At 60.0% G+C, this 57,671-nt stretch carries 51 protein-coding genes and 3 pseudogenes (2 of these 54 only partly in view); 38 read left to right on the top strand and 16 right to left on the bottom strand.

What is annotated here, in order from left to right; translation table 11 throughout:
- Positions 1-1,169: the 3' portion of a DNA polymerase IV gene (locus tag R0V12_RS02250; RefSeq protein ID WP_071572466.1), read on the top strand. The gene continues 217 nt to the left of window position 1, outside the view; the window shows 1,169 of its 1,386 coding nt (coding positions 218-1,386); its start codon lies beyond the left edge, outside the window; the stop codon is at positions 1,167-1,169.
- Here R0V12_RS02250 and R0V12_RS02245 read toward each other — a convergent pair.
- Entirely contained in the window at positions 1,158-2,069 is a 912-nt protein-coding gene (locus R0V12_RS02245; RefSeq protein ID WP_320072736.1) for an asparaginase, read from the bottom strand. The two genes, R0V12_RS02250 and R0V12_RS02245, sit on opposite strands and share 12 nt — an antisense overlap.
- Positions 2,070-2,199: 130 nt before the next feature.
- Between R0V12_RS02245 and R0V12_RS02240 the strand changes: the two genes are divergently transcribed.
- The gene (locus tag R0V12_RS02240) at positions 2,200-2,790 is read left to right on the top strand and encodes a WKL family lipoprotein (RefSeq protein ID WP_070478799.1); all 591 of its coding nucleotides are present in this window, start codon (positions 2,200-2,202) and stop codon (positions 2,788-2,790) included.
- 7 nt (positions 2,791-2,797) lie between these two features.
- Here R0V12_RS02240 and R0V12_RS02235 read toward each other — a convergent pair whose 3' ends face one another.
- Together R0V12_RS02235 and R0V12_RS02230 are read right to left on the bottom strand one after the other, a co-directional pair.
- Entirely contained in the window at positions 2,798-4,495 is a 1,698-nt protein-coding gene (locus R0V12_RS02235; protein WP_256020225.1) for an ABC-F family ATP-binding cassette domain-containing protein, read from the bottom strand.
- Between the two features lie 34 nt (positions 4,496-4,529).
- The gene (locus R0V12_RS02230) at positions 4,530-5,462 is read right to left on the bottom strand and encodes a DUF6263 family protein (protein ID WP_320072735.1); all 933 of its coding nucleotides are present in this window, start codon (positions 5,460-5,462) and stop codon (positions 4,530-4,532) included.
- A 150-nt stretch (positions 5,463-5,612) separates the two neighbouring features.
- Between R0V12_RS02230 and lspA the strand changes: the two genes are divergently transcribed.
- From lspA to R0V12_RS02190, 8 genes and pseudogenes are all read left to right on the top strand, one after another.
- The gene (gene lspA / locus R0V12_RS02225) at positions 5,613-6,047 is read left to right on the top strand and encodes a signal peptidase II (protein WP_413774867.1); all 435 of its coding nucleotides are present in this window, start codon (positions 5,613-5,615) and stop codon (positions 6,045-6,047) included.
- Between the two features lie 44 nt (positions 6,048-6,091).
- Positions 6,092-6,982, top strand: a complete 891-nt coding sequence (locus R0V12_RS02220; protein WP_070976582.1) for an RluA family pseudouridine synthase — start codon at positions 6,092-6,094, stop codon at positions 6,980-6,982.
- Positions 6,975-7,511: a hypothetical protein gene (locus tag R0V12_RS02215; RefSeq protein WP_320072734.1), complete on the top strand. Its 537-nt coding sequence runs from the start codon at positions 6,975-6,977 to the stop codon at positions 7,509-7,511. The genes R0V12_RS02220 and R0V12_RS02215 overlap by 8 nt, the downstream gene beginning before the upstream one ends.
- Positions 7,512-7,587: 76 nt before the next feature.
- On the top strand, positions 7,588-9,255 hold the full coding sequence (locus R0V12_RS02210) for an efflux RND transporter periplasmic adaptor subunit (RefSeq protein WP_145945242.1): 1,668 nt from the start codon (positions 7,588-7,590) through the stop codon (positions 9,253-9,255).
- Positions 9,256-9,441: 186 nt separating this feature from the next.
- A complete protein-coding gene (locus R0V12_RS02205; RefSeq protein WP_070478973.1) occupies positions 9,442-10,155 on the top strand; it encodes an ABC transporter ATP-binding protein in 714 nt (237 codons plus the stop codon).
- Positions 10,152-11,432 (top strand): ABC transporter permease, encoded by a 1,281-nt coding sequence (locus tag R0V12_RS02200; RefSeq protein ID WP_320072733.1) that lies wholly within the window; start codon positions 10,152-10,154, stop codon positions 11,430-11,432. Before R0V12_RS02205 ends, R0V12_RS02200 begins: the two co-directional genes overlap by 4 nt.
- A 56-nt stretch (positions 11,433-11,488) precedes the next feature.
- Complete coding sequence (dnaE, locus tag R0V12_RS02195) at positions 11,489-15,052, top strand: DNA polymerase III subunit alpha (RefSeq protein WP_070362233.1); 3,564 nt, start codon at positions 11,489-11,491, stop codon at positions 15,050-15,052.
- Between the two features lie 101 nt (positions 15,053-15,153).
- Positions 15,154-16,361, top strand: a pseudogene (locus R0V12_RS02190) (cobalamin-independent methionine synthase II family protein).
- Positions 16,362-16,440: 79 nt separating this feature from the next.
- On the opposite strand, the gene R0V12_RS02185 reads toward R0V12_RS02190, so the two are convergent.
- A complete protein-coding gene (locus tag R0V12_RS02185; RefSeq protein WP_070362235.1) occupies positions 16,441-16,815 on the bottom strand; it encodes a hypothetical protein in 375 nt (124 codons plus the stop codon).
- A 36-nt stretch (positions 16,816-16,851) separates the two neighbouring features.
- Positions 16,852-17,310: a hypothetical protein gene (locus R0V12_RS02180; protein WP_070362236.1), complete on the bottom strand. Its 459-nt coding sequence runs from the start codon at positions 17,308-17,310 to the stop codon at positions 16,852-16,854.
- A gap of 194 nt (positions 17,311-17,504) precedes the next feature.
- Here R0V12_RS02180 and ilvA point away from each other — a divergent pair, with 194 nt between their 5' ends.
- A complete protein-coding gene (ilvA, locus tag R0V12_RS02175; RefSeq protein WP_071572476.1) occupies positions 17,505-18,794 on the top strand; it encodes a threonine ammonia-lyase IlvA in 1,290 nt (429 codons plus the stop codon).
- On the opposite strand, the gene treZ is transcribed toward ilvA, so the two are convergent.
- Positions 18,778-20,562 carry a malto-oligosyltrehalose trehalohydrolase gene (gene treZ, locus R0V12_RS02170; protein ID WP_320072732.1) on the bottom strand — a complete coding sequence of 595 codons (1,785 nt, stop codon included), beginning with the start codon at positions 20,560-20,562 and terminating at the stop codon, positions 18,778-18,780. The two genes, ilvA and treZ, sit on opposite strands and share 17 nt — an antisense overlap.
- A gap of 57 nt (positions 20,563-20,619) precedes the next feature.
- On the opposite strand from treZ, the gene R0V12_RS02165 reads away from it, so the two are divergent.
- Genes R0V12_RS02165 through R0V12_RS02155 form a run of 3 tightly spaced genes read left to right on the top strand, consistent with a single transcriptional unit; the run spans position 20,620 to position 21,904 of the window.
- On the top strand, positions 20,620-21,264 hold the full coding sequence (locus tag R0V12_RS02165) for an IMPACT family protein (RefSeq protein WP_070478815.1): 645 nt from the start codon (positions 20,620-20,622) through the stop codon (positions 21,262-21,264).
- A gap of 10 nt (positions 21,265-21,274) precedes the next feature.
- Positions 21,275-21,508 carry a hypothetical protein gene (locus R0V12_RS02160; RefSeq protein WP_320072731.1) on the top strand — a complete coding sequence of 78 codons (234 nt, stop codon included), beginning with the start codon at positions 21,275-21,277 and terminating at the stop codon, positions 21,506-21,508.
- 9 nt (positions 21,509-21,517) lie between these two features.
- A complete protein-coding gene (locus R0V12_RS02155) occupies positions 21,518-21,904 on the top strand; it encodes an RNA-binding S4 domain-containing protein (protein ID WP_320072730.1) in 387 nt (128 codons plus the stop codon).
- Here R0V12_RS02155 and R0V12_RS02150 read toward each other — a convergent pair.
- The 6 genes from R0V12_RS02150 to R0V12_RS02125 form a co-directional block, all read right to left on the bottom strand.
- Positions 21,901-22,938: a GTP pyrophosphokinase gene (locus R0V12_RS02150; protein ID WP_070362242.1), complete on the bottom strand. Its 1,038-nt coding sequence runs from the start codon at positions 22,936-22,938 to the stop codon at positions 21,901-21,903. The two genes, R0V12_RS02155 and R0V12_RS02150, sit on opposite strands and share 4 nt — an antisense overlap.
- Positions 22,939-22,963: 25 nt before the next feature.
- Complete coding sequence (treY, locus tag R0V12_RS02145; RefSeq protein WP_320072729.1) at positions 22,964-25,471, bottom strand: malto-oligosyltrehalose synthase; 2,508 nt, start codon at positions 25,469-25,471, stop codon at positions 22,964-22,966.
- Positions 25,472-25,518: 47 nt separating this feature from the next.
- Complete coding sequence (locus R0V12_RS02140; protein WP_252930768.1) at positions 25,519-25,932, bottom strand: hypothetical protein; 414 nt, start codon at positions 25,930-25,932, stop codon at positions 25,519-25,521.
- Between the two features lie 228 nt (positions 25,933-26,160).
- The gene (locus tag R0V12_RS02135) at positions 26,161-27,564 is read right to left on the bottom strand and encodes an exonuclease domain-containing protein (protein WP_252930769.1); all 1,404 of its coding nucleotides are present in this window, start codon (positions 27,562-27,564) and stop codon (positions 26,161-26,163) included.
- Between the two features lie 93 nt (positions 27,565-27,657).
- Positions 27,658-29,841, bottom strand: a complete 2,184-nt coding sequence (glgX, locus tag R0V12_RS02130; protein WP_252930770.1) for a glycogen debranching protein GlgX — start codon at positions 29,839-29,841, stop codon at positions 27,658-27,660.
- A gap of 64 nt (positions 29,842-29,905) precedes the next feature.
- Positions 29,906-30,475 (bottom strand): TetR family transcriptional regulator, encoded by a 570-nt coding sequence (locus R0V12_RS02125; protein ID WP_288857503.1) that lies wholly within the window; start codon positions 30,473-30,475, stop codon positions 29,906-29,908.
- Between the two features lie 194 nt (positions 30,476-30,669).
- Between R0V12_RS02125 and R0V12_RS02120 the strand changes: the two genes are divergently transcribed.
- The 16 genes from R0V12_RS02120 (at position 30,670) to pyk (ending at position 44,042) form a co-directional block, all read left to right on the top strand.
- On the top strand, positions 30,670-31,359 hold the full coding sequence (locus tag R0V12_RS02120) for a hypothetical protein (protein WP_070362246.1): 690 nt from the start codon (positions 30,670-30,672) through the stop codon (positions 31,357-31,359).
- Positions 31,350-31,883 (top strand): hypothetical protein, encoded by a 534-nt coding sequence (locus tag R0V12_RS02115; protein WP_256020244.1) that lies wholly within the window; start codon positions 31,350-31,352, stop codon positions 31,881-31,883. Before R0V12_RS02120 ends, R0V12_RS02115 begins: the two co-directional genes overlap by 10 nt.
- Positions 31,884-32,015: 132 nt before the next feature.
- The gene (hisD, locus tag R0V12_RS02110; protein ID WP_070478832.1) at positions 32,016-33,329 is read left to right on the top strand and encodes a histidinol dehydrogenase; all 1,314 of its coding nucleotides are present in this window, start codon (positions 32,016-32,018) and stop codon (positions 33,327-33,329) included.
- A gap of 2 nt (positions 33,330-33,331) precedes the next feature.
- Positions 33,332-34,462, top strand: coding sequence for a histidinol-phosphate transaminase (locus tag R0V12_RS02105; RefSeq protein ID WP_256005149.1), 1,131 nt, complete (start codon positions 33,332-33,334; stop codon positions 34,460-34,462).
- Positions 34,452-35,054 carry an imidazoleglycerol-phosphate dehydratase HisB gene (gene hisB, locus R0V12_RS02100; protein WP_320072728.1) on the top strand — a complete coding sequence of 201 codons (603 nt, stop codon included), beginning with the start codon at positions 34,452-34,454 and terminating at the stop codon, positions 35,052-35,054. Before R0V12_RS02105 ends, hisB begins: the two co-directional genes overlap by 11 nt.
- Positions 35,055-35,231, top strand: a complete 177-nt coding sequence (locus R0V12_RS02095; protein WP_168156151.1) for a hypothetical protein — start codon at positions 35,055-35,057, stop codon at positions 35,229-35,231.
- Positions 35,232-35,307: 76 nt separating this feature from the next.
- Positions 35,308-36,534, top strand: coding sequence for an MFS transporter (locus R0V12_RS02090; RefSeq protein ID WP_083290931.1), 1,227 nt, complete (start codon positions 35,308-35,310; stop codon positions 36,532-36,534).
- Positions 36,535-36,545: 11 nt separating this feature from the next.
- Positions 36,546-37,199, top strand: a complete 654-nt coding sequence (hisH, locus tag R0V12_RS02085) for an imidazole glycerol phosphate synthase subunit HisH (protein WP_256005147.1) — start codon at positions 36,546-36,548, stop codon at positions 37,197-37,199.
- Positions 37,200-37,243: 44 nt separating this feature from the next.
- On the top strand, positions 37,244-37,993 hold the full coding sequence (gene priA / locus R0V12_RS02080) for a bifunctional 1-(5-phosphoribosyl)-5-((5-phosphoribosylamino)methylideneamino)imidazole-4-carboxamide isomerase/phosphoribosylanthranilate isomerase PriA (protein ID WP_320073004.1): 750 nt from the start codon (positions 37,244-37,246) through the stop codon (positions 37,991-37,993).
- A gap of 5 nt (positions 37,994-37,998) precedes the next feature.
- A complete protein-coding gene (locus R0V12_RS02075; RefSeq protein WP_320072727.1) occupies positions 37,999-38,823 on the top strand; it encodes an inositol monophosphatase family protein in 825 nt (274 codons plus the stop codon).
- Between the two features lie 70 nt (positions 38,824-38,893).
- Entirely contained in the window at positions 38,894-39,667 is a 774-nt protein-coding gene (hisF, locus tag R0V12_RS02070; protein WP_070478840.1) for an imidazole glycerol phosphate synthase subunit HisF, read from the top strand.
- Positions 39,667-40,038, top strand: coding sequence for a phosphoribosyl-AMP cyclohydrolase (gene hisI, locus R0V12_RS02065; protein WP_320072726.1), 372 nt, complete (start codon positions 39,667-39,669; stop codon positions 40,036-40,038). The genes hisF and hisI overlap by 1 nt, the downstream gene beginning before the upstream one ends.
- A complete protein-coding gene (locus R0V12_RS02060) occupies positions 40,035-40,679 on the top strand; it encodes a TIGR02234 family membrane protein (RefSeq protein WP_070362255.1) in 645 nt (214 codons plus the stop codon). Before hisI ends, R0V12_RS02060 begins: the two co-directional genes overlap by 4 nt.
- A 103-nt stretch (positions 40,680-40,782) precedes the next feature.
- A complete protein-coding gene (locus R0V12_RS02055) occupies positions 40,783-41,577 on the top strand; it encodes a hypothetical protein (RefSeq protein WP_070362256.1) in 795 nt (264 codons plus the stop codon).
- An 18-nt stretch (positions 41,578-41,595) separates the two neighbouring features.
- Positions 41,596-42,486, top strand: a complete 891-nt coding sequence (lgt, locus tag R0V12_RS02050) for a prolipoprotein diacylglyceryl transferase (RefSeq protein WP_320072725.1) — start codon at positions 41,596-41,598, stop codon at positions 42,484-42,486.
- Positions 42,487-42,596: 110 nt separating this feature from the next.
- On the top strand, positions 42,597-44,042 hold the full coding sequence (gene pyk / locus R0V12_RS02045; protein WP_320072724.1) for a pyruvate kinase: 1,446 nt from the start codon (positions 42,597-42,599) through the stop codon (positions 44,040-44,042).
- A 140-nt stretch (positions 44,043-44,182) separates the two neighbouring features.
- Here pyk and R0V12_RS02040 read toward each other — a convergent pair whose 3' ends face one another.
- The 3 genes from R0V12_RS02040 to R0V12_RS02030 form a co-directional block, all read right to left on the bottom strand.
- Entirely contained in the window at positions 44,183-46,579 is a 2,397-nt protein-coding gene (locus tag R0V12_RS02040; protein ID WP_320072723.1) for a glycogen/starch/alpha-glucan phosphorylase, read from the bottom strand.
- Positions 46,580-46,644: 65 nt separating this feature from the next.
- Positions 46,645-47,901, bottom strand: a complete 1,257-nt coding sequence (locus tag R0V12_RS02035) for an amidohydrolase (RefSeq protein ID WP_320072722.1) — start codon at positions 47,899-47,901, stop codon at positions 46,645-46,647.
- A gap of 97 nt (positions 47,902-47,998) precedes the next feature.
- Positions 47,999-49,321: a DUF4921 family protein gene (locus R0V12_RS02030; protein ID WP_176754849.1), complete on the bottom strand. Its 1,323-nt coding sequence runs from the start codon at positions 49,319-49,321 to the stop codon at positions 47,999-48,001.
- A 39-nt stretch (positions 49,322-49,360) separates the two neighbouring features.
- Here R0V12_RS02030 and R0V12_RS02025 point away from each other — a divergent pair, with 39 nt between their 5' ends.
- On the top strand, positions 49,361-49,759 hold the full coding sequence (locus R0V12_RS02025; protein WP_320072721.1) for a hypothetical protein: 399 nt from the start codon (positions 49,361-49,363) through the stop codon (positions 49,757-49,759).
- Here R0V12_RS02025 and R0V12_RS02020 read toward each other — a convergent pair.
- Positions 49,729-50,853, bottom strand: a complete 1,125-nt coding sequence (locus tag R0V12_RS02020) for a glycerate kinase family protein (protein WP_256000299.1) — start codon at positions 50,851-50,853, stop codon at positions 49,729-49,731. The two genes, R0V12_RS02025 and R0V12_RS02020, sit on opposite strands and share 31 nt — an antisense overlap.
- Positions 50,854-50,927: 74 nt before the next feature.
- Between R0V12_RS02020 and R0V12_RS02015 the strand changes: the two genes are divergently transcribed.
- The 7 genes and pseudogenes from R0V12_RS02015 to smc all read left to right on the top strand — a co-directional run.
- On the top strand, positions 50,928-51,659 hold the full coding sequence (locus R0V12_RS02015) for a DivIVA domain-containing protein (protein ID WP_070363481.1): 732 nt from the start codon (positions 50,928-50,930) through the stop codon (positions 51,657-51,659).
- A 63-nt stretch (positions 51,660-51,722) separates the two neighbouring features.
- The gene (locus R0V12_RS02010) at positions 51,723-52,259 is read left to right on the top strand and encodes a YceD family protein (protein WP_070362261.1); all 537 of its coding nucleotides are present in this window, start codon (positions 51,723-51,725) and stop codon (positions 52,257-52,259) included.
- Positions 52,256-53,040, top strand: a pseudogene (gene rnc, locus R0V12_RS02005) (ribonuclease III). The gene R0V12_RS02010 and the pseudogene rnc overlap by 4 nt, the downstream one beginning before the upstream one ends.
- A gap of 3 nt (positions 53,041-53,043) precedes the next feature.
- Positions 53,044-53,881, top strand: a pseudogene (gene mutM / locus R0V12_RS02000) (bifunctional DNA-formamidopyrimidine glycosylase/DNA-(apurinic or apyrimidinic site) lyase).
- Between the two features lie 28 nt (positions 53,882-53,909).
- Positions 53,910-55,445 carry an alanine/glycine:cation symporter family protein gene (locus tag R0V12_RS01995; protein WP_320072720.1) on the top strand — a complete coding sequence of 512 codons (1,536 nt, stop codon included), beginning with the start codon at positions 53,910-53,912 and terminating at the stop codon, positions 55,443-55,445.
- A gap of 3 nt (positions 55,446-55,448) precedes the next feature.
- A complete protein-coding gene (locus R0V12_RS01990; RefSeq protein WP_320072719.1) occupies positions 55,449-55,733 on the top strand; it encodes an acylphosphatase in 285 nt (94 codons plus the stop codon).
- Between the two features lie 10 nt (positions 55,734-55,743).
- On the top strand, positions 55,744-57,671 hold the 5' portion of the coding sequence (gene smc, locus R0V12_RS01985) for a chromosome segregation protein SMC (RefSeq protein WP_320072718.1). It continues 1,537 nt past the right edge of the window; only the first 1,928 of its 3,465 coding nucleotides appear in the window; its start codon is at positions 55,744-55,746; its stop codon lies beyond the right edge, outside the window.

The raw sequence follows: 57,671 nt of genomic DNA, 5'->3' as shown, positions 1-57,671 counted from the left end.
TTGCCCCGCGGCGCCCGGTGTACAAGGTGGCGTCGCAACGCGTGTTTGAAATCATTGAGCGCAGAGTCAGCGTCGTGGAGCAGCTCTCTATCGACGAGGCGTTCATGGAGCCCGAGGAGCTCGCGGGAGCGAATCGGGAGACCGTGCTTGAGTGGGCCAACGAGCTACGTGGAGACATTAAGGATGAGACAGGCTTGCCAAGCTCGATTGGTGCGGGCAGTGGTAAGCAATACGCGAAGATCGGCTCAGGCCTGGCAAAACCCGACGGGGTGTACATTTTGCCTCACGAACAGCAGGAAGCGCTGCTGCACCCTCTGAACGTCAACGAGCTGTGGGGCGTTGGGCCTGTCACGGAGGCGAAGCTTGCGCAGGCCGGGATTGAAACGATCGGGGACTTTGCGGCGCTGAGCGAGAAGGAAGTCGATATTGCGCTCGGAGGGGTCGTCGCGAAGCAGTTGTGGCAGCTGGCGCGGGGGCACGATGATCGCCCGGTTGCGCCGAGGGCCGTCGCGAAGCAGATTTCTTCCGAGCACACTTTTCCCCAGGACCTGACCACCGCGGCCGAGGTTGACGCCGCGGTCGAGCGCGCCGCCGAGGAGTCGCACAGGCGCTTGCTGAAAGATGGGCGCGGTGCGAGGACTGTGACGGTGAAGCTACGGATGGCGGACTTCCGCATCGAGTCGCGTTCTGCGACGCTGCCTTACGCCACTGACGATGCGGAGACACTGCGCGCTACGGCGTTTCGCATCGTGCGCTACCCGGACGAGGTCGGCCCGATCCGGCTCGTGGGCGTGTCCTACTCGGGGCTGGAAGATGCGCTGCAGGACGTGCTGTTTCCGGAGCTAGACCAGGAAATCATCCGGCCTGTACCCGCTGACAGTGATTACGAATCCGGGGTCAGCGACCACGTGGCCAGCAGCGATATTGCAGTCGAGCTATACGACGGGCCTACCAACGGCGTGTGGCGCGCCACCCAGGACATCTACCACGAGGACTTCGGCCACGGCTGGGTCCAAGGTGCGGGCAAAGGCTGGGTGAGCGTGCGTTTTGAAACGAGGGCCACGGGGCCAGGGAAGATGCGCACATTGCGTATCGACGACCCCAAGCTCCAGCCAGCGGACCCGGTGGATTCCCTCGCGTGGCAGGACTGGCTCGACTCAGAACACTGACGCCGGATCCACGCCGTTGGCCAGCGCAGTCGCGAGCGCGATGCGCGCCTGACCAGCGCGTAGGAACCCCGCGGCGATCGCCCCTTGGGAGCCGAGGGTAGCGCCACCACCGGTGCCGCCGTAGGCGAAAGTGACCTCGCCGTAGGGTACGGAGCTGGTGATTACGACGGGGATACCCGAATCGAGTGCGCGGGTGATTGCCTCACCCATGCCGGGGCCAACATTGCCGGATCCGAGCGCCGCGATCACGATGCCATCCGGGTTCATACTGGTCACGGCATCCACGATCTCGCCGTCCGCGCCGGGCCAAGCGCGCAGGATGGGGATGTGAATGGCAGCCAACGGCTTGCGGGCAAGTGCTGCAGGGCGGGGAAGTGGGCGTTCACTGCTCAAGGTGAAGGCCTCGAGGGCGTGTGTGTCGCGCTTCAACAGCCCGCGGGCGGGCAGGGTGGCGCCGCCGAAGTGGAGGAGTACGCCGTTGTTGCGTCGAAGCGGATCTGCGGCGGCGGCAATTGCGCCCGCGAGGTTCCCGGGGCCGTCGGGGTGTTCGTGGTCGGCGGCGTGCTGGGCACCGGTAAGCACAATAGGGCGGGGGTCGTCGTGCACGATGTCGAGTGCGAATGCGGTCTCCGCCATGGAGTCGGTGCCGTGGCTAATTACGATGCCACTGATCTGCGGGTCTTGCAGTGCTTGTGCAGTGAGGGAGCGAAGCTTGTCGATGTCAGCGAAGGTGATCGCGGACGAGTCGAGACGCAGCGCGTCATACACGCGGACGGGCTCGGTGGTGCCACTGGAGTGGACGAGGTCTTCAGCGCTAAGGCTTGGAACGAGTGCGCCTTCAGAGTTTGCGGTGCATGCGATGGTGCCACCGGTGGCGATGAGCAGTACGAAAGATTCCATAACTCACAGCGTGCCAGAGTGGCGTATTGGTGCCAAGGTAAAAACGCCGGTAACGTTGGCAAGGTTAGAGCGGTGTCGGATCGCTAACTGTGACCGTGAGCCGCTGAAGACAATGCTTCAAGGAGAAATCGTGAAAGCAGCACCGATCGTAGCTGTCGCCGCCGCGCTGGGCCTCGGGCTCAGCGTGAGCGCATGCTCTGGCGACAACAGCCAGGATGATCCCGCGACCACGGCAACGCAGGCCACCAGCGAGTCTGTCGCGCCCGCCGCGCAGCAGCCAACCGCTGAGGAACTCAACGCAGTGCTCATGCGCGCAACCGATGCAAGCCTGCCGATTGAGGAGCGCGTGAACACGGTCCAGGGCGGAGAGAACGTCCCTGAACTGTTCGACGTGATGGCGCAGTCCCAGGAGGAGTCCGGCGCGAACTTCCAGGTCGTACCGCCTGTGCTTCCTGGCTACACCCCGGATACCGTTCTGGCAACGGTCAGCTTCACCCGTCCCGACTCCCAGCCGCAGCTCGCGGAGGACGTGGAATTCGTCTTCGAAGACGGCGTGTGGAAGCTTTCTCAGGTCTGGGCATGCACCCTGATCAACAACACCCTGCCGCCTGAGCAGGTGCCAGAGATGTGCAAGAGCTCCGCTCCGCAGCCGGCAGCCCCGGCTGAAGAGCAGCCAGGTGAGCAGCCTGCGGAAGGCTACCAGCAGGCACCGAACCTCTAAGCAGACACTACTGCTTATCCGCGCGCCAGAGCTCCTCCGTCCACAACGTGGCGAGAGTCAGAGTTCTGGCGCGTGCGTCTTTCTTGGCCTGGCGCTCGTGCCACTGGCGGCGCACCCAACGGTCATGGCTGGTGATGATGACGGTGCCCTCGAACGCGAGCAGGGCGTGCTCCAGCTCTTCGGCCAGTGCGAGCGAGAGGTGGTTTGTCGGCTCGTCGAGCAGCAGCAGGTCAGGCGGGCACGCCAGGATGATGCCCAGTGAGACGCGGCGACGCTGGCCGAGCGAGAGGTCGTCGAGCTTCTTCGCCGCCTGCTCCTCGGTCATCAGGCCCATTTCTACGAGGTCTGGCACACCCTCTGGGGTGAGCTCCGCGAACACTTCGCCCGCGGTTTTGTCGAGGTCCGTCCACGAGTCGTCCTGCTCGAGGCGTGCGACGGTCATCTCTTCCGGCATGATGATCTCGCCCTCGTAGTCGCGCAGCTGGCCGTCGATAATTTTCAGCAGCGTGGACTTACCGGAGCCATTTGGGCCTTCAACGAGGAGCTGCTGGCCGGGCTGCACTTTGATACTCAGTGGGGCGAGGCGGTCAGGAACGGAGAGGTTCTGGGTGACCAGCGCCGGGAGCCCAAGCGAGGTCGCGGTATGCGGCGGGAGGCCGCGGAAGCGCAGGCGAGCCGGCGGCTCCGGAATCTCCGTTCGCTCAAGCGCTTCGAGGCGTTGCGACGCCGAGCGCCTGCGGTTGCCCACCGTCTTCGCCGCGCGGTCCGCCTGGTACTTTGCCGCCATTCGGATGTCAGAAGAGGCTTCTTGGGAGTGGAAGATGTCCTCGCCGGTTTGCTCAGCGGCCTTCTCAAGCCTGGCGCGCTCGTGCTCTTGCGCTGCGTAGTCGCTTTCCCAGCGGCGGCGTCGGTCCTCGCGGGCCTTGAGGTAGTCGCTGAACGCGCCACGGTAGCGGGTGCCCTGGCGGGTCTCCTCGCCGAAGCCGCCCTCGGCTCCAAGGCCGGGGTCGAGGTCGACGATGCCGTCGCAGGCGGTGTCGAGGAAGTAGCGGTCGTGCGACGCGGCGAGTACAGGCCCTTTGAATGCCTCGAGCTCGCCGATGAGGAAGTCGACGGCTTCGTCGTCGAGGTGGTTGGTCGGCTCGTCGAGCACCATAGCGTCCACCGGGTGTAGCAGCAGCGTGGCCAGTGCAAACCGTCGGCGTTGCCCGCCAGACATCTCGCCCAGTGGGGTGGCCAAGTCGACGTTCGCAAGGCCGAGGCCAGCCAACACGGTGGCGATGCGGGCATCCAACTCCCACACACCTGAGTTTTCCGCGCGGGACAACGCCCGGTCGTACGCGTCGGCCGCCTCCTGGTCGTCTGGGTTGTCGACCATGCGCTGCGCAAAGGTTGAGATGTCTTCCTCGACAGCGCGAAGCTCTTTGACGGCTTCGTCGATAAGTGATTGGGCGGGCTCGCTGAACGGCAGCGAGGTTTCCTGCGGGATGAAGCCCGTGATCGGGGGAGTGATAAGCACCCCTGCATCGGGTTTCAGCTCTCCGGAGATGATGCCGAGCAGCGTCGATTTGCCGGCGCCGTTCTCTCCGATGAGCCCGGTGACAGACCCGGATGGCACCGCGAAAGAAATGTCAGTGAGGACGCGGTGTCCGCCTGGGTACGAAAACGAAATGCCGTCAAGGCCAATATGCAGTGGGGCAGTCATGGGATGTTCCTCGTCATCAAATGTGGGCCGTCTCTTATACGTTATAGTCCACAACGCTCGTGGTGTCTTGGGCCACACGGGTATCGGCTTCGTCACTGCCGTAGACAAGCCGCGTAGCGGTAAGCACAGAACCGCCCACCGGAAGTGGCGAATGCAGGTCCACCGTCAGCGAGCCCTCCGAGTGCGAAGTGTTGCTCACCACGTGCAGCGTCGTGCCGTCCAAGGCGCCAGCGACCTCGTTATCAATCGTGATGGATCGCTTGAGCGGGCGTTCCTGGACATCTACTTTCAGCTCGAGTGTTGCGTCCTGTGCGGATTCCAGCGTGTACGTGGTGGTCCGTAGCATGTCCGAGGCACCAAGTCCTCGCTGCTCAACTTTCCAGGAGCCGCCTACGCCGACTGGCTCATCCGGGAAGACAACTTGCCACGACATCAACTCGAGCAAGTTCTTCTCGGCGATGGCCCGGCCTTCCTCATCGGAATCCGCCGTAGGCATCAGTTGCACCGCCGATACTGTGCCGCTAGGGTCGCTGTGCCAGCGCATCTGGAAGCCCTCGTTTGACGTCAAGCTGTTCTGCATCGCTAAATCCGAGTGCTCTAACCCTTCTGCGACAAGGTCTACCTGGCGCACAGCACCCTCGCTGTTGCTTTCTGAAGTGTGCGTCGAAACGGTCAGCGTGACTGTGTCGCGCTCGTGCTCGCGCGCGATGACCGGCTCCGAGCCCTCCTCGCCGGGGTACTGCGCAATCGCGTGCGACAGCGCGACCCGCTGCGGCGCCGTAGTTTCGCTGTCTGCTGATGCGCCGTCCTCGTACTTCCACACCTGCGGGTTTTGTCCTTGTGAAAGTACCTGCACGACTGGTGACTCAACGGCGAACTCGGGAATGTCAGCGAATGGATCCGGCTCCTCGGCGCTGCATGCAGTGAGCGCAAAAACCGCGGCGGTGATGGTCAGAGGGCTGAACAATGAACTTTTGGGATGAGCGGAGTACAACACAACTTCACAAGCTACAGCATTTGCATACTACAGTTATCTGCGATGGGTAATTCAAAGGAATCACGTGTGCGCGGCGGGGCGTCAGCGAAGCGTCGCTCGCTCGGTGTCATCGTCGGCGTCATGCTCGCTATTGCTGCTGTGGATCAAGTAGTCAAGCAAATCGTGGTGACATCCTTGACACCCGGTGAGCCCGTGCCAGTGATCGGTGATTGGGCTCGACTGTATTTATTGTTTAACCCTGGCGCGGCCTTTTCGATGGGGCAGAACTCGACGTGGCTGTTCACGACGATCCAGCTTGTGTTCGTTATCGGTGCGTTGATCTATGCCCCACGCCTTGCTGGCAGGTGGGAGACACTTGGGGTGGCGTTGATCGCGGGAGGGGCGCTTGGCAATCTCATCGATAGGCTCGCGCGCGAGCCGGGCTTTTGGTTCGGCCATGTCGTTGACTACATCTCCATCGGTTCGTTTGCAGTGTTCAACCTTGCCGACGCCGCCATCACCATCGGGGTGGCCGTCGTCGTCATCTCGATGTTTGCAAAGGAGGCGCGGTCGTGAGTACGGGGTTTCGCGCGCTTCCGGTGCCTGAGGGGCTGTCGGGGATGCGCGTTGACGCGGCAATTGCAAAGCTCTTTGGGGTCTCGCGCAGTGTTGCGGCAGAGATGATCGCCGACGGCAGCGTACTTATCGACGCCTCCCCAGTACAGAAATCCGATCGTGTTACTGCGGGCGCCCTGCTGGAGGCCACGCTGCCACCGCCGAAGCGCGCGCCGGAGCCTGTGGCCGAGCACGTCGACGGACTCGACGTGATCTACCACGACGCGGACGTCATCGCTGTGGACAAGCCGGTAGGCGTTGCCGCCCACCCAACACTGGGTTGGGAGGGGCCAACCGTGGTCGGTGGGTTGCAGGCGATGGGTTTTACACTGCCAGATGCTGGCCCCCCGGAGCGCAAGGGGATTGTGCAGCGATTGGACGTCGGCACGTCCGGAGTGATGGTTGTCGCAAATAGTGTGCGTGGCTATTCGGTGCTGAAGCGTGCGTTCAAGGACCGAACGGTGCACAAGACGTACCACGCGGTGGTGCAGGGGCTGCCTGACCCGATTGTCGGCACGATTGACGCGCCGATCGGGCGCCATCCGTCGGCGGGGTGGAAGTTTGCTGTCACGGCGGATGGGCGCCAGAGTATTACGCACTACGAGGTGCTCGAGGCGTTTCGCCAGGCAAGCCTGCTTGAGGTCCATCTGGAAACAGGGCGCACACACCAGATTCGTGTCCACATGTCTTCGGTAGGGCACCCGTGCGTCGGCGACCCAATGTACGGGTGTGACCCGAACCTTGCCGCCAAACTTGCGCTCAACCGACAGTGGCTGCACGCCACCAGCTTGACGTTCGACCACCCAAGTACCGGAAAGCCAATGACGGTGAAATCTTCCTACCCGGACGACCTGCAGCATGCCTTGGACATGTTGCGATCGGCGAACCGTGGCTAACCAGGCAAAGGGATGGCGGGGCGCAATCGCGGCGTTGCTCGCCGGTGCTGTGCTTTACGGATGCTGCTACCTTGTTGGCGTCAATAATCCACCGGAGCAACCTGTGCTGCAAGGGGATGCCCTTGGGGTGGAACAAGGCGAGACGGCGCAGGCGTACGCGGCGCGCGCGGAGCAGAGCCTCGAGGAGGCAGCGCAGGCAGGTGAACAGGCTCATTTCGCGCTTGTATCGTTTAGCCATCCTTTAGACCCAGAAGAAGCAGACGCAGTGCTACGCCCGATTGGGCGTGTGAATGCCGTGATCACCAAGTTAGGTGCGAATCCAGTCGGAGAGCCTGCGCCCGGAGCGTCGCGCGCCGAAATATTCCGAGAAGTCTCAGCGCACATTGAAGGCGCAGTCGTCTACGACGCTGTTGCGCATTTGGCTGATGTGAACGATGTGAACGATGTGTTTGCTGTGGAAGTTTTACCAGCTGACGCGGTATGGGGCGCGTTCGCAATCCGGCCCGTAAGTTTCGTAGACGCACAGTGAAGGCGTGTATAGTTTTCCGGGATTGCACCTATACGCGCATCCAAAAGGTGCGCGGAAAACAACACGAGGAGAGACATTGGTTTCCGACCCTGGAGTCAACGCCCGAAGCCCGCAGCGTCAGCGATTTTCGAAGACACGAATTGCGGGGGTAGCGTTGGCTACCACCGCGGCGTTATTCGCTGCCTCGTGTGGCGCTATTGGCGGTGGTGATGATGGCGGGCACGATGGTTTGCTCGCCGGAGATTACACGATCGCTGCAGAGGAAAACCTCACCAATAGCATCGTGGTCAATGGCAACATTGCGCCGATTCGCTCAGTGAGCATCACGACCGCGCTGCAGTCCGAGGTCGAACGGCTCGCAGTGCAGCCAGGCGACCGCGTCGCTAAAGATCAGTTCTTGGTGCAGATGAACACCGACGCGCTGCAGCGCCAACTTGCCAAGCAAGAAAAGCAGCAGGCGAGTGCCCAGGCAGAAGCGATGCAGGGCGTCGAGCAGGCCAAGAGTCAGCTCAACGCGTACGACCAGGCGATGGCAAACGGCTCCAACCCGGCCGTGGCTCAGGCGCAGGCCCAGGTGGATCAGGCGCAGGCAGCGCTTGATGCTGCGCTTGCCGCGCAGGGTGGCGCACGGATGATCGCTTCGCCGAAGATCGCAGCCCACGTTCAAAAGATGGCCGGCGATTTGTCCTCCCGTCTGCCAGGCGGTTCCGGCCACGGCATCCGCACGGCACCTCCTGCAGCCCCGGCCGCGCCGGGTCAAGTTCCGGGTGGTGGCCAGGGTGCTGTCCCGATGCTGAGCGTGGAGCAGGCTCGAGCTGCACTTCAGGAGTCGCAAGCCGCGCTGGAGGCCGCCAAGGCGCAGGCCGGGCAGGAGCGGCAGCAGCTCCAGGCACAGGTTGATTCCGCGTGGCGCGCAGCAGAGAATGCTTCTGCCGCCGACGACGACGGTACGCTGCAGCTCCAAGTGCAGGAAGCAACGATTAACGCTCCAATGGCTGGCGTAGTCACAAACGTTGACGTGCAGGTAGGCGATATCCCGCAGGGTCGCGTCCTTGGCATCGCAGATGACTCCCGACTGTTGATCCGCGCTAACGTGCGCGAGGCGGACGTCCCGGCGATCAAGCAGGACAACCGCGTTGAGTTCACCTCGACTGCGACGGGTAAGAAGAAGTTCACTGGGCGCGTCACGCGAGTTTCCCCGGTCGGTTCCACAGGCGCGAGTGCTGGTAGTGGGGCAGAGGCTGCAGCCGCAATGTCCGCAGGTGGCAGCGGCGGAGGCTCCTCGGTGATGTTCCCCGTTGAGATCGAAGTCACCGGTGACAAGGAAGGCCTGCTGCTCGGTGGCAGTGTGCGTGCTGAAATTATCACTGAAGAGGCGAAGAACTCCATCAACATTCCTCGCGACGCCGTCTACGACGAGAACAAGATTTTGGTGCTCGCAACGGAGAACCCCGGCGACACCAGCGGCGTCGTAGAAGAGCGCACTGTCAAGACCGGTGCGAAGAATGACGTTGACGTCGCTGTCACGGGGGGCGAGCTCAAGCCAGGCGACATCGTGATCAACTGGCCTGAGAACTTCAAGGACAAGGTTGGCTCCACGGTGAAGGTCAACGACGAAAACTTTGATCCTGAGCAGGTAAAGAACGCAAAGGACAAGAAGCCGACAGGCAGTGCCGCTGCAACCACTCCGGCAACGTCTTCTGCAGCGCCGAAGTCTTCCGCGCCAGCGGAAAAGGAGGGGTAGGCGATGGCACGGAATCCCTTCCGAAAGCACTCCCGACAACGCGTACAGGACGATGCCACCGACGCAGAGTTCGACGAGTTGTTTGAGGCCGCCGAGCCTTCGACGGAGGAGCTCGAAGTACCAACGCCGACAGAACCAGTTGCGCAACCTCAAACAGCATTGCACACACCTGCAGGGCAGGAGGCGATGTCGAAGAGCGGTCTGCTCATTGACATGCGCAGGATCGTCAAGACGTACAACGTCGGAGAGCCCAGCGAGCTGACCGTGCTGCATGGCATCGACTTCCATGCAGAGCAGGGCGAATTTGTCTCTATCGTCGGCCCGTCGGGTTGCGGCAAGTCGACGCTGATGAACTTGGTTGGCATGCTCGACCGGCCGACAGACGGCGCGTACGCGTTCAACGGTGAGCCGGTGTACGCCAAGTCGGACAACGAGCTGGCCGCGTACCGTAGCCAGAACATCGGCTTTATCTTCCAGAACTTTAACCTGATTGGTCGAATCGACGCGTTGCAAAATGTGGCGATGCCAATGATGTATGCGGGCGTCGATAAGAAAGAGCGCGAGGAGCGCGCCGCTGAACTTTTGAACATGATGGGCATGGGCGACCGCTTGCACCATAACCCGAACGAACTGTCGGGTGGGCAGAAGCAGCGCGTGGCAATTGCTCGCAGCCTTGCCAACGACCCTGACCTGTTACTCGCCGACGAGCCCACGGGCGCGCTTGACTCCAAGACAGGCCGCATGGTGATGGATCTCTTCCATGAGCTGCACGACGACCTTGGTAAAGCCATCGTCTTCATCACGCACAACCCTGAGTTGGCAGAAGAAACTGGCCGCATTGTAGAGATGATGGACGGGCGCATCGCGCAGGTTCGCGCCCCACTGGGGGCGAGGCCATGAACGTAGGAGAGTCAATCAAGCTTGCCTCCTCGTCGCTTCGCAAGAATAAGCTTCGCTCGTTGCTGACGCTGCTGGGCATCATTATCGGCATTATGGCAGTGGTCATTATTATGACGCTCGGCCGTGGTCTGGAGCGCCAGGTGATGTCGGGGCTTGAAGGCGTCGGCACTACGACGCACCCGGTGATGGTGCATGAGCGTCCCGATGACGCGGATGCATCCGAGGATCCCTTCGCGGCGTTTTCTTACGCGCCACCATCCGATGAGCGCAACGCAGTCACTCCCGAGCAGCTCGATGAGCTGCGTCAGGCATTTGGGGACCGTATCCAGGGCGTGGACATCGATGTTTCCACGAGTGGGGAAGTGGTCTCCGATGACACAACTGTGTCCACGAACGTCAAGCCGGTCCTTGCAGACTCGATGAAGGTGCGAAACATCGAAGTGCAGTTCGGCCGCGAGATTTCCCAGGATGACATCGATGGGCACCGGCCGCTCGCAGTGGTGAGCCCCTCGCTTATCGACGCCCTCTTCGACGGCAACGCTCAAGCCAGTTTGGGCAAGCGCATCGATGTGGTTGTAGACGACCAGCCGGCAGTGTTCACTATCGTGGGCGTGCTCGATGGCGAGGAAGATTCCCGAGGCGGCGGAGTGTTTGGTGCCGCAGAACAGTTTGCGGACATCTATATCCCGCTCACCGCTGCAGATCGCGTTGGGCTTGACAGTGACTGGTTCACGTCATTTTCGGTGCAATCGGCGCCGGATGAAGACGCGAAGACCTTCCAGGCCGACCTGCAACACTACATGGACCGTTGGTACGCCAATAACGAGGATTACACCATTGAGGTGGTGGATCTTTCCTCGAGCTTGGAAGAGCTGACGAGCGTATTCCGCATCATGTCGACGGTGCTCTCCGCGATCGGCGGTATCTCGTTGCTGGTCGGTGGCATCGGCGTGATGAACATCATGCTGATCACCGTCACTGAGCGCACGCGGGAGATCGGTGTGCGCAAAGCGTTGGGCGCCAAGCAAAGCGATATTCGCACGCAGTTTATCGTCGAGGCGATGCTGGTGTGCCTGATTGGCGGCATCATCGGTGTGATTCTGGGCGGGGCGATTGGCATGATCGCGACGGCCGCGTTCGATGCCTTTACATGGCCGCCGCTCGGCGCAATTGTGTTGGCGCTCGGGTTTTCGCTGGCAACCGGTATTTTCTTCGGTGCCTATCCAGCCGCGAAGGCTGCAAAGATGCAGCCTATTGATGCTTTGCGTTACGAATAAGTTCGCTGGTTGCTGGCTCTTTTGGCCGTGTCCGAAGTCTGGATAAGATGAAGCGCATGGCCAAAAAATCTTCCTTCGTCCACCTGCATAACCACACCGAGTTTTCGATGCTCGACGGCATGGCGAAAGTTGACATGCTTGCGGAGGAGGTTGTGCGCCAGGGAATGCCCGCGGTGGGCATGACTGACCACGGTAATATGTTCGGCTCGAACGCGTTTTACCGCCAGATGGTGGACGCGGGGGTGAAGCCGATCATTGGCATCGAGGCCTACTTGGCGCCGGAGTCGCGCCTGAATAAGAAGCGCGTGCTGTGGGGCACCCCTGACCAGAAGCGCGACGATGTGTCCGCCTCCGGTGCGTATCTGCACCAGACGATGCTGGCAGAAAACGCGACCGGCCTGCGCAATCTGTTCAAGCTCTCGTCGCTGGCTTCGTACGAGGGGCAGCTTGGTAAGTGGCCGCGCATGGATGCGGAGCTCGTCGCCGAACATGCCGACGGCATCATCGGCACCACGGGGTGTCCGTCGGGTGATGTGCAAACCCGTTTGCGGCTTGGCCAGTACCGTGAGGCCCTTGAGGCCGCGGCGATGTGGCAGGACATCTACGGCCGTGATAACTACTTCCTCGAGCTCATGGACCACGGTCTGGATATTGAGCAGCGCGTACGTAATGACTTGCTGCGCATCGGCAAGGAGCTCGATCTTCCGCCACTGGTGACGAACGACTGTCACTACGTCCTGGAGTCCCAGGCGCCGGCGCACGAGGCCATGTTGTGTGTGCAGACCGGCAAGACGCTGATGGACCCGGACCGCTTTAAGTTCGACGGCACCGGCTACTACATCAAGTCAGCTGAGCAGATGCGCGACCTGTGGGACTCTACGGTGCCTGACGCCTGCGATAACACCCTGTGGATTGCGGAGCGTGTCGGTGACTACAGCGAGCTGTGGGAGGAACATCCGCACGACCGGATGCCGGTGGCTGACGTGCCGGAAGGGGAGACCCCAACAACGTGGCTGCGCAAGGAAGTGATGCGTGGTTTGCAGGCGCGCTTCGAGGGCCGGGAGGTGCCGGAGGAGTACATCGAGCGCGCGAACTACGAGATCGACGTCATCGATATGAAGGGCTACCCGTCTTACTTCCTCATCGTTGCCGAGCTGATCAAGCATGCGCGTGAGGTTGGCATTCGCGTCGGGCCGGGCCGTGGCTCCGCGGCGGGTGCGCTTGTGGCGTACGCGCTGACCATCACGAACATTGACCCGATGGAGCATGGCCTGCTCTTCGAGAGGTTCTTGAACCCGGAGAGGCCGTCGGCACCTGATATTGATATCGACTTCGACGACCGCCGCCGCGGGGAAATGATCACGTACGCTGCAGAGCGCTGGGGCGAGGACAAGATCGCGCAGGTGATTACCTTCGGCACGATTAAGACGAAGCAGGCTATTAAGGACTCGGCCAAGGTGAACTTCGGCCAGCCTGGCTTCCAGATGGCGGACCGTATTAACGCGGCGCTGCCTCCTGCGATCATGGCGAAGGACATTCCGCTGGCAGGTATTACGGATCCGGAGCACCCGCGGTATAACGAGGCGACCGAGGTGCGCTCCATGATTGAGACTGACCCGGATGTAGCCCGCATCTACGAGACTGCGCGTGGCCTTGAAGGTACTGTGCGCCAGGCAGGCGTGCACGCTTGTGCCGTGATTATGGCGTCGGTACCTTTGATGGACCACATCCCGATGTGGAAGCGGCCTGCCGACGGTGCGATCATTACTGGTTGGGACTACCCAGCGTGTGAGGCCATCGGCTTGCTGAAGATGGACTTCCTTGGCCTGCGAAACCTCACCGTGCTTGGCGACGCACTGGAAAACGTGAAGAAGAACCGCGGCGAGACCATCGACCTTGAGTCGTTGAGTACTGATGACCCGAAGGTATACGAGTTGCTCTCTCGCGGCGATACGCTTGGCGTGTTCCAGCTGGACTCGGGTGGCATGCAAGAGCTGCTCAAGCGCATGGGCCCGACTGGTTTTAAGGACATCGTCGCTTCGCTCGCGCTGTATCGCCCAGGCCCGATGGGCATGAACGCCCACTGGGACTACGCGGACCGCAAGAATGGCCGCAAGCCGATTACGGCCATCCACCCGGAACTTGAGGAGCCACTGAAGGACATCCTGGACGAAACCTACGGTTTGATCGTGTACCAGGAGCAGATCATGGAGATCTCCCGAAAGGTTGCGAACTACACCGCTGGTGAGGCAGACGGCTTCCGTAAGGCCATGGGTAAGAAGAAGCCAGAGGTGCTGGCGCAGCAGTACGAGAAGTTCTGGTCGGGGATGCAGGACAACGGCTATTCCAAGAGCGCGATGGACGCACTGTGGCAGATTATTGAGCCGTTCGCCTCGTACGCGTTTAACAAGTCTCACGCTGCAGGTTACGCGCTAGTGTCCTACTGGACGGCGTACATGAAGGCGAACTACACCGCTGAGTACATGGCAGCGTTGTTGACCTCGGTGGGCGATAAGAAGGACAAGTCGGCGATCTACCTTTCCGACTGCCGCCACCTTGGCATTTCCGTGCTCCAGCCAGATATTAATGCTTCCGAAGAGAACTTTATGGCTGTTGGCGAGGACGTTCGATACGGCCTCGCGGCGGTGCGTAATGTCGGCGTCGAAGTTGTTGAGTCGATTAAGGAGACACGCCGGACGAAGGGCGAGTTCACGAGCTTCTCTGACTACCTCGACAAGATTGACCTACTGCCATGTAATAAGCGAATTACTGAATCTCTAATTAAGGCCGGTGCGTTCGACTCGCTTGGTCACCCGCGTAAGGGGTTGATGCTCATCCAGGAGGATGCCGTCGATTCTGTGCTTACCACGAAGAAGGCTGCTGACAAGGGGCAGTTCGACCTGTTCGCCTCCTTCGGAGGTGACGACGCTGTTGCTGCTGACAACGCGTTTGCGCTGCAGATCCCGGATGAGGAGTGGGACAAGAAACACAAACTTGCTCTCGAGCGTGAGATGCTGGGCTTGTATGTCTCGGGCCACCCGCTTGACGGCTTCGAGGAAGCAATTGACGCACAGACCGATACTCAGTTAACGACGATCCTCTCCGGCGAATTGCGAAACGGCGCCGAGGTAACGATTGGCGGTCTGATCTCTTCGGTCGATCGGCGTTTCTCGAAGAAGGACGGTTCCCCTTGGGCGATCGTCACGATTGAGGATCACCACGGCGCCTCCGTTGACGTGTTGCTGTTTAACAAGGTGTATTCGCTGGTTGCGCCACAAATTGTGGAAGACAATATCATCCTTGTGAAGGCGCACGTCTCGATCCGTGACGAACGCATGAGCCTGTTCGGCGACGACGTCAAAACGCCGGAGCTCGGGCCTGGCAACGGTGCTGGGCTGCCACTGCGTCTCACGCTGCGCACCGAGCAGTGCACTGTAGATAATATCCAGCGTTTGAAGGGCGTGCTGCAGAACAACCCGGGCGACTCGGATGTGTACCTGAACCTTGTACATGGCGACGAGACGCAAATGATGGTGTTAGGCGACCATCTGCGGGTGGAGCGTTCGGCGAGCTTGATGGGCGATCTGAAGGCGACGATGGGGGTTGGGATCCTCGGCTAGTGGAGGGGAGTGAATATATTCCCCGGTGTGAAAATAAGCTTGGCTACACTCTGTCGTTGGAATCAATACCAGCTAAGAGGCGAATGAGTGGAGCATAATATATGTCCGAGCACAAGATTTTGACAACACATGTTGGGTCCCTGCCGCGCACCCCTGAGCTGCTCGAAGCGAACCAACTTCGTTCGGAGCAGCAAATCAACGACGAGGACTTTAAGGAGATCCTTGAGCGCGCGATCGACGACGTGGTGCAGCGCCAGGTTGACCTGGGCATCGACATCATCAACGAGGGCGAGTACGGCACATCACCTCTGGCGCGGTCGACTACGGTGCTTGGTGGAACTACTCTTTCTCTCGTCTTGGTGGACTGACCATGACCGACGAGGACCGCTGGGCCTCGCAGGAGATCAAGCGTTCCACGCCTGGAAACATTGAGTTGACCAGCTTCGCTGATCGCCGAGACCGCGCACTCTTTTCCGAGGCGTACTCCGACCCACACTCCGGCATCTTCACTGGCCGTGCGAAGGTTGGTAACCCGAAGTTCACGGGTCCGATTACCTACATTGGCCAGCAGGAAGTTGAGACGGACGTTGCACTGCTGAAGCGCTCCATGGATCGCGCCGGTGCCACGCAGGGGTTTGTCGCAGCGCTTTCGCCAGGCTCCGCCGCCCGTCTGAAGAATGAGTATTACAACACCGACGAAGAAGTCGTACAGGCGTGTGCTGCTGCGATGGCACACGAGTACAAGGCAATTACCGACGCCGGTTTGACCGTGCAGCTCGACGCACCTGACCTTGCGGAATCCTGGGATCAGATTAATCCCGAGCCGACCCTGGAAGACTACCGTGCGTGGCTGCGTATTCGTATCGACGCCATCAATGAGTCCATCCGCGACTTGCCGAAGGAACTGACTCGCCTGCACATTTGCTGGGGTTCGTGGCACGGCCCGCACGTTACCGACGTACCGTTCGGTGACATTATCGAGGAGATCCTGCGGGCAGAGGTTGGCGGCTTTTCCTTCGAGGGGGCATCGCCGCGTCACGCGCATGAGTGGCGCGTTTGGCAGGACCACGCGTTGCCAGAGGGCAGCGTTATTTACCCGGGTGTCATTTCGCACAGCACGAACGCTGTCGAGCACCCACAGTTGGTTGCGGATAGGATCGTTCAGTTCGCCGAGGTCGTCGGCCCAGAAAACGTTATCGCTTCGGCAGACTGTGGCTTGGGTGGGCGCCTGAACCACCAGATCGCCTGGGCGAAGCTGGAATCACTGGTGAAGGGCGCAGAGATCGCGACGCGCCATCTGTTTGGCTAATCGCAGTAGCCAAATGAGCTAAGGCCGGTGCCCACTCTGTGAAAGGAGGGCACCGGCCTTAGCGTTGTGTGCTACGCAGCTACTTAAGCATGGACTTCAGCTTGTCCTGCGCTCCAGGGATCGCCTTGATCGCCGCGGTGATCATCTGAATCAGCCCGACGAAGAGTGCGATGCCAGCCGAGATATAGCTGAAAATCTCGCGAGTTTCATCGGTCATGATGCCTTTGTTGATCGCTTCGGAGCTTGGGCCTTCAGCTTTTCGTGGCTCCGTGGTCTTTGGTACTGGCGAAGCGGTAACCGTCACGGTCACAGCAGGTGCTGTTTCTGTGGCAGTAACACGTGATTGCGTGGTCGGCGTGTCTTGCTTCTCTTGTGCCATCAGTGGGCTTGCCGTGAGGCATGCTCCGCCGAGTGCGGTAGTGATTGCAAGCGCGACCAGTGAGCGTGTATTCACGTTTAACTCCCTGTTTGTCTGAAGTAGTGGTGAAGCTTAGAACACCTTCGGCACGTGGACGTGGCCGAGACCCAGGTGGAACTGCGCGTTTGCCATGTCGATGAGCTTGTTGAGGCCAGTCGGGTCGGACAGGACGATCAAGCCGGTGGTCAGGACCGCAGCGAGGATGCCTGCGAAAGCGCCGAGGGCGTGTCCCTTAGAGCTGCCGGACGTCTTCGTGTTGTTGTTGGTGCCAGGATTCGTGTTGTTGTCGCCTGGTTTCTCGGTCTCGCCTGACTTTTCGGTCTCGCCTGGCTTCTCCTCGTCCTTCTTGTCGGACTCCTTGCCGGTGTCAGGGGTTTCCTGGGTGTTCTGATCCTTGGTGTCACCAGGGGTCTGCTCGGCGGTTGGAGCCGTGGTGTCCTTCGCTGGGGCGTTCTCCTCTGCGAACGCAGGGGCGACGGTCAACGAGATTGCGGTTGCGGCGGCAACGGCAACGGTGGAAATACGCTTCATGAAATCTCCTGAAGTTGTTTGAAAGGATAGGAATTCGAGGCGAAACCACAGCAATGTCAATGAAATGCTACGGTCTCCACGAATTGTTGCTAGAAAATCTAGCAGATAATTGACGCTTTTAATAGTTAGAACGCCTGGACTGGCTACGGCAAAGTATCACCTAGACGTGGTGCAGCGGTATACACTTTGCTGTTATGAGTGAACAGGAACAGCCAGCTTTCCACGCGGTACACGCCGCGGACGTTCAAGCAGCGCAGTCGAAGATTTCTGCGGTGATTGAGCCGACCCCATTGCAGTACTGCCCCCGCTTGTCGCAGCAGTACGGTGCCGAGATTTTCCTCAAGCGGGAAGATTTGCAAGACGTTCGTTCCTACAAGATTCGTGGTGCGTATTACAGCATCTCACGGCTCAGTGACGAGGCGCGTGCAGCCGGCGTTGTTGCGGCGTCAGCGGGCAACCACGCTCAGGGTGTGGCCTACGCATGTCGGGCGTTGGGGATCCAGGGCAAGATTTTTGTGCCGAAGCCAACGCCGAAGCAGAAGCGAGACCGAATCCTGGTGCACGGTGGCGAAAACATCGAGTTGGTCGTCGTGGGGGATACGTTTGACGCCGCTGCGGAGGCCGCCCGCAAGGACGCTGCTGAGCGCGGTGCAACCATGGTTGAGCCTTTTGACGCCCGTGATACCGTCATCGGGCAGGGGACAGTTGCGGCGGAGATCGTGTCGCAGTTGTCAGTTATGGGCCGCGAGCTGGACACCATCTTCGTGCCAGTCGGCGGGGGAGGCTTGCTGGCTGGCGTGCTTTCCTACGTGTCCGACATGGTGCCTGGCACTGCGGTCGTAGGCGTTGAGCCCGAGGGTGCACCGTCGCTTGAGGCCGCCCTGGAGGCTGGTCACCCTGTGACGCTCAACGAAATTGAGTCCTTCGTGGATGGCGCGGCTGTGAAGCGCACCGGCGATTTCCCGTTCGCTGTTATTGAGGAAAACCTTGCTCGCACGCACCTGCTGCGTTGCAAAGAAGGCGCGGTGTGCACGTCGATGCTGGAGCTGTACCAAAACGAGGGCATCATCGCGGAGCCTGCGGGCGCGCTGTCTGTGGCGGCACTATCGCAGATGAAGCTGCAGCCGGGCAGCACGGTGGTGTGCATCATCTCTGGTGGCAACAACGACGTGTTGCGCTACGCAGAGGTCATGGAGCGTTCGCTTGTGCACCGCGGACTGAAGCACTACTTTTTGGTGAACTTCCCTCAGGAGCCAGGGCAGCTGCGCACGTTCCTTACCGACATCCTTGGGCCTAATGACGATATCGCCTTGTTCGAGTACCTGAAGAAGAACAACAAAGAAACCGGTGCCGCACTGGTTGGCCTGGAGCTTTCTTGCGCTAGCGACCTCGAGCCGTTGCTTGAGCGGATGGAGGCGTCGGTCATTGATTGCCGACGCCTCCTCCCAGGCACACCAGAGTATGACTTTATTGTGTCGGCATAACCAGGGCGAATGCCCACGGTTCTAAGCGGGTTTCGTCGGCGGAGACCTCGGCGCCACCGAAGGTGTACAGCAGGGTTCCGCCCACTGGGGCGACGGTGCCCTCCGACCCAAAGTTTGCCACCAGCACTGCCTGGTCACCCATGGTTAGCCACGCGTCGTCTGCGCCCTGGGCTGGGCCGTGATCTACGGTCAGCTGGCGGAGGTCGTCGCGCGCCATCGGGTACTGCTTGCGCAGCTCGATGAGTTTCTTGTACGCGCTGAGGATTTCGAGCTGCTCCTCGTCGAAGTTCCAGTCGAGCTTCGCGGAGGTAAACGTTTCCTCCGCGGCAGGATCCGGGACGGCTGAGGAGTCCCACCCCATGCGGGCGAACTCGTTCATGCGCCCCTGGCGGGTCATTTCCAGGAGCTGTGGATCGCTGTGCGAGACAAAGAATGGGAACGGCGTGCGTGCACCGAACTCTTCGCCCATGAAAAGCATCGGGCTGAATGGAGATAAGAGTACGACGGCCGCCTTGAGTACCTGCTTGCGCGCACTGAGATACTGCGACGGGCGGTCACCCTTCGCACGGTTTCCGGTCTGGTCGTGGTCGGTGGTGTAGGTGACCATCTGCCACGGTGCGACGCGGTCAAGGTCGAGCGCCTTGCCGTGGGTACGCTGGCGGTACACGGAGTAGTCCTCGCGGAAGCGGTAACCGTTGCGCAGTGTATCCGCCAGGATTTCGAGCGTGCCATAGTCGGCGTAGTACCCGGCACGCTCGCCGGTGACCAGCGTGTGGATCCCGTGGTGGACGTCGTCAAGCCAGTGTGCGTCGAGCCCGTAGCCGCCGCGCCCCGGGGACTCGAGGAGCCGTGGGTTGTTTTGCTCCGATTCGGCGATGATGGTGCGGGGGATGCCGGTGGAAGCTTCAACTTCGTTGGCGACGTTCTTGATTTCCTCCATGATGGAGAAGGCCAGGCGATTGTCGTAGGTCTGCACCGCGTCGAGTCTCAGGCCATCGACGTGGAACTCGTCGAGCCATTGGAGCACGGCGTCGAGTACATATGCGCGGACCTCATCCGAGTGGGCACCGGACAGGTTGATCACGTCACCCCAGTCGGTGTGCCCTGCGGTTGTGTACGGACCGAAGTTGCCGTTGTAGTTACCTTCGGGGCCGAAGTGGTTGTACACCACGTCGAGGATGACGGCGATACCGCGGGCGTGAGCAGCGTCGATAAGGGTCTTGAGGCCCTCGGGGCCGCCGTACGATTCCTGCACGGCGAACCAGTCCACGCCGTCGTAGCCCCAGTTGCGGGCGCCCGCGAAGGGCTGCACCGGCAGCAACTCAATGGAGTTGACGCCAAGTTCGGCAAGATAATCAAGCTTTTCGACGGCCCCCTCGAACGTCCCCTGTGGCGTGAAGGTGCCCACGTGGAGCTCGTAGAGGACTTGGTCGCGAAGTGCGATGCCTTCCCACGAATCATCCGTCCAATCGAACGTACTGCTGGTCACCTCTGATGGGCCGTGGACGCCCTCGGGCTGGAAGCGCGAACGAGGGTCGGGTAGTGGCTGTGACCACTCGCCGTCACGAAGCAAGGAGAAGCTGTAGCGCGCACCAATTTCGGGTTGGGCGACTTCGCGCGGAACCACCCACCAGTCCCGGCGGGTCTCGTCACGCTGCATCTCGAGCGTGCGGGGCCCTTCGCTGTCGTGGAGGTGCAGGCGCGCGCCGTGCGCGTTCGGAGCCCACACCCCAAATTGTTGGGGCATCGGAGTGTGCTTGCTAGACATACCACCAACTGTATGGAAGTACCATAACCGTCGCAATGGATTTAGAGTGGAAGCACTATGCGCACATCGTACGAACTGCCCGCCGCCGGTGACATCACCACTCACGAGATCGAGATCAAACGATCCCGATTCATCACTTGGATTGGCCGCACCCAGTCTGAAGCCGAGGCGCGGGCCCTGATCCAGCAGGCCCGTGAGACCTACCCCGATGCACGTCACCATTGTTCCGCATATATTCTGAACGTCGACGACGCCCTGCCCGTCGAACGCTCATCCGACGATGGGGAGCCCTCCGGCACCGCAGGCAAACCGATGCTCGATATGCTGCACGGCTCCGAAATGCTTGACCTCACCGCTGTCGTGATCCGATATTTCGGTGGTATCAAGCTGGGTGCAGGAGGGCTGGTTCACGCCTACTCTGACTCGGTTGGGCAGACGCTTCCACTGGTACCGCGGGTGCTGCGTAGTACAAAGGAACTCGTGCGCGTCGATCTGCCGCACGCGGAGGCAGGTCGCATCGAGGCCGAGCTGCGCAACGCAGGCTTTGACATTGTCAACGTCGAGTACGGCGCCGCCGCCACGTACACGCTGGCGCACGACCCCGGACAACGCGAAGCACTCGACGCGCAACTCGCAGCGAGCACCCAGGGCCGAGCGGAGGCAGAAGAAGCAGGCCGCCAATGGATTGAATCTGCACGCTAAACTGTGAACCATGACTATGCAGCCTCGTCCATCGAATCCGATTGAATCCCGCAAGCAAGCGGTACGCCGTTACTCCAAGAACGCAGTCGTGTGGGCCGGCGGTGGTCTTGGCGCTGGTGTAGCGCTCGGCCTGATTGCCGGTTCGTGGCAACTGTTTATGGTGTGCCTTGTCATTGGCGTGGTTGGTGGCTATATCAACTGGAGCAAGGTGCAAAAGATCGTAAACCATCACGACAACTACTAAACAAGCACGATGACTAGCCCAAATACCACCGCGACGAGGATCGACGTCTGGCTCTGGGCTGTCCGCATCTTTAAGACACGCTCGTTGTCCGCAGAGGCGGTTCGCGCCGGACATGCCAAGCTCAACGGCAAAGCAGTCAAGCCCTCAGCACAAGTCGTGCCAGGGGATTGGCTCAAGGTGTGGAAGGACCACCGCTACCTTGACCTGGAAGTCACCCAGACGCTGCAGAAGCGCGCCGGGGCGAAAATCGCCACGACCTGCTATGTAGACCACTCCCCACCTCCTGTGGCATCGGAGGTGTTTGGTGCGCTGCCCGTACGGGATCGTGGGGCAGGCCGTCCGACGAAGAAAGAGCGCAGGCAGCTCGACCGCCTGCGGGGACGCAACAGCTTCTAGGCGTTCTCGCCCGAGTTAGTTTGCGGGGCACCGCCCTCACGGAGTTGGGTGAGCCTGCGTGTAAGTTTGCGTTTGCGTAGTAATGGCCGGTTTCCGCTTTCCCACGTGCGGTTGATGTGCTCCTGCCCGTACTTGTTCAGCAGGAGGTCGTCGACAAGCCTGACTTGGCCTGGGGTGAACCGCGTCTGCAGCGTGTTCTGCACGGCTTCGATGTCTGCCGGGTTCGCTAACTCCGCGAGAGCAGAGACTGTCTCGATGCCGTCGGCGCTGAGTAGCTCGTGCAAGAATCTGTAATCATCAACGCGGGACAGGGGAAACGACGCCCCAAGGATCACGGTGAGCACGCCGGGGAGCGTCTCTGGTGCCAATGCCGCTGCGGTATCGGGAGCGCTCGGGCTCTGTTTTTGCGGGTTGGACAGCTCTGCGATTTGGTCGAACTGCTGATCCGCAAGTTCGATAAGCCCGGCTGCGAGCGTGAACGCGCGATCAATTTGTGGGTCCAGCTCGCCGTGGGAGCGCTTATATCGCACATCGTGCTCGAACTCCGCCCACGCGTGCTGTAGCACCGTCCGTACTTGCACCTCGAAGACTTGCCCGCGGTAGTGTTCGAGCTCCTCGTTATGCTCACCTACCTGGAGCACCAGGTGGTGCGAGCCGTATCCGAACGTGCCCGACACCCTCGTCTCTTGCGCCTTGTCCACGCTACGAAGCACGTCGAACTGATCCGCAAGCAAGCGAAGCACTGCTGGTATTTCGGTGGAATGCATCACGGTGATACGGGCCCCGATGAGGTCACGGATGTCGTTCCACGGGTCCGGGTACACAATCTTTCCACCACGACGCTTCTTCGCTTTTTCTTTCAGCGAAGGCCAGCTTTTGATGCGGACATCGACGCGGTCAAAGTTGATACCGGCGTCGATCATGAGCTCGTGGAGCGCATGACGAAACTCCTCGGCAACCCCTTCGTGTTGCCGCAGCCACGCGAAGTAGGTGTTGCCGAGTTGCGCGATTGTGTCATTGTGCTTCGTGTTCATCGGCACAACAGTGTACCGATTCTTCCTAGTCGAGGGCCTCTCGACGCTCCAACAGCGCAGTAGGAAGGTACTCGAGCAGGACACCGACCGGGACAGTGCCGTGAAACTCTCTACCGGTGAACCGCTCGAACCAGGAGCCCTGCGGCAACGTCAGTGTGGTGTCCTCCCAGCCACCCCGGCGCGCAAGTTCAAGGGGCTTTCGGGTTGCAACCGCAATCATGCCAATCTCGGCCGTATCCCGGTGCTCACGAGCGAATCCGACAAAGTGCTGCTGGGATGGGCCGACCGCAAACACCGCGCGGTGCTTCCCCTCGGTAAACAAGGTCGGCGTGGTCTTTCGTGCCGTAAGGCATTCACGGATAACCAGCTGCTTGGCGGCGTCAACAGACTCGGATAGGCCGGGCCAGGACCGGCCCGGCGAACCGTCTTGCTCGCAGCCCAAGAAGTCACCCAGATTGAACTGCGGTTGCTGCCGTGCATCGAGGTACTGATGCAGCGTTTGCGTGCGTGCGGTGTAGTCGATGAAGCTTCGGTTATCTGGGTCGACAAGCGTCGTTTCGAAGAACTCCATGCCCTGGTAGGTATCAGGGATGCCAGCGCCGGCAAGCTGGAGAACTTTACGCCCCAGCGTTACTGCGACCGCCCCCTCATGGATGGTTGACACGAAGTCCGTGATCAGTGACGTTGCAGGCCCCGCCAGCACTGCGTTTACCCAATCGAGCACCTGCTGCTCATACGCCTCATCAGCGTCGAACCAGCTCGTATGCAGCGCTGCCTCACGCACTGCTTTGATCGCGTAATCATGCAGCCGCTGCGAAAGCGACTCCGTAACAATCCCATCCGCAGGCCAAACCCCCACGATATTCTGCAGTAAGAAATGCGCCGTGGCGTGGTCTGGCGGAGGCAACAGCGCTGTCGTCGTGTTCACTAACTCCGCAAACGCGTTTGGTACTTCGGCGATCTCCAGCATCCGCGCGCGCGTATCCTCGGAACGCTTCGTGTCGTGGGTGCTTAACGTCGTCATCGTCTGCGGCCACAGCTCAGCACGCTCTTGCTGTAGCAGGTGAAACTCCGCCGCGCCCACTCCGAAGCGGCCAGGAGCGCCGCCTACTTCCTGCAGCGCCACCAACCGGTTCGCCCTATAGAACAACGTGTCTTCGACCCCCTTCGCCATGACCGCACCACACACCTGCGCAAAGCGGGTGCTTGCCTCACCTTCAGCGAGCAGGGCAGCCGCGATGAGGTCGAGGGCGTCGCGCCGGGAAGGGAAGCGTTGTGCCATATCGGCCACCACGGTGGCCGTGATCCTCGACAGTGATCGGTAATCGGCGCGGTAGACGGGGATGGCTGCGACTAATGCAATGACGGTGTCAACGAGGATTTCGTCAGAGACGGCGGAGCCGGCCGTCGAAAAGTTATCGCGCCGAATAGCGCGCGTGAGACGGCGAACCTCCGCCTGAAGCTCGTGCGTTGCCACCTCACGCTTGAGCTGTAGCGCCGCGGCATCAAGCGCCGCCTGATCCCACGTGGAGCCCGATTGGCGCAGTGCGAGCATACTGAGTGTATCCTCGGCCGTCTGGTTGACGAAGATGCCGTCGAGCTCGCGAAGCGCGTCGTAGCCAGTTGTGCCGTTGACGCGCAGGCGTGGGTCGAGCGGCTCGTCGGCCTCCAAGATCTTCTCGACGACCAGCCAGCGATCGGGACCAACAACATCACGAAGCCGTGACAAGTACCCGAAAGGGTCCGTGAGTCCATCCGGGTGGTCGACGCGGACGCCGTCAATCAGATCCTCAGCCACAAGTTGGCGGATGATCGCATGCGTGTGTTCAAAGACCGCGGGGTCCTCTTGTCGGATGCCCGCAAGCCCGTTGACAGAGAAGAATCGGCGATAAGAAATGATGCCGTCGCGCCAAAACATCAGCTTATAGGACTGACGCTCGTAGACCTTCTTCGGATCGTCGTCGAGGGAAGAGCAGGTGCCTGGCTTGAGTGGGAATACGTTGTCGTAGTAGGCCAGCACGATGTCGCTTTCGGGGTTGTCCTGATCCAAATAGCGCAGCGTGAGAGCATCTTCGTCGTGTTCCTTCCCGAAGATCGGCAGGCCGAGCTTCCCGCCCGCCCCGTTGTCAGCGTGCCAATCGATATCGAAGTAGCGCTCGTACTCAGAGTCGCGACCATGCTTGAGAACGTCCCACCACCAGCTATTGAGCTGCGGGGAAGCGACACCCAGGTGGTTCGGCACGATATTGATGATCACGCCAAGGTTGAGTTTTCTGGCTGCCTCCACGAAGCGCCGGAAGCCTGCTAGTCCACCCAGTTCCGGGTTGACCACAGTCGGGTCAGTGACGTCATAGTTGTGATTCGATGTCGGCAGTGCCTGCAAGATAGGAGAGAGGTACACATGGGAAATACCGAGTGACTCCAAATAGGGCAGACACTGCGCTGCCTGGTCGAAGCCGAACGCGCGACCCGACGGATTGGCTTGTGGGCCACGCAGCTGGAGACGGTAGGTTGATGTAATTGGGGCTTGCAATACGTCCTCCTTGAAGTTACCAGCCACCCTAGTAGCTCAAGACGCACTTAGCTGCGGACGCGAGAATCACAAGAGAGGGGGAAGCCAACCGAATAGCGCATGACGTGCTCCGGATTGGCGAACGCCAGAACTTCCTCCAAGGTGGCGTCGAAGACGAAGAGTTCTTGCTGATCGCGGGAATAAAACAGCAGTTCGTTGTGCGGCATGAGTACGCGATCAACGTGAGCATAGAGCGTCGAGAAGAGTTGCGGGTGAGCGAGCCAAGACGCCGCATACCCAGCAGAGCTTTGCACCTGAACTCCCTTCGGTGCTCCGAACCCTAGCGAATTTTCCGCTGGCAGGTAATCCAAGATCACTCGGCCCTCGAGAAGATCGGTGCTCAGCATGCGCGCAGCTGAGTTCCACGCCTGATGGACCGTCAAGCCCATCGCGCCAATGGACTGGTGCGTCAGGCCCTCCACCGAATCTGAGTCAAAGACGCACACCAACCCGGGCGCCAAACTGATGTAAGCGGTCGAAGCCCCGAAACCTGGCGTGAGCCACGCACGCGAAGAACTCGACGTGACTTCACAACGTCGGGCCAGACGGGGGAAAATGGGTACAAGCATTGAAGGGGCGCACGGAGCGGGCATATGAGTAGTCATATGTACTTAGACCGTTCAAACCCGCCGATGGTTCCCAAAAAAGTTTTAAAACGGTGGTTGCTCGTTCAATCCTAGGGCATCCAGCAATTGATCGGCCTTCCAGATTGCTATGTCTTGGCCCTGCTCAATAAGCTGCCGAGCCCGCTTTTCCTTCGAGGTCATTGACCCCCATTCGCCAACAACGAGGATGGTGGTCTTCTTCGTCACGTTCTTGCCCACCTGGCCGCCCTGAGCAGCAATGCCTTGCCACAGCGCACCCTTATCAAATGGAGAAAACTCACCGGTCAGCGTGACGTGCTGCCCAAACAATGGCGAGGAAGCATCAGCATCGAGCGCCGGTTCTGGCACCGTGTCCGGGGTTGCCACCGCTTGCCACGGAGCTGGCTTGCGACCCTTGCTCTGCTTCTGTGTGCTCTTTCTAGAGGGGCCCGCTTGGTTGCTTCCAGCAGGTGCAGGAACTGCAGCGGCAGCTGCCTGCATGCCTCCCTTGGCGATGCTTTCTGCTTGCAGTGCACGGCCCGCGCCGGATCGGTCCCTGAGCACTGGAGTCACCCGATGGGAATCGATCGAGCCCAAAGTGAAGCCAGCGTCATGGACAAACCCAACAAGTGAACCCTGGTAGTGCGCCCGACGGGCCAGGCCAACCATGATGCCCGCACAGGCTGCAGCATCCGCGCAGGCGTCGTGGTGCTGCTCCAGCGGCACGCCGAAGTGAGACGCCAAGGTGGGCAACTTGTGGTTCTCAACATCAAGGTCGCACGAGCGTGCCTGCGCCAACGAGCATGCGAAGAGCACCTGTGGCGCATCCATCCCGACTGCACCAGCAGCTTGAAACAGCGCAGTGCTATCAAAATGCGCATTGTGAGCCACAAGGGGGAGGGAACCAGCGAACTCGACAAGTTGCGCAATACAGTCAGCCACACTTGGTGCGTCTGCCACGTCCTCCCGACGAATCCCATGAATAGCGACGTTGTGGGGGTCAAACTCGGCCCACTGCTCCGGAGGCATACACAACCAAGAAACGCGGTCAGTTTCTACACCATCAATGACTTTCACCGCACCGATCTGACAGATAGAACCCCACCTCTGGTTGGCAGTTTCCACATCAAACGCAACGAAATCAAAGCCAGGAAAACCGCTTGAACCGCTTCGCTGCGCGTCCTGCGTCGGGGCGTCGCCACGCTGTGCAGCAGAAATAGCATCCTCGAGCTCGCGCATCGCAGCGCCCGCGCCAGGCGCAAAAACAACGTTTACAACGATGTCGCTACACGTGATACTGACGGTGCCCGTGCTCCAGTCATCGCCTTCGGTCAAGTCAACCTTTGTGATTGCCTCTATCGGAATGCGCGTGGGCTCGCTGGAGCCAGCCAGCGCCGCCTCCAAGGGGGTTGGGGTGACGACCAGCTCCGTATTCGAAACACTCAACGTCGCACGGCAAGCAGTAATCACAGCGTATGGCTCCAATCAAAAATCCGGTAGGCGGGTAGCACACATACTACTCACCCACCGGACATGAAACTGACGGCGGTCAAGCCCCTGGAGTTAGGCGTCCTCGCGAACCGGGGCACCTACCTGCTTCAGCACAACTGTAGAGCGCGCCGGGACGACTGTGGTCTCCGAGGCGCCGATTGTCAGCGTGCTCGCCGGGTAGCCAAGTTTCTCAGTTGTATCGATGAGCACCTCCCAGCTTGATCCGAACTCCTGTGGAGGAAGCGTGAATTCGATGTCTTCGTAGTGGGCGTTAAACATCAGAATGAATGAATCGTCTCGCACACGCTGACCGCGAGCATCCGGTTCTGCGATGGCGTCGCCATTGAAGTAAACCATCAGTGCCTTGCCAAACGCGAAGTCCCAGTCGGATTGCGTCATCAGCTCGCCGGACGGCACCAACCAGGCGATTTCGCGGTCGACAGCATCCGTGCCCAGCGCGCCGCCTTCCAAGAACCGGCGCCTGCGGAAGACCGGGTGGGCCTTGCGGATAGCGATCAGGCGCTTGGTGAACTCGTGCAGCTGTTCGCTGTCGTCGAGCTGTGTCCAATCCATCCACGCAATCTCGTTGTCCTGGCAATAGACGTTGTTGTTGCCACCCTGGGTACGGGCCAGCTCGTCTCCATGGGAGATCATGGGCGTGCCTTGGGAGAGCAGGAGCGTCGTCAAGAAGTTGCGACGCTGCTGGGCGCGCAACTGATTCACCTCGGGGTCATCCGTCGGGCCCTCGACGCCACAGTTCCAGGAACGGTTATGGCTTTCACCGTCGCGATTGTCTTCGCCGTTCGCTTCGTTGTGCTTGTGGTTGTAGGAAACCAAGTCATTGAGCGTGAAGCCGTCGTGTGCAGTGATGAAATTAATTGACGCAGTCGGGCGGCGATCGTTGTGCTGGTACAGGTCCGAAGAACCGGTCAGCCGCGATGCGAACTCACCAAGTGTCGCTGGTTCACCACGCCAGAAGTCTCGCATTGTGTCGCGGTACTTACCATTCCACTCGCTCCACAGCGCAGGGAAGTTACCAACTTGGTAGCCGCCTTCGCCGACATCCCACGGCTCGGCGATCAGCTTGACCTGGGAGACTACCGGGTCCTGTTGGACCAGGTCGAAGAATGTTGCCAGACGATCGACGTCAGAGAACTCGCGTGCAAGGGTCGAAGCTAGATCGAAACGGAAACCATCGACGTGCATCTCAGTGACCCAGTAACGCAAAGAGTCCATGATGAGCTGCAGTGAGTGAGGGTCGCGCACATTGAATGAGTTTCCGGTGCCTGTGTAGTCCATGTAGTGGAACTTGTCGTTGTTCACCAGGCGGTAGTAGGCCTCATTGTCGATGCCGCGGAAAGCAATGGTGGGGCCGAGGTGGTTGCCTTCAGCAGTGTGGTTGTACACGACGTCAAGGATGACCTCCATGCCTGCCTCGTGGTACGCCCGCACCATGCCCTTGAACTCGGCGACGGCGTCGCTCGGCTGCGCAGCAGCTGCGTAGTTGTTCTCGGGGGCAAAGAAGCCAAAGGTGTTGTAACCCCAGTAGTTACGCAGACCAAGGTCGCGCAGACGCCCATCCTGCAAGAACTGGTGGACAGGCAGGAGCTCGACAGACGTCACACCCAGATCCTTGAGGTAATTGACCACTGCTGGGTGTGCCATGCCTGCGTAGGTGCCGCGGAGGTTTTCGGGTACGTCAGGGTGCGTCTGGGTCATGCCTTTGACGTGGCATTCGTAGATGACGGTTTCCTCATCCGGGATGCGTGGTGCGCGGTCATCGCCCCAGTCGAAGAACGGGTTGATGACGACAGAGAGCATCGTATGGCCCAGCGAGTCTTCTTCGTTGCGGCCCGTTCCGGGAGCGTCTGCGTTGATGTCATAGGAAAACAGCGAAGAATGCTGTGAGAACTCGCCGTCGAAAGCGCGCGCGTAGGGGTCTACGAGCAACTTGTTCGCGTCGCAGCGCTTGCCGTTCGCTGGATCCCACGGACCATGGACGCGGTAGCCGTAGCGCTGTCCAGGTGTAATTCCTGGAAGGTAGGCGTGCCACACGTGGTTGTCTACCTCTTCAAGTTCGATGCGAGTTTCGGCGCCTTCGTCGTCGATAAGGCAAAGTTCAACCTTCTCCGCAACTCCTGAAAAGAGCGTGAAGTTTGTTCCGGCACCGTCATAGGTAGAACCTAGCGGGTATGGGGAACCAGGCCACACGACGATATCGTTCGCGGGCTTTGGGGAAGTAGAGCTTTGAATCATAAGGAATCACCATAGTGCACCCCCCGGGGGTTCCCGCATTGCGAAACCCTCACCAGCCTGGCAATCAGCAGCCCGCTTGCAGCCCCCGAATGATGAGATCGACGGAAAATGCGAACGAGTCGTCCCTCTCAATGGTCTGTGATTGTGGCAACGTTTCGCTTGCATTCGTAGCCGCTACCAGCTGGGATTCAGTTTGCTGGACGAAGGCACTGCCAAGGATCAGGTGTAGGAGAGCATCGGCGGTTGCGCGGAGCTGAGGTGTCGACGCCCCTTCGATTTCCATAGCCAATGATGTGATGAAAAAGCGCTGGAGTTGGGAGTGTATCGGAGACTCCGGATTGCCTACTGCTGTGACCGTCACCTCAGCGCCATCTCGAATGCTGAGCAGGCAGTTACGGAGCATTCTGGCTGCTTCACTCGTGGATACGGCTGGTGAGGAGGGGGTTGTGAGCGGCGCAACGATGTGCTCTGCCAGGCGAGCCACAAGGTCCTGTTTGCTTGCCACATGCCAATACAGCGCTGACGGTGCGACGTCGAGCTCCTTGGCGATCCTGCGCATTGACACATCGGCTAAGCCATATGACCTGAGTAAATCCATCGCAGTGATCGTGATCTGATCCACGGACAGGTGCATGTGTTCCCATGTTACCTGTCTCATGGTGGAGAGGGGGTGGACGCTTACAACGAGTTCACAGAGAGTGTTCAGATACTTTGTACCGGAGCGTAATTGGGCCAGCAGAAACGAGTGGTTAAAATTGGCATCAACGATTTTTAACGTAACAGGCCGGGTACAACCGTTGTGCTGGTCGCTGTAAGGAGAGATACGTCGTGAGGATTTCCACCACTGGTTCCAAGGTTGCTGCAGCTGCAGTAGTTGCGTTGGCGATGTCATTGACTGCGTGTGGCTCTGATGACGAGACCGCGGGCGGCGGACTGTCCACCGCTGCCAGCGCTCCGAATTCGGCGGCTTCCGAGAAAGATAAGGCCGAGAATTCGGCGAAGGAAGAGCCGAAGAAGGACGAAAAGGGCGAGAAGAAGTCCGACGACAAAAAGCAGACGGAGGCACAAGGGGAGCCCGGCGCGATCCCAACGATTGCGAATCCGTTTGAGGACGGAGAGTTCGCTGTTCCAACCTTCGAGCCAATCGAGGGCGGTAAAGAAGGCACTGAAGAGCAGCGCAAGGAAATGGAGGAAGTGGTTCGCAAGGTGACGAACCCGGAGTCCTTCGAAAAGTGGACGCGCGTCATCTTGGATAACTCCTGTAAGAAGATCACCGAACCCGCACTGGAAGAGATGGAGCGCCAAGGCGTTTCCCTCGAGGTGATTGAGCAGGCTGCCCGTATGCAGGAAGAGGCCGGTCAGGCGATTGAGATCCCGAAGACCGAAATTTCCCTGAGCGACGTCCGCGTTGATGGCAACCATGCTTCGGCGACAGTGAAGTCGAATAACTCCGAGGGCGAAAAGACCCAGACCCAGCTCTTCACGCACGAAGACGGTCGCTGGAAGCTGTGCAACTAGCACAGCAGCTCGACTCCAAGCCGCGCGCCACGATCCACGCTGGCGCCGGCCTGCTTTTCGTTGGGCTTGTCAGCGGTGTAATCGGTGGGGCAGCGTGGGCGTGGTTGCGTCCCCCGATAGTGACCGTTGTGTCGGATGGATCGTTCATGATCGATGAAACGGAAACGATCCAGAATGCGCAGTTTGCTGGACTCGGCTGGCTAGCGGTGGTGTTGTTGGTAGTCGGGTTGGTTGTCGGTGCTGCGGGTCGAGCGCGTCGAGGCGGGGGCCAGCTCGCATGGTTTGTCTGGCAGCTCATCGTTGCCGCGCTCGCCGGATACGTTGTATTGGCGGTTGGCGGAATGGTCTCGGGCTGGCTCACAGCTTTGCCTGAGCATGCAGACGGCTTCCAGGACGGTCAACGCTTCAGCGTGTTTCCGATAGTTGCCCCGGGAGTGGCGTTGTGCCTCGCTCCATTCGCCACAGGACTCGTCGCGTGGTCGAGGATGGTGATCCGCGCAGTCGACACCCCCGAAATAGTGTGAACTACCTTATTCCCTTGGTGAAAGCTCTGGGGTGACGCCTTTTTTGGCCTGAACAGCTTTTTCGCGCCTGTCGGAGAATACAATGGCTGCGGTACGTATTGTGCTCATTTGTTGAATCTGGGAGACACGAAAATGCTGAGAGTTACCGACCTCCGGGGGACAACCCCAACGACCGCCGAACTTCGCAGGGCACTGCCACGTGGTGGCGTTGATGTCCATGCCGTGCTTCCCGCAGTTACGCCGATCGTTGAAGAGGTTCGCGTAGGCGGTGCCGAAAAGGCACTCGAATACGGAGAGAAGTTCGACGGGATCCGTCCAGCATCCGTGCGGGTGCCGTCGGAGGTGATCAAAGAGGCCGTCGACAAGCTTGATCCTGCGCTGCGCTCCGCGCTTGAAGTCGCGATCGAGCGGATTCGCAAGGTACACGCTGAACAGAAGCCGCAGCCACACACTACGACGCTTGCGAATGGCGCAACTGTCACCGAGACATTTATTCCTGTTTCGCGCGTGGGACTTTATGTTCCAGGTGGAAAGGCAGTGTACCCCTCGAGCGTGCTCATGAACGTGATTCCTGCGCAGGAGGCGGGGACGGACAGCATGGTGGTCTGCACTCCTCCTCAGGAGGAGTTCGGCGGCTGGCCGCACCCAACGACGCTCGCCGCGTGCGCGCTGCTCGGCGTCGATGAAGTGTGGGCAGTCGGTGGTGCCCAGGCGATTGCATTGCTGGCGTACGGCGATGATGCCCACGGCCTGGAACCAGTTGATATGGTGACCGGACCGGGGAACATCTACGTTGCTGCCGCGAAGCGCGTAGTCAACGGCACGGTGGGCATTGACGCGGAGGCCGGCCCAAGCGAGATCGCGGTTATCGCCGATGATAGCGCGAATGCGGAATACGTGGCGCTCGATCTGATTTCGCAGGCAGAGCACGACGAGCAAGCAGCTAGTGTGCTTATCACCGACTCAGAGGCCCTGGCGCAGGAAGTCGGCCAACTCGTTGAGCAGCGCTCGAAGGAAACGCTCAACGCTGAGCGCGCCTCTACTGCGCTGGGCGGTAAGCAGTCCGGCATCATCCTGGTCGATGATATTGAGAAGGCTGTCGCAGTCGCAGACGTTTACGCAGCAGAGCACCTGGAGGTGCACACGCGCGATGCTCGCGCGGTTGCGGAGCGAGTTCGAAACGCGGGCGCAATTTTCGTCGGTCCATACTCACCGGTCCCACTCGGTGACTATGCGGCTGGCTCGAACCACGTCTTGCCGACATCCGGGACGGCGCGCTTCAACCCCGGCCTGTCCACCCTGACGTTCCTGAAGCCTGTCAATCTCATCGAGTACGACAAGGCAGCGTTGGCGGAGATCGCTGAGGACATCATGGTGCTGGCTGCGGAAGAGCAGCTTCCTGCACACGGTGAATCCATTAAGGCACGAGGAAACGGAGCTAAGTAAGTATGTCTACTGATCCCTCGACGATCGCGAAGGGCGTCACGCTCGAATCGCTACCACTTCGCGACGAGCTGCAAGGAAAGAACCCATACGGCGCCCCACAGTTGAAAGTGCCTGTCGCGCTGAACACCAACGAGAATCCGTACCCGCCCTCTGAGGCGTTGATTCAGGACCTGGTTGCCGAGGTTGAAGCAGCGGCACGGTCGCTCAACCGCTACCCAGAGCGCGACGCCGTGTTGCTTCGGGAAGACTTGGCTGCATACGTGTCGAAGCAGACGGGCGTCCAGGTCAGCAAAGACAACATTTGGGCCGCAAACGGTTCGAACGAGATTTTGCAGCAGCTGTTGCAAGCTTTCGGTGGCCCCGGACGCAGTGCCATGGGGTTCGTGCCTAGCTACTCGATGCACCCAATCCTTGCGGCGGGAACGCAAACCGAGTTTATCCCGATTGATCGCAACGAATCTTTCGATATCGATGTGCAGCAGGCCGTGCAGGCCGTCGAAAAGCACGCGCCGGACGTCATCTTTATCACTACGCCGAACAATCCAACTGGCGGTGAGACTGCACTCGAAGACATCGAAAAGATTGTTCAGGCTGCACCTGGCATCGTGATTATTGACGAGGCGTACGCTGAGTTCTCGGATTCCCCGTCCGCAACGACGCTGCTGGCAACGTATCCAGAGAAGCTCGTTGTGTCGCGCACGATGTCGAAGGCGTTCGATTTCGCAGGCGCGCGCCTAGGGTACTTCGTTGCAGCACCGGCGTTTATCGACGCCGTCATGCTGGTTCGCTTGCCGTACCACCTCTCGGTGCTCTCCCAGGTCGCTGCACGCGTGGCGCTGAAGCACGCCGGGGACACGCTCGCGACGGTTGACAAGTTGGCGCAGGAGCGCGTGCGCGTGCAAGCAGCGCTGGAAGAGATGGGCTACAAGGTTGTGCCGAGCTCGTCGAATTTCATCTTCTTCGGCCCGTTTGGCGACGCCACTTCGACCCATGCAGCGTGGCAGCAGTTCCTCGACTGTGGCGTACTCATTCGTGACGTTGGCGTCGCAGGTCACCTGCGAGTGACGGTTGGACTTGATAGCGAAAACGATGCCTTCCTAGAGGCAGCAAGAAAGGTACTTCATGGCGAATAGGGTAGGGACCGCACACAGGAAGACGTCTGAATCCGACATCTCTGTGTCCATCGATCTCGACGGCACAGGCGTGACTGACATTGACACCGGATTGCCGTTTTTCGATCACATGCTCACCGCATTCGGAGCCCACGGTGCTTTCGACCTCACGGTGAAGGCGAAAGGCGACACGGAGATCGATGCCCACCACACGGTGGAAGACACCGCCATCACGCTCGGGTGGGCGCTACTGGATGCGATCGGGGACAAGCGTGGCATCCGCCGCTTTGGCTCGATGCTGTTGCCGATGGACGAAACGCTCGTTGAGGCAGTTGTAGATCTGTCTGGGCGTCCGTACTTTGTGATGAACGGTGAGCCGGAGCATATGGATTGGCAGGTCATCGGCGGGCACTACGCCACGGTGATAAATCGCCATTTCTTTGAGACGCTTGCGTATAACTCCCGAATGACCTTGCACGTGAATGTGCGCTATGGTCGCGATCCGCACCACATTACGGAAGCCGAATTCAAGGCTGTGGCCCGCAGTTTGCGAGCTGCAGTGGATGCAGACCCAAAGATTACGGGTGTGCCGTCGACAAAGGGTGCGTTATAGGTGGGAGGCATTCCAGCAAGTATGGGAGTGCTTGGCCTCTTCGTGTTGGCGGGTGTGCTCGCAGGCGGAGTGTGGTCAACGTACCAGCGTGGATTGAGGGTGCCGACTGCAGTGTTAGCCTTGGCTACTGCGCTGGCGCTCGCATTCGCGATCATGGCAATGATGGAGGTTATGTAGTTTGAAGTTCTTCCCACCAACACCGCTTACTGTTGAGGAAATCAACTCGGTCTCGAGTGTTTGGAAGGCACGCGGCATGAAGCCCGTCCTGCTCGCGGTGATGGCAGCGTTCGCCGCATGGGCGGTGCTGCTACCGGTGATTCCTACGGCGGTGCTCGATGCAGGAGGAACCGAAACGCTGGCCGGGCTTACCACCGGTGTGTTCATGCTCGCTACAGTGCTTACACAGATGGCGACACCTGCGCTGCTGCGCAAGTTCGGGTTTGGCCTGATTATGGGGCTGTCTTCTTTGCTCTTGGGTGTTCCGGCGTTCGCCTACGCGTTGGGAATGGAAGCCGGAACAGTGCTGACTGTGAGCGCGATCCGCGGTGTTGGGTTTGGCGCGCTGACGGTAGCGGAGGCAGCCGTCGTCGCTGAGTTGGTACCGCGTCGCTTGTTGGGGCGGGCGACCGGCACGCTGGGCATCATGGTGGGCTTGTCTCAGATGGTCGGCTTGCCGACGGGCCTCGCCCTGGTCAACGTCATTGGGTATAACGCGGTGTATTACATTGCAGCGGGCGTAGGCCTCATTTCGTTGGTGGCATGCATGTTCATCCCAGCTGTGCCACAAGCGGACCGCGATGAGTTGAGCGTGGCGCACGTGCACGTACCGATGTGGCGGCTTGTGTTTGTTCCGGGCATGGCCTTGATGTTCGTCACCTCAGCGTATGGCGCAATTACTAACTTCCTTCCCGCGGCGATGCGCGATCTCGATCCGGCCAAGGGAGCGGCGCTTGGCGGTGTGATGCTGGGCGTGATGAACTTCGCTTCTATGTTGTCGCGGTACGCAGCGGGTCAGGTCATGGACCGCAAGGGATACCCAGGCAGCATTCTCATTCCGTGCCAGTTCATTGCTGCAGGTGGTGTCTTTCTCATCGCGCTCATTCTGCTTCTTGATCTGCCGGTGTGGTGGATGGCGTTGGCAGCGTTGATCTACGGTGTTGGATTCGGCGCGGTACAGAACGAGGCGCTCACCTTGATGTTCTATCGCTTGCCCCGTTCGAAGAGCTCTGAGGCCTCTGCGATTTGGAATATCGCATTCGACGGAGGAACAGGTCTGGGGTCGACGATGTACGGCATGTTGCTGACAATGATGATGTTTACCCCGATGTTTGGTCTGGCGGCGGCCGTGATCCTTATTGGCGTAGTTATTACGTTGCTGGATAGGCAGCTGGGCAAGCACCGCGTCGTCGAAGTTAATAACTTGTCCGTGCGGCTGAAAAATGTTCAGCCCCCGCGCCTTTATCGGCGGAACGGGCGCTAGAATTAATCTTCATGACTGCTAACGACATGCCACAACCCCATGTTGCGCTGCTCGACTACGGGGCAGGAAATATCCGATCCGCTCAGCGTGCGCTAGAACAAGTTGGCGCGCGCGTCAGCGTTACTGCCGATCCGGCGATCGCGGTGGAGGCTGACGGCCTGTTAGTGCCGGGGGTTGGCGCGTTTGATGCATGCATGCGTGGGTTGCAGGCAATGCAAGGGGGGCGCATCATCGGACAGCGCCTTGCAGGTGGTCGTCCTGTGCTGGGTATCTGCGTTGGTATGCAAATCCTTTTTGAGCACGGAGTCGAGCATGGCATTGATACCGCTGGATTAGCAGAGTGGCCGGGGACCGTTGAAAAGCTCCAGGCTCCTGTGCTTCCACACATGGGGTGGAACACCGTCGACATAGTTCGCGGCTCGCGCATGTTCGACGGCATTAATATAGACGAGCGCTTTTACTTCGTGCATTCGTACGGCGTTCGCGAATGGACGCTGAAAGCGGATGAGTTCATTGCGCCGCCACTTGTGCACTGGTCGGAGCACGGTGGAGATAAGTTTGTGGCTGCCGTCGAAAATGGTCCGCTCTGGGCGACGCAGTTCCACCCTGAGAAGTCTGGTGACGCAGGACTTCATCTCCTGGAAAACTGGGTGAAGACTCTGTAGCGAGCGCCGAACCTGGCTGAGTTAGATTGGATAAGATGAGCACCATGACTTTTACCTTGTTGCCTGCTGTTGATGTTGTTAAAGGTCAGGCCGTGCGGCTTGACCAGGGGGAAGCTGGGACGGAGAAGAGCTACGGGGATCCCCTGGAGGCTGCTCGTCGCTGGGAAGAGCAGGGGGCGCAGTGGCTGCACTTCGTGGATTTGGACGCCGCGTTTGGGCGTGGCTCGAACCATGAGTTGATGGCGGATATCACTGCGAAGCTGGGTATCGCTGTCGAGCTCACGGGTGGTATTCGTGACGACGCCACGTTGGAGCGGGCCCTTGCCACCGGAGCGAAGCGCGTCAATATTGGTACCGCGGCGCTACAGGATCCGGAGTGGACCTGTAAGGCAATTGAGCGCTACGGCGACAAGATCGCGATTGATATCGCGGTGCGTGAAACTGATGGTGAGTGGCGTACGAAGGGGAACGGCTGGACGTCCGACGGCGGTGATCTGTGGGAGGTTCTGGAGCGGTTCGATGCCGCTGGTTGCAGCCGTTTCGTGGTGACCGACGTGATCAAGGACGGCACGCTAGCCGGGCCGAATGTTGCACTGTTGCGGGAGGTCGCCGCAGCGACGGACGCTCAGATTACTGCCTCGGGCGGAATCGCGACTCTCGACGACGTCGTAGAAGTGGCCCGGTATACCGATGAAGGGATCGACTCCGTCATTATCGGCAAGGCTCTCTACGAGAAGCGCTTCACGCTGAGTGAGGCGCTGGAGGCCGTCGCAAAGGTATCGAAGGGCGAGTAAACAGCGTGCGGGATCTGCAGGCATACCGAGCTATTGCGTTAGAGGCGGTCGATGAAGCCGCCGAGCTGTTTCGAACACATATCGGTGCAGCTCCAGCGCTCTTTAAGGGCGAAGGTGACTTTGCCACGGAAGCGGATCTCGCCATTGAAACGTTGCTGAGGAAACGCTTGACGGAAGCGACCGGTATCCCCGTGTTTGGGGAGGAACACGGCGGGGACCTCAACGCTGAGGCGTGCTGGGTGCTCGATCCTATCGACGGCACCTCGAACTACTCGTGTGGCAACCCGATGTGCGCGATCTTGGTAGCGCTCCTTATCGACGGCCAACCGGTCGTCGCGGTGACCGACATGCCATTGCTGGGGCACCGCATGCATGCGATCTCGGGTGAGCCCGTTGTGCTTGACGGCGCCCCATTGCCTGCGCTCCCACAGGGCGTTGATCCTTCGACGACGGCCGCTCAGGTAGGCGTTGCAACCGTTGGTTCGGATGATCGCGCTGCGTTTCCAGCGGAAGGCCGCTTGGCCTTCGTCGGTGAATTGGCTGCCACCTCACTGCGACCACGCATGACTGGCTCAGTGGGCGTGGACTTGGCGTTTGTGGCGTCGGGTGTGTTCCAGGCCAGCGTGAGTTTCTCCCCGCACGTGTGGGATAACGCGGCCGGTGTCTTGTTCGGTCGCTGCGCGGGCGCGACGGTGACTGACGTGTACGGGCAGCCATGGGAGATGTCGTCGATGGGGGCTGTCATTGGTACGAATGCTGCCCATGCGACTGCGCTCGCGACGGTCCAACGGTGCTTTGAAAGCCCTGATAGGCAGAGTGCTTCGCGGTAGTATGTAGTTTCCGGAACGTATTTGCGAGCTGGAGTAGCGTGGCACAAAACATGTATGGAGGGTAATTACCTTGTCTGTTGCAATCCGTGTGATTCCTTGCCTCGACGTGGACGACGGGCGGGTAGTAAAAGGCGTAAATTTTGAAAACCTGCGGGACGCTGGTGATCCCGTAGAACTTGCTCAGCGGTATGGACTGGAAGGCGCTGATGAGCTTACGTTTTTGGACGTAACTGCGTCGCGTGAGGGCCGTGGAACGATGCTTGAGGTCGTCCGTAAGACCGCAGAGCAGGTATTTATCCCGCTGACCGTTGGCGGAGGCGTTCGAAGCGTCGAAGACGTCTCTGAGTTGCTGCGTGCTGGCGCGGACAAAGTCAGTGTGAATACAGCGGCGATTCACCGGCCAGAGCTACTGCGTGAGCTCAGCGAGAAGTTTGGAGCGCAGTGCATTGTCTTGTCTGTCGACGCGCGTCGCGTGCCGAATGGTGGGCTTCCGCAGCCGTCTGGGTTTGAAGTGACCACGCACGGTGGTACGCGTTCGGCTGGTCTCGACGCGGTGGAGTGGGCTCGCACTGGACAAGACCTGGGTGTGGGGGAAATCTTGCTGAACTCGATGGACGGAGATGGGACCAAGGAAGGGTTCGATCTCGAGCTGTTGGAGAAGGTTCGAGCAGCGGTAAGCATCCCGGTGATTGCTTCCGGTGGCGCTGGCAAGGCTGCAGACTTCCCGCCAGCAGTAAAAGCGGGCGCAGACGCCGTACTTGCGGCGTCGATCTTCCACTTCGGCGAAGTGAGCATCGCGGAAGTAAAGGATGCGCTTCGGAATGAGGGCTTTGAGGTTCGCTGATGACTGAACTACGACCAGAAGATGCCGTATTGGATCCTGCAATTGCTGCTCGGCTGAAGAAGAACGACCGCGGCCTGGTTCCCGCCGTGGTGCAGGCTGCTGACACCGGTGAGGTCCTCATGATGGCCTGGATGGATGAGCGGGCGCTGGCGTACACGCTGGAAACGCGACGTGGGACGTACTTCTCTCGCTCCCGTAACGAATACTGGGTAAAAGGGCTCACCAGTGGCGCTGTGCAAGAGGTCCGCGAGGTGCGCCTCGACTGCGACGGCGACACCTTGCTGGTGAAGGTGATCCAGACGGATGGTGCCTGCCATACGGGGGACCGTACGTGCTTCGATGCAGATCTGCTGTTGGAGGATATTAGGTGAATACGGCGAACCGCGTCGGCGCACTGCTGGTGGGCGTCGGTGGCGCGCTGGCGTGGGTGGGGTCCAGGATGGACTGGTTTACTGTCGAAGTTTTCGACGACCGCGCTGGAGCCAGTACCACTACCGTCGATGGTTCAATGTGGTCTACGGAGATCGCGGCAGTGGCGCTCATTCTGATCGTTGCAATGATTGCGATATTCGCGCTGCGGCGAGTTGGGCGTCGAATAGTAGGTGTGGTGGCCGCACTAGGCGCTGTGGGCGCCGGCGTATCGGGCTTGCGAACCTTATTAGCCGAGCCTGACTTGGAGCGTTTGCACACACTGCTGAGTGCCGGAAGCGGGGAGCAGGGAGGAGCAGCCAGTGACGGGGCGATTGCCGCGTGGGCGGAGATCACACAGGTGCAGCAGCATAGCGCTGGCATTTACCTGGTCATCTTGGGGGCGCTCCTGGGGCTTATTGGAGCGCTCACGGTAGTAATGCGGCCCGGTGTAGATTCCGCGAAGCTCAACAAGTATGAGACAGAGGCTGTGCGCCGTGAAAAGCTCGGTGAAGATCTCGAAGCTCGGCCGGACTCTGGGCGCGTGATGTGGGACGCCTTGGACTCCGGAATTGACCCTACGGATGATGAGGCACGCCGATAAATATTCGGTATACCCCCGTGAAATTTCATGAACTAAATACGCGCGGGCTACGCTGGCAACTGCAACAATAGGCTTTCACCTCGGAGTCACGCGGGAGGCGAGTATGTGTGCCACGGATGTACACAGCGATCTCTTCGCTGCAGTGCAGCGGCAGGTCGCGCGCCGTGAGTCCTTGGTGTCGTTCCAAGAGGTGAAGGATCGCTCGCGGGCAGCTGCATCTGCGCGCGACGCATACGCGGCCGTTGACTCAGACGGATGCGCAATTATTGCCCAGGTACAGTACAACCAGCACGGCGTCCGGACTACGCAGCAGCGGATTCACCGAGCGGCACTTGCCGCAGTGGAGCTTGAGATGCAGGGGGCGCAGCTGCTCGCGTGTTCGGGTGCGCTGTTTGGCCGTGAGGTCGCGAACATTGAGATGGACGCAGCGAGGGCAGCAGTGCATATACCGGTGGTGAGCTTGGATACGATTGTTGATCCGTACCAAGTGCACGAGGCTCGCTGCTATGGAGCCGATGCGCTTGTGCTTCGTGCAGATATTCTTGAGCAGCCGCGACTGGAGGCGTTGCTAGATAGAGCGGAGACGCTTGGCATGTCGGCCTTCGTACAAGTCGGAGACGCTGAGGAGGCGGCACGTGCGCTTCGGGCGGGCGCATCGGTGCTGGCTGTTGTGCCCCCGAAACGTCCATCGGGGGAGACTGATCACTTCGCGCTGGGTGAGCTTGTTGCAGGCCTTCCGAGCAAGATCCGCGTGGTGATGATGGCGGATGTGTTGACTCCGCGTGATCTGTTTAACGTCGCTGCCGCAGGAGCAGACGCCATTTTGGCGAATGCCGAAGCGGCTATTCCCTCACTTGCTACCGCCGGGCGACACCCCGCGTGCGCTTCCCGCCGATAATCAGGCACACTAGGGGGCGTGCAAACTACGATTCTGGCAAACATTCCCTCGCCACCACAGGGTGTGTGGCACATTGGCTGGCTCCCGGTGAGGGCGTACGCGCTGTGCATCATCACCGGCATCCTGCTTGCAATGTGGGTGGGCACGCGACGCTATCGTGCGCGTGGTGGTGATCCCGACGTGATTTGGGACGCGGCGATCGTCGCTATTCCAATGGGCATCGTTGGTGGTCGGCTCTACCATGTGCTGACGGACCACGAGAAGTATTTCGGCCCCGGGAAAGATCCCCTACAAGCTCTGAACATTACTGCTGGAGGACTGGGTATTTGGGGCGCAGTCGCACTGGGCGCGGCGAGCGTGTGGTTGCTGCTGCGGTGGAAGAAGATTGCTGTTGGGCCTGTTGCGGATGCGCTGGCGCCAGGCATCGTGTTGGCCCAGGCCGTGGGACGCCTTGGGAACTGGTTCAATCAGGAACTCTATGGTGCTGAAACGACGGTACCGTGGGCGTTGGATATCTACTACCGCGTTGACGAGCAAGGGGCGTTCGCTCCGCTGACAGGGCGTTCTACCGGTGAGGTCATCGCGAGCGTTCACCCGACGTTCCTCTACGAGTTGGTGTGGAATCTGCTTGTGTTTGCTTTCCTGCTTTGGGCAGATAAGCACTTCAGGCTCGGACACGGCAGGGTATTTTGGCTATACGTTGCTGGCTACACGATGGGCCGATTCGCAATCGAGTTGATGCGTACTGACGCCGCAACACTAATTTTGGGGTTGCGTGTGAACACGTGGGTTTCAGGCCTGCTTTTTGTTGTTTCACTTGGGATTTTCTTCCTATTGCCACGTGGGAGAGAAGCCGAGAAGGAACTCGCTCACAACGATAATGATGATACGAATCGTGATTCGGGGTAGGGTGGTATCCGAAGTGGAAGATAGGCCACACGATACGGCAGTGGAGAATTCACACACTATCTGGCCTTGAAACCACCGGTAATTGTTGAATCGCTACTAGGTTGGATCTCGTGGATAGAAGAACAAAGATCGTATGTACGCTTGGCCCTGCTGTGGCCAGCAAAGAAGCAATCCTCGGACTTGTGCGCGACGGCATGGATGTCGCCCGCCTCAACTTCTCCCACGGCGACTATCCGGACCACGAGCAGAACTACCGCTGGGTCCGCGAAGCCACCGATGAAACGGGACACGCAGTTGGCATCCTCGCCGACCTTCAGGGTCCGAAAATCCGTCTTGGGCGCTTTGAAGAAGGCGCCACCGTCTGGGAGACGGGCGAAACGGTCCGCATCACAGTCGATGACGTGCCAGGCACGCACGACCGAGTCTCGACGACTTACAAGAACCTCGCCAAGGACGCGAAGCCGGGCGATCGCCTGCTCGTCGACGACGGCAAGGTCGGTCTGGTCTGTGTCGAAGTCGACGGCAACAACGTTGTCTGCCGCGTGACCGAAGGTGGCCCTGTTTCCAACAACAAGGGTGTTTCCCTGCCGGGGATGGACATCTCCGTCCCGGCGTTGTCTGAGAAGGACAAGGCGGACCTGCGGTTCGCACTCAAGATGGGTGTCGACGTCGTCGCGCTGTCCTTCGTGCGCTCGCCGGCAGATGTTGACCTGGTTCATGAGATCATGGACGAAGTTGGCCGTCGTGTCCCAGTCATCGCGAAGCTGGAGAAGCCAGAAGCAGTCGACGCCCTGGAGTCAATCATCCTGGCATTCGACGCCGTGATGGTTGCCCGTGGCGACCTCGGCGTTGAAATTCCGCTTGAACTTGTTCCAGGTGTGCAGAAGCGCGTCATCCAGATCGCTCGTGAAAACGCGAAGCCGGTCATCGTCGCTACGCAGATGCTGGATTCGATGATTGATAACTCGCGTCCGACGCGCGCTGAGGCTTCCGACGTTGCGAACGCCGTGCTCGACGGTGCAGACGCCGTCATGCTCTCCGGTGAGACCTCCGTTGGCGTTGACCCGCACAACGTGGTCCGCACGATGAGCCGCATTGTCCGTTCCGCTGAGGCAATGGACAAGGTGCCGCCTCTGAACCACATCCCGCGTACTCGCCGTGGTGTGATCTCCTACTCGGCGAACGATGTGGCAAACCGTCTGCACGCACGCGCAATCGTGGCGTTCACCGCGACCGGCGACACCGCTCGACGCGTTGCGCGCCTGCGCCCAGACCTGCCGCTGCTCGTGTTTACTCCGAAGCAGGAGGTTCGCTCGCAGCTCGCACTGACCTGGGGCGTGGAGACCTTCCTGTGCCCTCCGGTGCACAGCACGGATGACATGATCGCCACCGTCGACAAGTACTTGCTGGCGATGGATGAGTACCAGGAGAATGACACCATGGTGATGGTTGCAGGTACTCCGCCAGGAGTTGCAGGTTCGACCAACACGGTCCACGTCCACCAGCTGGGCGAGGAGGCTTACTGGTCGAAGAAGAAGGAAGAGGAACAGGACTAAGTTCCTAATCGGAGAACACCCCGGAGCAGCTGCTCCGGGGTGTTTTTCATCTCGGCTTGTAGCTCGCTAAATCCATGGGGACATATAAAAGGCCTGCCGCGAAACAACAGCGGCAGGCCTTTGGTACTAGGCGCTACAGGCTAGTTAATCGGCGTCGGCTCGATCTTCCAGACCTCGTTCGCGTAATCGCGGATCGTGCGGTCAGAGGAGAAACGACCGGACTCGCAGATGTTGATCCAGCACTTGCGTGCCCATGCATCTGGGTCCTCGTAGTACTCCTTGGCCATGCGGTCGCGGGTCTCGCGGTAGTCCGCGAAGTCACCCAGCACGTAGTAGACGTCGGCTTCGTCGAAGCCGAAGCCCTCGAGCAGGGAAGCACGGATGTTGTGGAACGCGCCGGTGCCGCAGTCGTCCAGGGTGCCGTCGACCAGTGCGTTGAGCACACGGTGCAGGCCTGGGGTCTGCTCGGCGGTAGCCTTCGGGTCATAGGAGCGCTGCAGCTCAGGCAGATCCTCCTCGAGAGCGCCGAAGATGTAGGCGTTCTCTTCACCGACAGCGTCAACGATTTCCACGTTTGCGCCGTCCATCGTGCCCAAGGTCAGCGCACCGTTCATCATGAACTTCATGTTCGAGGTGCCCGACGCCTCCTTACCGGCCGTCGAGATCTGCTCGGAAACATCCGTTGCCGGGATGATGTGCTCAGCAGGGGAGACGTTGTAGTTCTCCACGAAGACCACATGCAGGTACTTCGAGACGACTGGGTCGTTGTTCACCAGCTCGCCGATGGCGTTGATGAGCTTGATGATCCCCTTTGCCATCGTGTAACCAGGTGCAGCCTTCGCGCCGAAGATAAAGGTGCGCTTCGGTACGTCGGTCTCGCCGTCTTCCTTGATGCGGAAGTACAAGTCGATGATGTACAGCGCGTTCATCAGCTGACGCTTGTACTCGTGCAGACGCTTGATCTGCGTATCGTAGACGGAGTCCGGGTCGATGACAGAACCCTGACGCTGCTCGATCCAGCGAGCGAAGTCTTGCTTGTTAGCAGCCTTGATCTCCCGCAGTTCCTTGAGCACTGCAGGATCATCAGCGTACTTGCGCAGCTCCTTCAGCTTGGACAGGTCCGTGGTCCACTCATCAGAACCAGACAGGCGGTCGAGCAGGGATGCGAGACGCGGGTTGCACATACGCAGCCAGCGACGTGGGGTGACACCGTTGGTCTTGTTGTTGAAGCGCTCTGGATACATGGAGTACCAGTAGTTGAGTGTGTCGCGCTTCAGGATCTCGGTGTGCAGCGCAGCCACGCCGTTCACGGAGTACGAAGCGTAGCAGGCGATCCACGCCATGTGCACCTTGCCGTCGTGGACTGGGGAGTAGTGGTGTGCGTCCTCCGGGCCAATGCCACGGGACTCCATGTCGAGGCGGTAGCGGCGGTCAATCTCCAGGACAATTTCCCAGATACGCCAGAACAGCTGCTTGAAGATGGACTCGTCCCAAGTCTCCAGAGCCTCCTGGAGCACGGTGTGGTTCGTGTACGCGAAGGTCTGGGTGGTGACGTTCCACGCCTCATCCCAGCCCAGGCCGTGCTCATCCATGAGCAGGCGCATGAGTTCCGGAACCGCCAGCACCGGGTGGGTGTCGTTGAGCTGCACTGAGTTGTACTCGTGGAACTTGCTCAGATCCTCGCCGTGGTGCTCGATGTAGTTGTCGATCATCTCCTGCAGCGAAGCAGAGACGAAGAAGTACTGCTGGCGTACGCGGAGCACCTTGCCAGCGTACGTGGTGTCGTTCGGGTAGAGCACGCGGGTGATGTCGTGGACAGCCTCGCGCTCCAGGATGGCGTCGGAGAAACGCTGCGAGTTGAACGCATCGTAGTCGAACTCGTGGATTGGGGATGCGTCCCACAGACGAAGGGTACCAACGTTATCGGTGCCGTAGCCGGTAATCGGCATGTCGAACGGTACTGCTCGAACCGTCATGTCGTCGAACTTCACGATGCGCTGCTGGGAGGTGCGCTCAACAACGAACGGGTAGAACGATTCCTTCCAGGAATCTGGGTGCTCCTTCTGGAAGCCATCGACGAACTCCTGGCGGAACAGGCCGTAGCGGTAGAGCAGGCCATAGCCGGTGACCGGGTAGTCCTGCGTCACTGCGGAGTCCAGGAAGCACGCTGCGAGGCGGCCAAGGCCACCGTTGCCCAGCGCGGCATCGTGCTCTGCCTCGAGGACATCGGTCAGGTTGTGGCCGAGCTCTGCTGCTGCAGCCTCAGCCTCTTCCACCATGCCCAGGTTCGTGAGGTTGTTCAGCAGTGCACGGCCTTGCAGGAACTCTGCGGAGAAGTACGCCTGCTGACGAGTAGCCGAGTAGGCCTTTTGGGTTGCATCCCACTTGTCGGCAATCTGCTCCACAACGGCGGCCGAGAGGCCAGTCCAAAACTTGTTATTGGTGGATGCCTGCGGGCTGCGTCCAGAGAAACCACGAACATGGCCGGCGACAGTGTCCTGCAGTGCCGGTACCGATGTTCCTACAGTGTTCTTCATAAAAACCTCAGATCTCTTGATGTGTCGAATTGGAATGCGTCGTGCTCAGCCGGAACGGCGTTGCGCTATGGCTGAGCAAGATACGTCAGAACTGCCGTGAGTCCGGCATTGGTAGCTGCTTTCACCGTGGGTGCGTAGTCCGGCAAGAAGGTCGGCATGTGGTTGACTGGAATGTCTTCCGCGACTCTATTTGCCGCAACGGCTTCATCCCACTGTGCCTTCGGGGTGCACCCGATAAGCCAGTAGAAGTACGGCACGTCAAACGCCAGGGGGATGACTGGGAAGTCCTCAGACACTGTCTTTCGGTCGGCTTCAGCAGACTCATGCTTGAAAACCTCGTCGAAAGACTGGCGGACCTTTGCGTACACCTCGGCGTCATTGCTCATAAGTTCTCCGTGAGCGAAGTACTCGAACGTAGGCGCTTCGGTGGCACCCGATGCTTGCACCTCTGCGCGAACAACCCGCTCGATGGAGGCGTACATCTGCTCTTTTGTCTTGTTTTGATAAAAGCGACAGTTGAGTACGAGTTCCGCGGAGTCGGGGATAATGTTGTTCGTCGTTCCAGCGTGCAAACTGGCAACGGTGACGACTGCGAAGTCAGAAGGATCGACTTCCCGGCCTACGAGACCTTGCAGGCGGGCAATGATCATCGCTGCCGTAAACGTTGGGTCTATGGCGTTGTGTGGCATAGAGCCGTGCGCACTTCGCCCCGGGATCGTAATCCTGATGGAGTCACATGCCGCGAACTGGGGACCCGCTTTTGACATCACGGTTCCCGCAGGTCCGGGCATCACATGCTGGCCAAAGCAGACGTCAGGACGTGGGATGCGTTCCAGAAGTCCGTCATTGACCATCGCTTCTGCCCCTACCCCCAGCTCTTCTCCTGGTTGAAACAGTGCAATGAACGTCCCACGCCAGGCGTGGCGGGTGTTGTCCATAAAACTGCACATACTGAGAAGTGCCGTGGTGTGCATGTCATGGCCGCAAGCATGCATGGTGCCGACGCTCGTGCCGTCCTCAAGACGCACCTTTTTCTTTGAAGCGTATGGAACTTCGGTAGCTTCCGTAACTGGGAGCCCATCGAAGTCGGCACGGAACAGTACAGTTGGCCCGTCACCGTTGCGGAAGACCGCACAGATTCCGTAGCCCCCAATCGGTGCAATTACTTCGCAGTCGAACTGGGTAAGTTCGGCGAGGAGCCGTTGGTGCGTCTCCTCTTCTTGCATCGATAGCTCGGGCGTGGTGTGCATGAATTCGTAGAATGCACGCTGCCACGATTCGTCAACGACGTAACTGTTGAGAATATCGTTGATGTTGATCATGTACGTCCCTCTGTGCGTCACTCCGCACGTGCTTGCTTAACTACCATCACATTAAGTAATACCAGTCTTTTGGGAGGAAGGTATAAACAACTTTGGTCTAAAGGACTGGGTTGTAGAGGAGAGAGTTGCGTGACGGGGCACATTCTGTGGCAATACGCAGCGACTTTGTCACATTCCCGGCATCGCGGAGTCGGTAGAGTTTGTCCACCATTTTGTCACGAACATCAAACGGGGAAAGCGTATTGACGTAGATTTTAGTGCCGCCTTCGAACCCCGCGAGTGTAGAAATACGCCACTTAATGTTCACCCTCCATGGCATCGGAAGGTCCAGATCCACAGGCCGGTAGTGCCACTCCTCGTTGCACGCGACCTCGGGTCCCATCGCTGCGTGGATCGCGTGCACGAGGTCCGACAGACCGCGCACTTCCTGCTCCGACTGCTCCCATGGTGCACAGGTTGCGGACTTGGAATAGATGGAGACAGTGGGGTAGCGGTGCCCGATGCCTGCGATGGCGATTGCGAAGTCGTTCTCCGCGATCACCAGGTTGTGGTAGAACGCGTAGTTCACTCCCCATTCGTTGTACATGTTGATGTTCTGGCGCAGCTTTGCAATCTCCATCTCGGCCTGCACGCCACGCGCGTCGACGGTGACGAGCTGCTTGTGCAGGTGGTCGAAGGAGGCGCCAGCAGGCGCAAGCCAGTTTTGGAAGACTACGACGTACGGGGAGTAGGGATTCTTTACGACGAGGTCGTGGAGGGAATCAACTGTGAACTTGAAGAAAGCCCCGTGCTCGTCTTCGGTGAGTGTTCCGGAGCTTGCTAGCTGTGTGTCGTCGGTGGCGCCGTCGACGAAGTGGCGTCGAGCAATAATGACGTCGTGACCGCCGCCGAAATACGCGGGCGCGATCTCCAAGAGTGACGCCTCGTCGCGGTCGGGATTCTCTCCGGAGGCCTTGAGGCGGGTGCGAACGATGTCGAGGACGTGGGCCTTGCCGGCGGGGTCCGCGAGGTAGCGGTCCATGTGTTCCTGCTGGGACTGGGGCATGCTGTAGCCGTAGTTCTTTGCCCAGTAGTCGTAGGAGACTATCTCGAAGAGGTTCGGTACGCGGCGGAACTCGGCGGTGGTGGCGTCGAGCTCTTCGGGCATCGCGTTGCGGACGATCTCCCAACCATCCCGGGTGCGAACCATGCGTGACTTCTCTGGTGGGGTGCGAAGCTGGTGGGCGTCACAGAAGTTGCAGTGCTCGTGAAAGTCGGAATCGCTGAGCGGGTGCGGGGTTCCTGAGGGGTGGGAAAGGGGCCGGTTTCCTCTGCCTGGGACCGTCCAAACCTCGGTGCCGGAAAATGGGTTGACTTGCTTGATCGTGCCGTCAGCCATGGTCGTCAGGGCGTCACGATACGAGTGCACTGGAAAAGTCATACCTGCTACGTTACTCCCCGGTGTATTAGCCTGTTCGTCATGGCGATCATTCAGTTCCATGTGTTGGCCCCCGATGCGTCGGCAGAAAAGTTGGCGGAGGCGTACCAGCGCGCAATCGATATTTTGGTGCGGCGCGAAAAACTCACTGCCGGAAATGTTGTGTACACCCCGCATGTAGCGTTGCCTAGCGAGGTCACCGAGGAACTGGAAGCAACATACGTGCAGGACAGGCAGGTCTCGGCTGAAGAAGAGGGTGCCGCCCTCCAGCGCTACGACATCGAGGTTGAAGGCGCGAGGAGCCTGAACAGCCTGGCGATGGGCCTGTCGCGGATTCTGACCCCGCGAGCGCAGCTTCCATCAGACCCCGTCGCGTTGGAGCAGCAAGACCAGTTTGAGGCGCCTGCACTTTACCCCTGGACCGTCGAGGTGTTCAGGTAACGAATCGCCGCCTCGCGGCCTGCGCGGCGGAGTTGCTCACTGGTGTCAGCGATGTTTTCAAGGGGGACTGCGATTGCTTCACCAGCGGGTTCGGCGTCGAAGCTACCCGCCACAATTACGCAGACAGCACCTGCATCAGCGGCAAGGTCGCTTACCGTGCTGGCAACCTTGCCAGCGGCGGTTTGGGCGTCATAGCGTCCCTCGCCGGTGATGACGAGTCCGGACTGTGCGATAAGATCTGCGAGCCCGCTGGCGTTCGCGATGACGGGCGCACCGGGGGAGATGGAGACGTGGCTGGCATCGCCGTGCAGGAGCGTTGATAGCCAGGTGATGCCGATCGCGATTCCACCCGCAGCCCCGAAGGCCGGAGTAGTGGGGTCGAGACCTGCTACTTCGCACAGCCTGGCCAGCCCGCGGTCGAGCTTGGCCACGTCTTCTTCGGAAGCGCCCTTCTGAGGTCCAAATACAGCGGCGGAGCCTTCCGGTCCCGTAGCGGGCGAATCCACATCGGTGAGTAGTACCCAGTCGAGCGCGCCTGCGGGAATGTTGACCTTTGCGGTATCGAGGTCCGCGAGGCGCTCGAGGTCGCCGCCGCCAGGCTTGAGTTGATAGCCCTCAGCGTCGACGGGGTTCGCGCCAAGGGCTACGAGAATGCCGGTGCCGCCATCGGTGGTTGCCGAGCCACCCAAGCCGAGCACGATCCGTGTTGCGCCACGGGTTTGTGCGTCGGCGATGAGCACTCCGGTGCCGTAGGTATCGCCGGTCAACGGAACTGGTGAATCTGCGACGGCGGGTAGCCCAGAGGCGGCAGCGACGTCGATAAACGCTGTGGTTGAAGCGGCATCATAGGTGTAGGTAGCCTCCGTGAGGCGCCCCGCGGCGTCCGTGGTGGGCAGGGTGATGCGCTCGCCCTTGAACAGTTCGGAGGTGCCTTCGCCGCCGTCGGCCATTGGGGCGAGTTTGATGGTTGCGTCCTTTAATATCTCGCGGACGCCTTCTCCGATCCACGTTGCGGCCTGCTCAGCCGACGCCGTGCCTTTGAATGCGTCTGGGGCGATGGTGACTGTGGTTGGGGTGCGCAATGCTTCATCCATGAGGGCAAAGTGTAGTGCATACCTTCCGTTGTGTTGCACACTCAGCGCAGTGGTTCTCGGGTACGATGACCGACATGTATCGCGTTTTTGAAGCACTTGATGAACTCGTCCAAATCGTTGAGCAGGCCTACGGCGTGCCAATATCAAGCTCTTGCCTCGTGCCGCGCAACGAAGTGCTTGCGCTGTTAGACGATATTCGTGACGCAATCCCGAATGAGATGGACGACGCTCAAGATGTCCTCGACCGGCAGGACGCTATCTTGCATGGTGCACAGGAACGCGCGGACGATTTGGTGGCTCAAGCCAATGCAGACGCGAAGCACATTATGGATGAGGCAAACGAGCAGTCTCAAGAAATGATTGACGACGCCCAGTCCCACGCGACCATGCTGGTGACCAACGCTGAAGAGGACTCCCGCGATATGGTCAGCCGCGCACGCGAAGACGCGGAAGCCACCGTGGCGCGAGCACAGGAAGAAGCTCAGCGCCTGGTTGAAAACGGTCAGAAAGAATACCAGCGCTCAATTGATGAGGGCTTGGCGCAGCAGGAACACCTTGTTTCCGAGGCAGAGGTCATGCGTCGCGCAGACGAGGAGGCGCACCGCCTGGTCGAGCAGGCGCACGCGGAGTCCTCGCGTCTGCGCGGGGAGTGCGACGAGTTTGTGGATTCCAAGCTTGCGGAGTTTGAGGAGTCACTTTCCGCAGTGCTTCGCACAGTATCTAAGGACCGTTCTGCGCTCCGGCGTGGCGCCGGCGTCTCAGGCGGCAGCCAACGCGCGGAGCGTTACGACTACGGCGAGCATTAGGAACGCACAAGAGAAAACCAGGTAGCACTTCCGGAAGAAAACCGATGTAGAGTTTGGGTTGCTATGGCTAAAAATCCTTTCATTATTCAAGTAGCTGACGCTCTGCACGGCGACGGCATGCCGGTAGTTGTCCACAACGTGGGCCCAGCTCCCTCCCGCATCGGGCCAGAGATGATCGCAATTCCGGAAGGCCAGGAGGTGGCCGTTGACGCTACCGTGACCCCGCTTGGTTCTGGCGTGATGGTCGACGCCACCGTGACCGCGGTACTGGAAGGGCAGTGCGTACGCTGCCTGCGCACCCTGCAGCCGACGGAAACGCTGCGTGTCTCCCAGGTGTTTTCTAACGGCGACGACTTCATCCAGGGTGATGAAGAAGTAGAGGAAGACGCAGGATCCGGGGATGAGATCATGCGCATCGTGGAAGAAACGGTTGATCTCGAGCAGGCCTTCGTCGACGAAGCTGGCCTCACACTGCCGTTTAACCCGACCTGCCAGCCTGCATGCCCCGAAGACAGCGATGTTCCGGCACCAGACGGCATCAGCGGCGAAGCAACCGACGCGGTGGATCCGCGCTGGGCTGGATTGGAGAAGTTCCTATGAGCCGACGTTCAAAGAAGAATCGCGTCAGCGGCGAAGAAGCGTGGAACAGCGCGTTCTCCGAAGTAGACCATGCGCCTCTGCTCGAGTGGCTGGGTGTGGAGCTGGACGACGAACTGTTGCGACTCGCCTTGACGCATCGCTCCTTTGCCAACGAGCACGACTACCTGCCAAATAACGAGCGGCTTGAGTTCTCGGAGACGCAGTGCTCGGTCTGACCGTAGCCACGAAGCTCTTCGAGATCTACCCTTCGAGCTCCGAGTCGGTGCTCTCCCCGATGCGGGCCTCAATTGTGTCACGCTACGGGTTGGCGGATGTCGCCCGTGGCATCGAGCTTGGTAAGTACGTGCTGCTTGGAAAAGGCGAGTTGCATACCGGTGGCAGGGACAAAGAGTCCATCCTCGCCGATACGACGGAGGCGCTCTTTGGCGCGATCTATCGGCAGCACGGATTCGAAGCAGCCCGCGACGTAATTCTTAAGCTCTTCCACGAGAAGCTCCACAACGCGACGGCACACGGCCACAGGCAAGACTGGAAGACTGTGCTGCAGGAACGCCTCGCGGAACGTGGCATCCCAATGGTAGAGTACGAAACGACGTCTGAAGGCCCCGAGCACGACCTCGAATTTACGTCGTACGCGATCATTCTTGGTGAAAACCGCGGACGTGGAGTGGCGCATAACAAAAAGCTCGCCGAGCAAGAAGCAGCCAGGGAAGCAGTGGCGTTCCTTCAGAAGCACCCGGAAGCGCTCGTTCTTGAGCAGCAGACCCAAGACAAGGCGTAGCTGATGCCCGAACTGCCGGAAGTTGAGGTCGTGCGTCGTGGCCTGAACGAGCACATTGTTGGCAGGACATTCGACAGCATCGAGGTCGCGCACCCCAGGGCGGTCAGGGATAACACCGTCGATTTGGCAACAACTCTTCCCGGGCTCCGCGTCACGGGCACCGGACGCCGTGGCAAGTACCTCTGGCTGACGCTGTCCGAACGGAGCCTGCCTCCTGGTGCACCTTAGAATGAGCGGCCAGATGCTCGTCGGCGCGCCGGGCAGCGTAGATAGCCCGCATGCGCGAATTCGTGCCAGGATGGGCGACGTTGAGCTGGTATTCGTTGACCAGCGGACATTCGGCTCGTGGCAGTACTGCGAGCTTGACGATGGCATCCCAGAACGTGCAAGCCACATTGCGATGGACCCGTTCGAGGAAGGCTTCGACGTTGATACAACTGCAGAGTTGATGCGGCACAAGCGATCTGCGGTCAAAACGGTGTTGTTGAATCAGGCCGTAGTCAGCGGTATTGGATCCATCTACGCTGACGAGGCAATGTGGGCGGCACGCGTCGCGCCGTGGCAACGGGCAGATACACTCGCTCAGGAGAGTGCGGTCGAGCTTCTCGACGCATCACGTGACGTCATGGAGCGTGCTCTTGCACAAGGCGGAACGAGCTTCGACTCCTTGTACGTGAACGTCAATGGTGCCTCGGGGTATTTTGCCCGCTCGCTGAATGCCTACGGGCGCGCGGGTGAACCTTGCGCCCGCTGCGGGGACGCCATTGTGAAGACGGTCGTGAACCAGCGGTCGAGTTATTACTGCCCAACATGCCAGGATCCTGAGCAAAATCGCGAATAATCCTGTCATTGCGACTAGGATTCTCCGCATGGAAAAAGCAACCGAGTTCATTGACGGAACTCTCAACGGCATCATCTGGGACATTGTCCCGTGGCTCCTGCTTGCTGCGGGTGTCTACTTCGGGCTACGTACCTTGTTCGTACAGGTCCGACTGCTTCCGGAAATGTTCAAGGCGGTCACTGAGACCCCGAAGGGCAAAGACCGCGACGGGCGCGATTTGGACGAAGAATACGGCGGTATTTCTGCGTTCAAGGCGTTTACCATTTCCGCTGCTTCCCGCGTGGGCACGGGCAACATCGCTGGTGTCGCTCTCGCGATCTCGGTTGGCGGGCCTGGCGCAGTGTTCTGGATGTGGATGATCGCCATTGTGGGTGGCGCTACCGCGTTCGTTGAGTCCACGCTCGCACAGCTGTGGAAGACGAAAGACGAAAGCGGCAACTACCACGGTGGTCCCGCCTACTACATGACGCGCGGACTCGGGTGGCGCCCGCTCGCCGTGATCTTCGCTGTTGCGCTCTCGTTCACCTATGGCTTTGTGTACAACGCAATTCAGACGAACTCCATCGTTGAGGCCGTCGGCGGTTCTGTTGGCTCCGACTCGATGACGCTGAAGCTGATTGTGGCAGTGATCCTTGCTGCCCTGACTTCTGCCATCATCTTCGGCGGTGTGACCCGTATCGCGAACTTCACGCAGGTCGTCGTTCCTTTCATGGCGGTCGCCTACATCCTGGTTGGCCTGCTGGTAGTCATTCTGAACATTCAGGAAGTTCCAGGGATGATCGCGCTGATCGTCGGCCACGCCCTGGGGCTGAAGCAGGTTGGTGGTGCGACGCTGGGTATGGCGTTTGTCTGGGGTATGCGCCGTGGTCTGTTCTCGAACAAGGCCGGCCAGGGGTCCGCTCCGAACGCAGCGGCTACTGCGACGGTATCGCACCCGGTGAAGCAGGGACTGGTGCAGACGCTCGGCGTGTACTTCGACACCCTCGTTGTGTGCTCCATTACGGCGTTCGTCGTGCTGCTCGGCCCTGAGATCAACTACGGCTTGGATGATGTACAGGGTGCATCGTTGACGCAGTCCGCCTTGGCGGCAACGGTGGGTGCGTGGGGCACGCACTTCATCACGTTCATTCTCTTCTTCCTGGCGTTCTCGTCAGTGATCGGTAACTACTACCTTGCGCAGGCGAATATTGAGTACCTCTCGGACTCGAAGACGGTGCTGAACATTTTCCGCTGCGGTGTCATCGTCTTTGTGTTCTTCGGAGCGTTCGGCTCGATTCCGCTGGTGTGGTCGCTTGGCGACACGATGGCGGGCACGATGGCCATCATCAACATCATCGCGATCGTCCCGCTTGCGGGTGTCGCCATCAAGCTGCTCAAGAACTACAACGAGCAGCGCGTCCAGGGCATCGACCCGGTGTTCCACCGCGACATGATGCCTGAGGTCAAGAACGTAGAGTTCTGGGACGGCTCCGACCCGGTCACGCGCCGCAGCCTGGAGGACCGCATCACGGCTTCCGAGGCCCGCGCCGTAGGTGAAGACAACGAGCAGGGCGGTTTGAAGTAGCCGATGGCTACCATTCGTATGACCGCGTTTGTGCACGGGCACGTTCAAGGCGTCGGGTTCCGCTGGTGGACCCGCTGCCGGGCCTTGGAGCTCGGCCTACAGGGGTATGCGAAAAATCTTGTCGACGGCCGCGTTGAAGTGGTCGCGGAAGGCGACGAGGGGGACGTCGAGAATCTGAGGCGGCTGCTGGAGGAGCAACCCTCCTCACAACGGCGACCGGGCCGCGTGGACATAGTAGTCGCGCAGTACGGTGAGCCTCGTGGGGCGGAAGGCTTCCACGAACGGTAAACTCACCACAATGCATTTGAAATCGTTGACGCTGAAGGGCTTTAAGTCCTTCGCTTCTTCGACGACGATGAAGTTCGAGCCCGGCATCTGCGCTGTTGTCGGACCGAACGGCTCAGGTAAATCGAACGTCGTCGACGCGCTTGCCTGGGTGATGGGGGAGCAGGGTGCGAAGAATCTACGCGGTGGGAAGATGCAGGATGTCATCTTCGCGGGAGCGGGGGACCGCAAGCCACTAGGGCGCGCAGAGGTAACACTCACCTTCGACAACAGCGATAAGCACCTTCCAGTGGACTTTACGGAGGTCGCGATCACGCGACGTATGTTCCGTGATGGGGCTTCCGAGTACGAAATTAACGGCTCGAAAGCCCGGCTGATGGACATTCAGGAGCTGTTGTCGGACTCCGGTATTGGCCGCGAGATGCACATCATCGTCGGGCAGGGCAAGCTGTCTGAGATTTTGGAGTCGCGCCCTGAGGAGCGCCGAGCGTTCATTGAGGAAGCCGCGGGTGTGCTGAAGCACCGACGTCGTAAAGAGAAGGCACAGCGCAAGCTGCAGTCGATGCAAGGCAACGTCGACAGGCTGCAGGATCTGACAGATGAGCTTGGCAAGCAGCTCAAGCCGCTGGAGCGCCAGGCCGAAGCCGCGAAGCGCGCCGCGACTGTGCAAGCCACGCTTCGCGACGCCCGGCTCCGCCTCGCCGGCCACCAGATGGTCACGTTGCAGGCAGCGCATGCACAAAGTGACGAGAGTGCGAAGCTGCTCGAAGAACAGGTCGAGACCGTGACCGCGTCGCTCGAGAGCGCTGAGGAACAGTACGCGCAGCTCGAGGAAGAACAACGGGAGGTACAGCCGCGTGCCCAGGAGTCACAGGAAACTTGGTTTGCACTGTCATCTCTCGAGGAACGGGCGAACGCGACGTTGCGCATCGCACAGGAACGCGCGCACAACCTGAACACGCAGACTGAGTACCACGGGCAAGACCCAGAGGAGCTGCTCGCTCGGGCAGCAGCAGCGGACGAAGAATATGAGGTGGCCATTGAGGCTGCCGAGGAAGCCGCGGAGCGACTTGAGGTTGTTCGGGAAGACGTTGCCGAATACCAGGCTGCGTTCGATGAAGCTGAACGCGAACACGTGGCGCAGATTCAGGCGGTAGCGGATCGCCGTGAGGGCGTTGTGCGGCTGGTGGCGCAAGAGGAGGCGCACCAGCAGGCCGTGCTCGGAGGTGAGCAAGAGGCAACCCGGCTTGAAGAGCAGCTTTCACTCAGCAGCGAGCGGGCCCACAGCGCCCGCGGCGAAGCCGAGGAGGTAGCTGAGAAGATTGCTGAGCTTGAAGCCCGCCGAGGGCCACTCGTCCATGAGTACGAGCAAGCAAGCTCGGAGCTCACTGCCGCCGAGCAGCGCTTTCAGGAGCTACAGACGCAGCAGCGCGAGCATGAGCGGGCGGTGTTTACGCTGCAGTCGAAGATAGAGACGCTGCAGCACCAAATGCCAACACGTACCGCGGAGGAGATGCTCGGGGGCTATCCCGCGCTTGCATCACTGGTGAAGGCTCCTGCTGACCTGGCAGGAGCGCTGGCTGCCGCGCTTGGTGGCTTCAGTGAGGCATTGGTGGGCGAGCGCGACTTGGACGTTGTGGAGCAGCTGCAATCCGCAGATCGTACCAGCATCGTTGAGGCAGTCGGCGGCGCGCTGTGGCGTGTTGAAACCGACGGGTGCTATGACTGGCTCCTCGACCACCTCGACGTCGACGTTTCGGTCGCGGGCCCCGTGGCGCGCCTGTTAGCAGACGTTGTTGTAGTGGAGACGCCGCAGGAGGGCGTGGACGTCGTGAAGGCAGACCCACGACTGCGTGCTGTGACGCGAGAGGGGGCACTATTCGGCGAAGGCTGGATGTCGGTAGGCATCGCGAGCGCGTCTACGGTCGAGGTGAGTGCGCA

This window comes from Corynebacterium sp. UMB2355A (assembly GCF_033877495.1).
GTDB classification, from domain to species: domain Bacteria; phylum Actinomycetota; class Actinomycetes; order Mycobacteriales; family Mycobacteriaceae; genus Corynebacterium; species Corynebacterium pseudogenitalium.
Note: the sequence above shows the minus strand (reverse complement) of the source record. Positions and strands in the feature narration are given on the sequence as shown.

Excerpts from the sequence above, each read along its gene's own strand:
- R0V12_RS02160 (WP_320072731.1), top strand. The coding sequence starts at position 21,275 with ATGACTATGCAGCCTCGTCCATCGAATCCGATTGAATCCCGCAAGCAA.
- priA (WP_320073004.1), top strand. The coding sequence starts at position 37,244 with ATGACTTTTACCTTGTTGCCTGCTGTTGATGTTGTTAAAGGTCAGGCC.
- R0V12_RS02200 (WP_320072733.1), top strand. The coding sequence starts at position 10,152 with ATGAACGTAGGAGAGTCAATCAAGCTTGCCTCCTCGTCGCTTCGCAAG.
- R0V12_RS02020 (WP_256000299.1), bottom strand. The coding sequence starts at position 50,853 with ATGGATGAAGCATTGCGCACCCCAACCACAGTCACCATCGCCCCAGAC.
- hisB (WP_320072728.1), top strand. The coding sequence starts at position 34,452 with ATGGCGAATAGGGTAGGGACCGCACACAGGAAGACGTCTGAATCCGAC.
- glgX (WP_252930770.1), bottom strand. The coding sequence starts at position 29,841 with ATGATTCAAAGCTCTACTTCCCCAAAGCCCGCGAACGATATCGTCGTG.
- R0V12_RS02245 (WP_320072736.1), bottom strand. The coding sequence starts at position 2,069 with ATGGAATCTTTCGTACTGCTCATCGCCACCGGTGGCACCATCGCATGC.
- R0V12_RS01990 (WP_320072719.1), top strand. The coding sequence starts at position 55,449 with ATGGCTACCATTCGTATGACCGCGTTTGTGCACGGGCACGTTCAAGGC.
- R0V12_RS02180 (WP_070362236.1), bottom strand. The coding sequence starts at position 17,310 with ATGAAGCGTATTTCCACCGTTGCCGTTGCCGCCGCAACCGCAATCTCG.
- R0V12_RS02025 (WP_320072721.1), top strand. The coding sequence starts at position 49,361 with ATGGCGATCATTCAGTTCCATGTGTTGGCCCCCGATGCGTCGGCAGAA.
- R0V12_RS02040 (WP_320072723.1), bottom strand. The coding sequence starts at position 46,579 with ATGAAGAACACTGTAGGAACATCGGTACCGGCACTGCAGGACACTGTC.
- lspA (WP_413774867.1), top strand. The coding sequence starts at position 5,613 with ATGCTCGCTATTGCTGCTGTGGATCAAGTAGTCAAGCAAATCGTGGTG.
- hisI (WP_320072726.1), top strand. The coding sequence starts at position 39,667 with ATGACTGAACTACGACCAGAAGATGCCGTATTGGATCCTGCAATTGCT.
- R0V12_RS02165 (WP_070478815.1), top strand. The coding sequence starts at position 20,620 with ATGCGCACATCGTACGAACTGCCCGCCGCCGGTGACATCACCACTCAC.
- R0V12_RS02205 (WP_070478973.1), top strand. The coding sequence starts at position 9,442 with ATGTCGAAGAGCGGTCTGCTCATTGACATGCGCAGGATCGTCAAGACG.
- R0V12_RS02235 (WP_256020225.1), bottom strand. The coding sequence starts at position 4,495 with ATGACTGCCCCACTGCATATTGGCCTTGACGGCATTTCGTTTTCGTAC.
- hisH (WP_256005147.1), top strand. The coding sequence starts at position 36,546 with ATGACTGCTAACGACATGCCACAACCCCATGTTGCGCTGCTCGACTAC.
- dnaE (WP_070362233.1), top strand. The coding sequence starts at position 11,489 with ATGGCCAAAAAATCTTCCTTCGTCCACCTGCATAACCACACCGAGTTT.
- R0V12_RS02105 (WP_256005149.1), top strand. The coding sequence starts at position 33,332 with ATGTCTACTGATCCCTCGACGATCGCGAAGGGCGTCACGCTCGAATCG.
- R0V12_RS02125 (WP_288857503.1), bottom strand. The coding sequence starts at position 30,475 with ATGCACCTGTCCGTGGATCAGATCACGATCACTGCGATGGATTTACTC.
- treZ (WP_320072732.1), bottom strand. The coding sequence starts at position 20,562 with ATGTCTAGCAAGCACACTCCGATGCCCCAACAATTTGGGGTGTGGGCT.
- R0V12_RS02030 (WP_176754849.1), bottom strand. The coding sequence starts at position 49,321 with ATGACTTTTCCAGTGCACTCGTATCGTGACGCCCTGACGACCATGGCT.
- R0V12_RS02150 (WP_070362242.1), bottom strand. The coding sequence starts at position 22,938 with ATGAACACGAAGCACAATGACACAATCGCGCAACTCGGCAACACCTAC.
- R0V12_RS02055 (WP_070362256.1), top strand. The coding sequence starts at position 40,783 with ATGTGTGCCACGGATGTACACAGCGATCTCTTCGCTGCAGTGCAGCGG.
- R0V12_RS02090 (WP_083290931.1), top strand. The coding sequence starts at position 35,308 with ATGAAGCCCGTCCTGCTCGCGGTGATGGCAGCGTTCGCCGCATGGGCG.
- ilvA (WP_071572476.1), top strand. The coding sequence starts at position 17,505 with ATGAGTGAACAGGAACAGCCAGCTTTCCACGCGGTACACGCCGCGGAC.
- R0V12_RS02155 (WP_320072730.1), top strand. The coding sequence starts at position 21,518 with ATGACTAGCCCAAATACCACCGCGACGAGGATCGACGTCTGGCTCTGG.
- hisD (WP_070478832.1), top strand. The coding sequence starts at position 32,016 with ATGCTGAGAGTTACCGACCTCCGGGGGACAACCCCAACGACCGCCGAA.
- R0V12_RS02220 (WP_070976582.1), top strand. The coding sequence starts at position 6,092 with ATGCGCGTTGACGCGGCAATTGCAAAGCTCTTTGGGGTCTCGCGCAGT.
- R0V12_RS02010 (WP_070362261.1), top strand. The coding sequence starts at position 51,723 with ATGGCTAAAAATCCTTTCATTATTCAAGTAGCTGACGCTCTGCACGGC.
- R0V12_RS01995 (WP_320072720.1), top strand. The coding sequence starts at position 53,910 with ATGGAAAAAGCAACCGAGTTCATTGACGGAACTCTCAACGGCATCATC.
- R0V12_RS02035 (WP_320072722.1), bottom strand. The coding sequence starts at position 47,901 with ATGATCAACATCAACGATATTCTCAACAGTTACGTCGTTGACGAATCG.
- R0V12_RS02015 (WP_070363481.1), top strand. The coding sequence starts at position 50,928 with ATGTATCGCGTTTTTGAAGCACTTGATGAACTCGTCCAAATCGTTGAG.